This is a genomic window from Polynucleobacter aenigmaticus (genome assembly GCF_002206635.1).
Lineage (GTDB): Bacteria > Pseudomonadota > Gammaproteobacteria > Burkholderiales > Burkholderiaceae > Polynucleobacter > Polynucleobacter aenigmaticus.
Genome location: NZ_NGUO01000001.1, coordinates 57,672 through 115,342, shown reverse-complemented (window position 1 = coordinate 115,342; position 57,671 = coordinate 57,672). Strand labels below are relative to the sequence as shown.

Below are 57,671 nucleotides of genomic sequence, written 5' to 3'. Positions count from 1 at the left end.
GTTGCCCAGGCTTTATCAAAGCCAACGGCGATTGCAGTTTGTGGCGCAGCGCCGTTACGTAATTCTTCACGAATGCGTTCGTTAATCAAGACGTTGGAGTCAATTGCCATACCCAGTGCCAGTGCCATCGCAGCGATACCAGGTAAGGTTAAGGTTGCCTGCAGCATCGATAGAACAGAAATCAACAGCAATAAGTTCACCGCAAGAGCGACTACTGAGAACGTACCAAACAGTAGGTAGTAGGCGATCATGAAAATAGAGATTGCGGCGAAACCAATGATGAGGGATTTAAAGCCCTTCTCAATATTTTCTGCGCCAAGACTTGGTCCAATCGTGCGTTCTTCAATAATTTCCATTGGTGCTGCCAATGAGCCTGCGCGTAGCAAGAGGGCTAAGTCATTAGCACTCTCGGTCGTTGGTTGGCCAGTGATCTGGAACTTGGAACCGAATTCACCTTGAATGGTGGCGATGGTGAGGACTTCACCTTTGCCTTTTTCAAACAAGATCATGCCCATAGGCTTGCCAATGTTTTCACGGGTCACTTCTTGCATGACTCGTCCACCGGCAGCGTCTAGGGAGATGTTGACTGCAGGGCGTTGGTTTTGATCGAAGCCAGCGCTTGCATCGGTAATACGATCACCGCTGAAAATTACTGATTTCTTGAATACACCTTGGCGGTTTTCACCAAAGCGGAAAACATCCATCCCTGGAGGAGGGGTCTCGCCAATTGCAATCGTGGAAACGATTGGGTCAGCTAATCTGGATTCTAGCGTTGCAGTGCGCCCAATAATGTCTTTGGCGCGTGCGGTATCTTGAACCCCGGGCAACTGAACAACAATCCGTTCTGCGCCTTGCTGTTGAATGACCGGCTCTTTAACTGCTAATTCATTCACACGTTTATTGAGTGTGACGATGTTTTGTTTTACTGCGTTGTCTTGAATTTCCTTCAAGGCGGTGGGTTTGAATTCACCAACGAGTTTTGGAGATAGTCCAGTCGGTTTAATTTGCCAGATTAGTTCAGGCTGACTAGTCATTAATATTGATCGTGCTTTTTCAGCCTCTTCGGTACTACCGAAAGTCAGCGTAATGCTATCTTGCCCACGCTCAATACCCTGTTGGCGTATTGATTTATCACGTAATTGGCTGCGAATATCCGTTGCTAAAGAAGTCACTTTCTTTTGAACAGCACCCTTCATGTCAACTTGTAGCAAGAAGTAAACGCCGCCACGCAAGTCAAGTCCGAGGGGCATCGGTAATGCATTAAGTGCATTTAACCAGCTCGGAGTATTGGAGAGCAGATTTAATGCTACTGTGAAATTAGGTTCGTTTTGGTCGATGTTCAGCTTTTGTTGCAATAGATCGCGGGCACGTAGTTGAATATCGGTATTGTTAAAACGAATTTTGATTGAACCCACATTGCCTGTGGACTCAAAAAAGATGCCGGTGTTGCTAATGCTATCTTCAGTCAGAATTTTTTCAACTCGAGACTGTGTCGCCAAATCAACCTTGATGGTTGGTTTGGCGGACGAGACTTGAACCGCTGGAGCCTCTCCGTAGAAATTGGGTAATGAATATAGCCCTCCAATCAATAAAGCAAATAGGATGACTATGTATTTCCAGAGAGGGTAGCGATTCATTTTGAGATACTTTTCAGCAAGCGTATTAAGCGGACTTCAGTGAGCCTTTTGGCAATACTGTTGTGATGGCGCCTTTTTGCATTTGCACTTCAGTGCCAGCAGCAATTTCAACCGTAACAACTTGATCTTTCAATGCTGTCACTTTGCCGATGATGCCGCCACTAGTGACAACTTCGTCTCCAACTGACAAAGTCTCAAGCATTGATTTAGTTTCTTTTTGACGCTTCATTTGCGGGCGAATCATGATGAAGTACAGGACTGCAAACATCAACACTAGGGGAAGGAAGCTCATCAAGCCACCGGAATCTGCACCCGCGGCTGGAGCCTGGGCAAAAGCGTTACTAATCCACATACAAAACCTCCATTAATGACCAATAGGAAACTGCTTCAGTTTTAGGCTTTTTATGCAAAGCCGTAAACCCGCAATTCTAAACTGTATGGGGCTTGTAGGACTGATTTACTGCCCTAGGGCTATTAATCTTGTCCGGGCTCTACGCCCCGCTGGCGGTTCCGATGAAATTCCTCACGATAAGCGCTAAAACGATCCTTAGCCAAGGACTCTCGAACCTCTTCCATCAACTGGAGATAGTAGGAGAGGTTATGGATGGTATTTAGCTGCGATCCTAGGATCTCATTCGCTTTTTGGAGGTGATTTAAGTAGGATCTGGTGAAGTTTTGGCAGGTATAGCAGGCGCAGGTGGGGTCAACGGGGCGGTCATCCTCCTTGTAGCCAGCATTACGTAGCTTTAGGTCGCCAAAGCGGGTGAAGAGCCAGCCATTTCTGGCATTGCGGGTGGGCATGACGCAGTCAAACATGTCGATACCAAGGCTGACGCCCAGCATCAGGTCTTCAGGTGTCCCAACCCCCATCAAATAATGGGGCATATGCTCCGGTAGCTTGGGGGCAGTGAAATTCAAGATACGCTCAAACTCCGGCTTGGGCTCACCAACAGAGAGGCCGCCAATGGCGATGCCATCAAAACCTTGTTGGCTAACGGCATCTAGGGAGAATTCACGAAGGTTTTCAAACATCCCGCCTTGGACGATTCCAAACAGGCCATTACCAGTTTCTAGTTCCCTAAAGCGTTTTAAAGAGCGATCACCCCAGCGTAGGGACATTTCCAGTGAGGCACGAGCGGTTTTTTCTGAGGTTGCCTGTCCCTTGACCTCGTAAGGGGTGCATTCATCAAACTGCATGGCGATATCACTGTTCAGTACTGCCTGAATTTCCATTGACACTTCTGGAGACATAAATAACTTATCGCCATTGATTGGCGAAGCAAAAGTTACGCCTTCTTCAGAAATTTTCCTAAGAGCGCCCAAGCTAAATACCTGGAAACCACCGGAGTCAGTCAGGATGGGCTTATCCCAACCCATAAAGCGATGTAAGCCACCATGTTTCTTGATGACATTCAAACCAGGTCTTAGCCACAAGTGAAAGGTGTTGCCCAAAATAATTTGTGCTTTAGCTTCATTCAAATCTCGCGGGGTCATGGCTTTCACGGTGCCGTAGGTTCCTACTGGCATAAAGATTGGTGTTTGCACGCTACCGTGAGGCAGGTCAAGCTGACCCAAGCGTGCGGGGCTTGCGGAGTCACGCGCCAAGATATTGAAGTGAACGGGTTTTGTCATGAGTTTGTCTGGTTAAGGCGGCTTAGGAGCATCGCATCGCCGTAGCTGAAAAAGCGATATTCATTTTGGATGGCATGTTGATAGGCATTACGGATATTGTCCACGCCAGCAAAGGCACTGACCAACATTAATAAAGTAGATTTTGGCAAATGAAAGTTTGTTAGCAAGCAATCTACGGTTTTAAATACATATCCCGGCGTGATGAATAGATTGGTTTCACCACTATCTTGTTGAGTTTGTGCCTGACTCTCTAGAGCGCGCAGACTGGTTGTCCCAACCGCAATGACTCTACCGCCCGCCTTGTGGGTAGCTTCAATTGCTGCAATCGTTTCTGCAGGAACTGAGAACCACTCGTAATGCATTTTGTGTTTACTGAGGTCTTCTTCTCTAACCGGAGTAAAGGTACCCGCACCAACATGTAGGGTGACAGTGGCCTGCTTAATACCTAGCTCACGAAGTTCATTGAGAATCGCTTCATCAAAGTGCAGGCCCGCGGTAGGGGCCGCCACAGCGCCGGGATTCTTGGCAACTACGGTTTGATAGCGATTAGCATCTTCTTGATTTGGTTGGTGCTCAATGTAAGGGGGGAGTGGCAGTTCGCCGAAACGCTCCAACAGGGAGAAGACATTTTCCGGAAAACGCACTTCATAGAATCGGCCGTCATAGCCAATCATTTCGACAGGGAAGGTTTCACCTGCTTTGTTGTAGACATGAACGATCGTCCCAGTCTTTGGGGCCTTAGAGGCTCTAATTTGAACCCAAGCCTGATTTTCAGCGCTAATGCGTTCGATCAGGAGTTCGACATTGCCACCAGTCTCCTTTTTGCCATGCAGGCGAGCCGGAATGACTTTAGTGTCATTAAAGACCAGCAAATCCCCAAGTTTAATAAGGTTAAGAATGTCCCGAAATTGTCGATCGATCAATAGGGCGGCATTACTCCCTTCGGCCTTGACCTCTAGGAGGCGGCTATCCGTTCTATTGGCCAGCGGGTGCTGGGCAATTAGTTGGGGCGGGAGGTCGTAATTGAAGTCGGAAAGTTGCATAGCATTACCATCAGGTATTGGATTTTAACGATGACGACTAAGCGACCGCCAACTACACTCGAAAAGATGGGTTTAAACAGCCCTATGGCACTTGCTTTGCATCTGCCATCTCGCTATGAAGACGAGACTGAGCTTTTCACGATTGAGGAGGCTCTAGGGCTTGGAAGGTTTCAATCCATCCAGACTCAGGGCGTCGTGATTCGGAATCAGGTCCTGTTTCGCCCTAGAAGACAGCTTTTAGTCACGATTGAGGACGATACCGCTTCACTTCAACTCCGTTTTCTGAATTTCTACCCTAGCCAGCAAAAGCAAATGGCAGTCGGCAGTCATGTCCGTGTGCGTGGCGAGGTGCGAGAGGGCTACCTTGGTGCGGAGATGGTGCATCCCATCGTTCGTGCCGTCACTCCAGATGCGCCGTTATCCGCCAGTTTGACCCCGGTATACCCCGCCAGCGCTGGTATATCCCAAACCATTATTCGGAAAGCAGTCCTGCAAGCTTTACGCGATGCCAGTTTGAAAGAAAGTTTGGCAGAATTTCTCCCGCCTAAATTAATGGCAGAAATTTTGCCAAGCAATGATTGGCCTCCACTGCAAGAAGCAATCGTTTATTTGCACCAACCACCGGCTGATGCAAATACTCAGTCACTACTTGAGCGTACGCATTCTGCATGGCGTCGTGTGCAGTTTGAGGAGTTGTTGGCACAACAGATTTCTTTAAAGCGGGCGCATGCTATTCGTAGAGAAAGACGTGCCCCTAGTTTTAAGAAAGATCAACCAAAAACCAAGGCAAGCAAAGTAAGTTCAAGCATTGAAGAGGGCTTACTCAAAGTCTTGCCTTTCCAGTTGACGGGCGCTCAAACTCGCGTCTGGTCTGAGATTGGACTTGACCTGTCCAATGCTTTTCCGATGAATCGTTTATTACAAGGCGATGTGGGAAGTGGGAAGACAGTCATTGCCGCTTTAGCCGCAGCACGCGCCATGGATCATGGGTATCAAGCAGCCATCATGGCTCCGACAGAAATTCTGGCTGAGCAGCACTATCTTAAGATGAGGGAGTGGTTCGAACCTTTGGGTGTCAAGATTGCCTGGCTCTCGGGAAGCTTAAAGGCCAAAGAAAAAAGACTGGCGCAAGAGATGATAGGGGGCGGTGATGCGCAACTCATTATTGGTACACATGCACTCATTCAGGATAAGGTGAGTTTTGCAAAGCTAGGTTTAGCGGTGATTGATGAGCAACATCGTTTTGGTGTGAGACAGCGTTTAGAGATTCAGCAACGCGTTGGTTCGGAATTGTTTTATTGCCACCAGCTGATGATGTCAGCCACCCCAATTCCTCGCACGCTGGCGATGACCTACTATGCTGACTTGGATGTTTCTGTCATTGATGAGCTTCCACCAGGCCGCAAACCCATTACTACAAAGGTTGTTAAGGCTGCTCGCAGGGATGAGGTGATTGGCGGCTTACATGATTGGCTGGTTAAGGGTCTGCAGGCCTATTGGGTTTGTCCATTGATTGAAGAATCCGAAGTATTGCAATTACAGACCGCCGTTGAAAGTTTTGAGCAGCTCACGAAAGCATTACCTGATTTCAAAGTGGGTTTGGTGCACGGTCGATTAAAAAGTGAAGAGAAAGCTACTGTCATGGCTGCCTTCAAAGCCAACGAGATTCAACTGCTGGTGGCGACTACGGTCATTGAGGTGGGTGTAGATGTGCCTAATGCTGCATTGATGGTAATTGAGCATGCCGAACGCTTTGGTTATGCGCAGATTCATCAGTTAAGGGGGCGCGTAGGACGTGGTTCAGCAGATTCAGTTTGTATTTTGATGTACGCAGAGCCATTATCTTTAGCAGCAAAAGAGCGATTACAAACCTTAAGAGAAACTTCGGATGGTTTTGTAATTGCAGAGCGGGACTTATCACTCCGCGGTCCAGGCGAGCTTTTAGGGGCCAAACAATCCGGCGATGCGATGTTGCGTTTTGTGGATCTTCAGCGAGATGCTTGGTTAATTGAATTGGCGCAAATAGCTGCCGATCGTTTGTTGGCTGAGCATGGCGACCTAGTGGAAAGACACCTAGAGCGTTGGCTAGGATCTCGCACTGAGTTTCTCAAGGCTTGATAATTACGTCATGACTATGAAAAGACTATTTATCTAATGCGCGATCGTTTTATAGCTTACGCCTATTTGATCCGTTTGGATAAACCGATCGGAACACTGCTGTTGTTGTGGCCAACCTTATGGGCCCTTTGGTTGGCGAGCGGCGGTTTCCCTGAATGGCATCTCTTAATTATTTTTACCCTTGGAACATTTCTAATGCGTAGTGCAGGTTGCGCCATAAATGACTATGCAGATCGCGATTTTGATCGCCATGTATTACGCACCAAAGATCGACCCATTACGAGTGGCAAGATTTCCGGGAAAGAGGCTTTGCTTGTTGCTGGCGGTTTGGCGCTGATCGCCTTTTTGCTGATTCAGCCTTTGAATGCCCTCACTCAGGAGCTTTCTTTCTTTGCTTTGGCGGTTGCGATTGTTTACCCCTTTACCAAGCGCTTCTTTGCTATTCCACAGGCGGTCCTTGGAATTGCTTTTGGCTTTGGGATTCCGATGGCCTATGCGGCTGTGCTCGATTTCATTCCAGCAGAGGCATGGATTTTATTTATCGGTAATATTTTCTGGGCCATTGCTTACGATACGGCTTATGCCATGGTTGATCGCGATGATGATTTGCGTTTAGGTTTGCGTACTTCTGCCATTACCTTTGGGCGTTTTGATGTGCTGGCAATTGCCGTGAGTTACGGTATCTTATTGCTAAGTCAGGCATGGGTTGCCCAGATTGCAAACCTGAGCGATTACTTTTGGCTTGGGTGGGGGTTGGCACTGGCTTGTGCGGTCTACCATCTCAAACTAGTTTCCACCCGTAAGCGTGAAGATTGCTTCAAAGCATTTCGTCATAACAATTGGTTAGGCGGATTCCTATTTTTAGGAATCCTCTTGGGACTAGCTCGTATTTAGCTCGCCTTTAGTTCTTACCTAGTTCATCACCCATAGCTTTGCCACGTTGACTGGCGGCATCAATGGCTTTTTCCAGGGCGCCATGCCAATCGAGTTTCTTGAGCATATCTAGGGCTGCAGCAGTCGTGCCGCCTTTTGAGGTCACTCTCTCGCGCAATACACCTGCATGCTCATCGGAGTTATGGGCGAGTTGGGTAGCACCTTCTAGGGTTGCATAAGCTAATTTGCGGGCAGTGGCCGCATCAAGTCCGAGTTTCTCGCCACTAGATTGCATGGCTTCTAAAAAGGCAAAGACGTAGGCAGGCCCGCTCCCGGAAACAGCGGTAACAGCATCCATCAGTTTTTCTTCATTCACCCACACTGCTTGACCGACTGCAGTGCAGATGGTTTCCGCAAGAGCGCGGTCAGATGCATTGACTGCCGCATCTGCAAAGAGCCCTGTAATTCCTTTGCCAATGAGGGCGGGCGTATTAGGCATAGCACGAACGCAACGCTCATGGTCAAGCCAGCGACTCATGTCTTTAAGACGAATGCCAGCAGCAATACTCAGGATTAGTGGACCGGGCGCAGTTGCGTGTTTGAGTTTGGCACTCAGAGACTTGGCGACTACATTGAAGTCTTGGGGTTTGATCGCCATGACTACGACATTGTTCTTGGAAAAGTTAAAAGCGATTTGCTCTAAAGCACCAATAATCTGGACACCAAAATCTTGGTGTAGTTGCAGGCCGGTACTGGCATTAGCTTCAACTACGGAAAGTTGATTGGCTTCAAAGCCATTCGCTAGTAGTCCGCTAATTAAAGCGCGACCCATATTGCCACCACCAATAAAGGTAATGTGGGCATTCTGATTGATGTGTTGTGTGCTCATGCTTTTATCTTATCGCGCTTCCCAAAAATGGCACTTCCTATACGTACCATGGTGCTGCCCTCGGCTATTGCAGCCTCCATATCATCGGACATTCCCATTGATAGGGTATCGAAAAAATCATACCCGACATCGTTTGCGTGTTTTGCCTTAATCCCGGTAAAGCACTCTCGGACCGCTGCAAAGGCCTGATGCTGTTGGCGAACATCTTCGCTGGGTGCGGGGATGGCCATTAATCCGCGAAGTGCAATATTGGGTAATTTGGCGATCGCATCGCAAAGCACTTCTACCTCTTCGAGCGAGATGCCGCTTTTACTTTCTTCTTCGCTAACGTTAATTTGGACGCAAACCTGCAGCTCTGCTAATTCTGGAAATTCCCCGCGTTGACTAGATAGGCGTTCTGCAATTTTGAGTCGATCAATGCTGTGAACCCAATCAAAATGCTCCGCTACTTCTCGAGTCTTATTGCTTTGGAGCGGGCCAATGAAGTGCCATTCAAGCCAAGGGCGCAATTTGGCGAGTTGCTGAATTTTTTCTACACCTTCTTGGACGTAGTTCTCACCAAAAGCAGTTTGTCCAGCATGCATTGCCTCTTCAACTGCCCTGGAAGGAAAGGTCTTACTGACTGCGAGCAGTTGGATATCCTCTGGCTCACGCTTTGCTGCTATCGCTGCTAACTCAAGTCGTTGTTTTACCAACATCAGATTGGTGGTAACTTGACTCATTATTTTGTCAGACGTTGTTGGGTAATCAACTGATCAATGATCTCAATCCAATGGAGCACTGGTGTGTCGTCTTGTTGAAGGTGCGTAATGCAGCCAACATTTCCAGAAACAATTACTTGGGCGCCAGACTCTTCGCAAGCGGTTTGAAGGTGGCTCAATTTGTTTTTGCGTAATTGTTCCGATAATTCAGGTTGAGTTACCGAGTATGTGCCTGCAGAGCCACAGCAGAGATGGCTATCGGAACATAAGCGTACGCCAATACCAACACCACTTAAAAGCCCCTCTACTTTTCCGCGAATTTGTTGCCCGTGTTGTAGGGTACAGGGAGGGTGATAGACCACGCCTGACTTGGGATCTGACCCCACTAAAGCAAGGAGCTCACTTTGAAGTGTTGGCAGTATTTCAGAGATGTCTTTAGTGAGATCGGAGATCTTCTTCGCTTTGGCAGCATATTGCGGATCATTTGCAAACAGATGTCCATAGTCCTTTACCATGACACCACAACCAGATGCTGTCATCACAATGGCTTCTGCGCCTTGTTCAACCAGAGGCCACCAGGCATCGATATTTTGTTTGGCGTTATCTAGTCCACCGGCTTGATCGTTCAAGTGGTAGCGCAATGCACCACAGCAAGTGGCATTAGGTGCGCTGATCAGTTGAATCTTGAGTGCATCCAAAACACGCGCAGTAGCGGAATTGATATTAGGTAGCATGCCAGGTTGAACGCAGCCTTCAAGCAACAACATCTTGCGAGAGTGGCTTGTTTGTGGCCTAGCGTAAGGATCCGTATTTATATTGAGAGCTTTATTTTTAGCTTCTGGAATCTTGCGCTTGATGCCACTTGGCATAAGTGGACGTACTAGACGACCAATTGCCATTGCCGAATTAAATAACTTAGGGCTTGTTAAACCCTCTTTGAGGGCCCAACGTGTGAGACGTTGATTTAGAGGGCGCTCGGGAGTATTTTCCTCTGCCCACTTACGACCAATATCAATCAAGTTGCCGTATTGCACGCCGCTAGGGCAAGTGCTTTCGCAATTGCGGCAGGTGAGGCAGCGATCTAAATGCAGTCGTGTTTTCTCAGTAGGTACTTGACCTTCTGCGATTTGTTTAATGAGGTAGATGCGACCGCGTGGGCCATCTAATTCATCGCCCAGAATTTGGTACGTGGGGCAGGTAGCAGTACAGAAACCGCAGTGCACGCATTTACCAAGGATTCTGGCAGCTTCTATACCTTCAGGGGTATTGGCGAATTGAGGGGCGAGTTGAGTTTGCATAGGATTACTAAAAGAGGCGCTTAAGGAAGGCGTGAAGTTGCAAATACACCAGCGGGATCAAAGGAGGCCCTGAGGCGTGCTTGTACCGCCTCTAGTGCTGCTGAGTGCGCGTGTTCGCTCAATAGGGTAAAGCGTTGCTTAGTGGGATCAACATTGGCGCCTTGCTTAAAGCATGTGGCATGTCCACCGTTGGCATTAGCAAGCGCTTTGATAGACGCAAATGTCGCATCATCACCTGGCGCCGTAAACCAGCGTTGCTGCCCATGCCACTCCAAAATAATCTCATCACTCATCTTGGGGATGGTGACTGGACCGCATTCTGCAGGTAGCGCTAATCGATAAAGGACGTCATTACTATTGAGGTTGTGAAAAGCGGGTAGCTCTTGCTCGCGCAAGTTTCTCCAGAATGCTTCTGCAGCTTTTGGATCTAACTCTATTGCATGAACTGCTGCGCCCATCAGCGGAATGGCTGCTTTAACAGCGGCAGCCGCGCCAGCCAGACGAATAGTGAACTCACCATCACCATCTTTTGAGCTTCCAATCCAGCAACTTGCTGATAAAGGTAGGGGCTGCCCAGCCCACTCATTTGCGAGCTGCAAAGCACGTGCTTGAGAAATATGACAGCGCAGAGTAGTTGTTGCAGCTGGTCGTGGCAGTACTTTTACAGAGGCTTCCAGCAAGAGTGATAGGGTACCCATGGAGCCAGGTAGTAAACGTGAGACGTCATAGCCTGCAACGTTCTTCATGACCTTGCCACCAAAGGACAAGTCTTGGCCCTTTCCATCTAGGATGCGCGCACCCAGCACAAAGTCACGTAAGTTACCAGCGCTAATCCGCCCGGGACCCGCTAGCCCTGCAGCAATGGCACCACCAAAAGTTGCAGCGTCACCAAAGTAAGGTGGCTCGAAGGGCAGCACTTGATTCTTTTCGGCTAGAGCTGTTTCAATCTCTTTTAATGGTGTACCAGCGCAAGCTGTAATCACGAGCTCTTCAGGTTGGTACTCCAGGATTCCGGAGTAAGGGCGCGTATCTAGCGTAGTAAAAGTATTCGCATTACCGTACCAAGACTTAGTGCCACCACCTTGAATGGAAAGAGGTGTTTTGGTTTTGGCGGCAGCGAGAATTTGCTCTCGAAATAAATCTATATGCATGTTGGTGCTATATTTGGAGTTCGACATTAAAAGCGCTCCAACTCTGGGTGCGGTAAGTTGCCTCCGCTGATGCGCATACGGCCATACTCAGCGCAACGATTTAAAGTAGGAATAGCCTTATCGGGGTTGAGCAGTTTTTCTGGATCAAAGGCAGCCTTCACGCCCCAGAAAGATTCTCGCTCACCTTCACCAAACTGCACACACATTGAATTAATCTTTTCAATACCAACGCCATGTTCACCAGTGATCGTGCCATCGAGCTCAACACAGGCTTCTAAAATTTCAGTACCAAATTCTTCAGCGCGATGCCACTCTTCTTGATCAGCGCCGTTAAATAAAATCAATGGATGCATATTGCCATCACCCGCATGAAATACATTCAAGCAAGCGAGACCATATTTCTTTTCCATGCCCTGAATGCGCCTCAGTAGGGTGCCAATATTTCTGCGGGGGATGGTGCCGTCCATGCAGTAGTAATCAGGCGCCAATCGTCCTGCTGCAGGGAAGGCATTCTTTCGACCACTCCAAAACTGGAGCCGCTCAGCTTCGTTCTGAGAGATCCGAATGCCACTGGCACCAGCTTGCTCCAGCACTTTAGTCATGCGCTCGATTTCTTCAGCCACTTCTTCTGGTGTGCCATCGGACTCGCAAAGCAGGATGGTCTCAGCTTCGAGGTCATAACCCGCATGCACAAATTCTTCCACGGCGCGGGTAGTCGCTTTATCCATCATCTCGAGGCCAGCAGGAATAATGCCGGCGGCAATAATGGCGGCAACAGCATCTGCACCTTTTTCAATATCATCAAAGCTAGCCATGATGACCCGCGCTAACTTCGGTTTAGCAATCAGCTTGACGGTAACTTCAGTCACAACTGTCAGCATGCCTTCACTACCCATTACGATTGCCAATAAATCAAGTCCTGGAGAGTCTGGAGCAAGGCTGCCAAATTCCACAATCTCACCATTCATCAAAATCCCGCGAACCTTCAAAACATTGTGAAGGGTGAGGCCATATTTAAGGCAGTGCACTCCACCAGAGTTTTCATTTACGTTACCCCCAATAGAACAGGCAATCTGCGAGGATGGGTCTGGCGCGTAATACAGGCCAAGATGGGCGACTGCTTCGGAGATGGCTAAATTACGAACTCCTGGCTGAACCACTGCAGTGCGGGTGAAAGGGTCAATATTGATGATCTTCTTCAGTTTGGCTAGGGATAGAACTAAACCCTGGGAGATTGGCATGGCGCCACCAGATAACCCGGTTCCCGACCCTCGTGGGACGATGGGGACTTGCATGTCAAAGCAAATCTTCAGAATTTGGGCGACCTGGTCTTCGGTCTCTGGCAAGGCAACTGCCAATGGCATGCGCCGATAGGCTGCCAGACCGTCACATTCATAGGGAATCGTGTCCTCAGGCTCCCATAGCAAGGCATGTGCTGGGAGGACCGGTCGTAAGGCGGAAACCAATTTGGATTGAAGGGCGGTAATAGTCGCTAGCTCGGGGGGTGGGGTCACCATATTCATAGGAATCATTTTAGCCATTTACCTATAATTAGTTTCATGGGAAATCGACTTTCAAAAATAGCCACAAGAACCGGTGATGCCGGTATGACTGGACTTGGCGATGGCAGCCGGGTAGAGAAGGATCATTTGCGTATCTGCGCTATGGGAGATGTCGATGAATTGAACTCCGAAATTGGGGTTTTGATGACTGAATCCATTCCTGAAGGCATCGCTGCCGAGTTCAAAACCTTATTTTTGCAAGTGCAGCATGACTTGTTTGACCTGGGAGGCGAGCTTTGCATCCCAAATTACACTCTGCTCAAACCAGAGCATGTAACGCAGTTGGATGTTTGGCTTGAAAAATACAATGCCACTCTGCCCCCACTAACAGAATTTATTCTGCCTGGCGGGACGCGCGCCGCCGCTCAAGCGCATGTCTGTCGTACGGTCTGTAGGCGCGCCGAGAGATCAATCGTGCGTTTGGGTTGGGTGGAGCCCTTGTATGATGCTCCGCGTCAATACGTCAATCGCTTGTCTGATCTTTTATTTGTCTTATCGCGTGTGCTCAATCGCGCAGCTGGTGGCCAAGATATTCTGTGGAAGCATGAAAAAAAAGAGACTAAGTAAATTAGTCTCTTTTAGGAAAATAAAACAATATTCAAAGAAACATCATTTTTTAGCTTTTCTGCGATTTTTCACCGCTAACGCAAGACGTTGCAATACATTGACTGAGTCTTCCCAGTTGATGCAGGCATCAGTAATGCTTTTGCCGTACTCCAACTTATTCGGATCATCTTTTCCAGGTGTGAATTTTTGCGCACCATCATTGAGGTGACTTTCAATCATCACACCAAAAATTTGATGTGAGCCAGATTCAATTTGCTCGGCAATATTTTCTGCCACCACAATTTGACGTTCATGCTTCTTGCTAGAGTTCGCATGCGACAAGTCAACCATCAGGCTGGCTGGAAGCTTTGCTGCGTCTAGCTCAGCGCAGGCTGCCTGAACATACTGGGCTTCATAATTTGGTTCTTTACCACCACGCAAAATGACGTGACAGTCCTTATTGCCCTTAGTCTCTACGATAGAGACTTGACCATTCTTGTGTACTGATAAGAAGTGGTGTGGACGGCTAGCTGCTTGAATAGCATCAGTTGCAATTTTAATATTGCCGTCAGTGCCGTTCTTAAAGCCAATTGGGGCAGAAAGACCTGAAGCAAGTTCGCGGTGAACTTGACTCTCGGTTGTGCGTGCCCCGATAGCGCCCCAAGAAATCAGGTCGGCAATATATTGCGGAGAAATCACATCCAAGAATTCGCTACCGGCAGGCATACCAAGGCGATTAATTTCCATGAGTACTTGACGTGCAATACGCAGACCTTCTTCAATGCGATAGCTCTCGTCTAGGTAGGGGTCGTTAATCAAACCTTTCCAGCCAACCGTAGTGCGAGGCTTTTCAAAATAGACGCGCATCACAATTTCAAGTTCACCGGCAAAACGATCACGCTCAGCGAGTAGTCGCTGACAGTACTCTAAAGCTGCACTGGGATCATGAATGGAGCAGGGTCCAATGATCACTAAGAGACGATCATCTTTGCCATGAATGATGTCGCGAATCTTTTTACGTGTTTTGCTGATTAGCGTTTCAGTTGGTGTGCCCGAAATCGGGAAGAAGCGAATCAAATGCTCTGGTGGTGGCAGAACAGTGATGTTGTGAATGCGTTGATCGTCTGTATCCGACGTTTTGTCGACGGCAGCGTACCAGTTGGCGGGATTAGTATTTTGTTGGCTCATGCGGCTATTTTAAGCCGTATTAAGCGGTTCCCCCGACAGTCAGGCTATCGATACGTAAAGTGGGCTGTCCGACACCCACTGGGACGCTTTGACCTTCTTTGCCACAAACCCCGATGCCGCCGTCTAATTTCAGGTCATTTCCGATCATGGACACCTGTTTTAAGGATTCAGGACCGCTACCAATGATGGTAGCGCCCTTGACTGGGTACTGAATTTTGCCGTTTTCTACCCAATAGGCTTCTGAGGCTGAAAACACAAATTTTCCACTGGTAATGTCCACTTGACCACCGCCAAAGTTCACCGCGTATAGGCCGCGTTTGATGCTGGCCACGATCTCTTGAGGATCATCTTTCCCCGCCAACATATAGGTATTGGTCATCCGAGGCATGGGTAGGGAGGCAAAGCTCTCCCGCCGACCATTGCCGGTGAGGGGCATATTCATGAGGCGGGCATTGAGGCTGTCTTGGATATAGCCCTTCAAAATACCATCCTCAATTAGCGTAGTGCACTGGGTGGGGGTGCCTTCATCATCAATGTTGAGCGAACCACGACGACCGGACAGTGTGCCATCATCCACTACGGTAACCCCTTTAGCGGCAACACGTTGTCCAATACAGCCAGCAAAAGCGGATGAGCCCTTGCGATTGAAATCGCCCTCAAGGCCATGACCAACAGCTTCATGAAGCAATACACCAGGCCATCCTGGCCCCATCACTACAGTCATTGGGCCGGCTGGGGCAGCACGAGAGTCCAGATTAATCAGCGCTCCATCGACAGCTTCATCAACGTATTGATTAATCAGTTCAGTATTGAAATAGTGGTAATCATGGCGTGCACCACCACCTGAAGATCCAGATTCGCGACGACCATTTTGCTCGGCAATCACATGCACTGAGACTCGTACCAGCGGGCGCACATCGGCGGCTAATAGACCGTCGGCTCGCACTACAAGTACAACATCAAATTCACCAGCTAGGCTGGCCATCACCTGAATGATGCGTGGGTCACGTGCTTTTGCGCGACGCTCAATACTTTCAAGTAAAGCAATTTTTTCTTGCGGCGCAAGTGAGTCCAGAGGGTTTAGGTCTGAGTAAAGACCGTTCGACACGGGGGTAAAGATTTTGCTAGCGATAGCCTGCTTGCCACCTTGAGGGCCAATTACTCGAGTGGATTTCGCTGCCTTATTTAAAGCCTCTAAATTAATTTCATCGGAGTAGGCAAAGGCAGTTTTATCGCCATAAATTGCTCGCACACCAACACCTTGGTCGATGCTAAAGCTTCCAGACTTAACGATACCTTCTTCAAGGCTCCAGCTCTCGCTACGGGTGTGCTGAAAGTAAAGGTCGGCGTCATCTAGTTGGTGTGTAAACATGTTGCCAAAAGTGCGATGCAAATCTTGCTCAGAAAGGCCAGTTGGCTCAAGCAGAATAGATTTTGCTAGCTTGAGAAGGTCAGCCTGTTTTTTAGGCTTAGTCCAATTGCTTGGAAATAATGCTTCTGGTGCTTTCATTTTGTTCTGTTGAACTTTCTTTATTAAAGCCTGCGGTGTTTCAGTGCGGGTAGCTTAGAGCGTACCTCTTTTAATTTATCTTTGCTGAGCGTGCCCGTAATAAATCCCTCACCTTGCGGGAGATTAGCCAATATCTGCCCCCAGGGATCAATTAGCATACTCTCACCCCAAGTCCGTCGTTGATTGAGGTGAACGCCACCTTGCGCCGATGATAGGACGTAGCATTGATTTTCAATCGCGCGGGCACGCTGAAGAATTTCCCAATGATCTTTACCAGTGGTGTAGGTAAAGGCCGCAGGAATAATGTGGCAATCCACTTCGCCAATTGAGCGATAAAGCTCTGGAAAGCGCAAGTCATAGCAAATGCTTAAACCAAAGCGCCAAGCTACCCCGTTGACAGTAATTTGGAACTGACTTGGCTGACTACCGGGCGCAATGGTTTCAGATTCTTCGTAACGCTCTGTATCCGTTTGAAAACCAAACAAATGAATTTTGTCGTATCGAGCAATTTGCTTACCCCGTGGATTAAATACCAGGGATGTGTTGAGAACTTTGTTTGATTCTTTAGCCTCAAGAGGAATAGAGCCGGCAACTAGATAAATATTATTTTCTTGTGCAATTGCAGCGAGCCGCTCTTGAATCGGGCCAGACCCAGGGGTTTCACGCACATTTACCTTGTCGGTATCGTTCAGCCCCATTAAGCAAAAATATTCTGGTAGCACTACCAGCTGAGACCCGCATTCAGAGGCCGCTTTAATTAAGCGTGCAGCAACCTCAAGATTTTCATCTAGCTTGGGTGTCGATACCATTTGTATCGATGCAATTTTTAGTTCCGAAGCATTTGCAAGGGTATTCATAGTGGCTTAGCCTGGCATTTGGGTCGAAATATTTTGGTTCACTGGGGGCGGTGTAGGTACTGAATTTGGCAAGTTAGGTTTAGTTTGCTCTTTCAGCAGATTTTTTGTGCGAATCGTCTCTAGTGTTTTAGCATCGAGTGGTTGGCCTTTTTGGTCTAGCGGGATTACCTCTGGGTTTTCCCAAGAACCTTGTACTAAATAATCCGTTTGCATCGTGCGATTAATTTGGTTGGTGATGAGGTATTGCCCCAATACCGCTCCAAGGCCAATGATGGGGTTAATTGCAAAAGCAGCCAGCGAGCCTGCAGTGGCATCAATAGTGGGGAAGATCGTGATACGCAGATCTTGCGTTTCTTTCGGAACGTTAATTTGCCCGGTCATTGCCACTCTAGCTTGATCAAGAATCATCGTAAATTCTTGAGTTTGCGCGATACCTTGTGCAAGCTCGAAGTTGCTAGTAATGGTGTTGAACGGTGTCCCCTTAGTAGCTAAGTTTCCAAGGCTACCCTTCAAATCTAGCGTCGCGAATCTAAATAAACTCTGCAAACTCAGAACGTCTAATAATTTAGCTCCATCCGTATTGACTTCTAACAATCGACCTTTGGCAAGATTGATACTGACATTGCCGGCAAGGGAGTCATAAATTGGGGTAAATATCGGACCTGACCATGTTAAGTTGGCGGTGACCTTTCCTTCTCCGCCTTCTACGGATTTGGTGTTACTCCAATGCGCAATCATCTGACCTGCATCTTTTACATTGACCTCAGCAGCAATGCTGCTTTGCTCGGCTCCATTTTGGGTTTTACCAATCCATTGCCCCGTAACTATGGAGCTTCCTTGAGGATTGTTGATTTCGATAGATGAAATCTTCAATAGATCCTGTGAAGTTTTAGATTTAATCTTGACCGCACCCAATTTCGCCTTTGTCCAGATCAAATCATCTATTGTTAAATCTAGGCTAGGGATTGCATTGGGGCTCAGCGGCGTCTTATTTAATTTTTCCACCACTTTATTGCTTTGTGGAGTCGCGGTATCGCTGGTTAGAGCTGGATCGGGTAATTTGAGGCGCGAAATGCGACCACTTATCAATCCGCTTGGCTGATCTGGGTTGCTTGGATGCCATTGAACTTGGCCAGCAATTTGGGGGGCGTTGAGGCGCAACTGCCACACACCATTTTTTTCATGGGAGTTTAAGTTGAAATCATTCCACTCACGATCAAAAGCAATTAGTTTTTTGATTTGTGCGGAGACTTGAATATTGCTTTCTGGAGTATCAGTTTTTTTTGCTTCCGCTGTTTTATGACTTGATTTTGTTGTGCTCACAAATTCAACCCAGGTATCCAGATTTAACTCATTATTTGCTACATGCAGTGCAAATCCATCCGGCGGAAGGTTGGTACTTGCTCCAATGCCTAAGGAAGTCCTCAATTTATTTTCTGAATCTAGACTGCCCAAGAGGTAATACTGGTCTCCCAATTTACCTGATAAATCTGCACGTACGGCATTGGATTTGCCGGCAGGGTAAGTTCGTAAGGTCAGTTGTCCAAGCATTGCAGTGCCAGCCAATTTCTTCGCGGGTGCGGGTGCTGTACTTGCCCAGTTGCGTAAATCGAACTTCAGATTGGTTTGGCTACCAGTTTTATTAAAATTAATCAGGCCATCATATCTAGCTGAACCACTCATTGCATGAATTAATGCAGAGCTTATTTGGGATTTTTGGCTTTCTACTAAGTACTCTTTAATGGAGCTTGCATTGATATCACCACTGATATTAAAGCTGGAGTTATCTGCCGCAGATGGCGCACTTGAAATCTTTAGGGAGCCGCCGAGAAAGTTTGCGCTGATATTTTCAAACTCTGGATTTTTTTCGGTAATGCGTACCTTGCCTTTCAGGTTTTCTAGTGGAGGGATATCTCCCCATTGAGCCTTGTTGCCTGGCAATGTTAGTTTGGCATCTACGTTAGCATCATCATTTCCCGCCAGCGGGATTTTTAACCCAAGATCAAGGCTTACAGGGCCAGTAAGTGAAAGATTTTTAGCTAGATTGGGTTGCTGTACTCCAACTGGGGAGGCGATGAGGTACTCCATCATCTCGGCTGCGTCACCATTCGCAAAGCCATTGATGAGTAAGGTTAGTTGTTTAGCGCTGAGATTAGGAACTTGTGATTTGATATTGGTCAGTATTACTTTTTTAAAGTTTGCCTTGTCGATCTCAACGCTTAAAGTTGACTGCTTCATATCAATATTGCCGCTGACGTTGCTAAATGCTTGCCAAACCCCTTGGCTTTTTGGTAGCAAAGGGACTGGCTTGAAAGTTGCCCTAGAAAAAGGTAGGTGTAAGCTTAGCTCTCCAACTGTTCCGGTCGGGTAAGGCACTTGATTTGGATCGCCTTTAATGTGCAAAGAGCCATTTTGAATATCCCCAGCTTCAAAGGCTTTGCTCAGGTAAAGGCGGCTCTCTTTATCCATACCTACTGGCAGATAGCGATGTGCGGTAGCTAGCTTTGCCTTAACTAACTCCATATCGAGCGTCATCTGATCAGGCTGCTTGGATGCACTGATGAGATAGCTTAGATCTAGGTTGGTCGTGATTTCAGGATTGCTGAGCTGGAGTTGCTTGGCATTGATCAGCCAACCCCCTTTTTGCTTGGCCCAACTGATCTCACCCTTTGCGCGATCCAATTGAATCTGCGGGGAAGATAAAAAATCACCTATCTCAATCTCAAGGTCACTGGAGTTAATCGTAAAGTTCCCCTGCTTTTGATTGCTAGTCAGGTTTCCGGATAAATGGGATACCGAGGGCATTGATTTATTGATTCCGGTGAAGCTAATGTCACTCAATTTTGCGCTGATAGTGAAATTCAATTTATTGGCAGAAAACCAATTGCCCGCTATTGGCAGAGCCGATAAAGCAGATTGACTTTCAGACCAATTGATCTCTAAATTCTGCAGCTCTCCATCCGCCTCAGAGATCTTGATCCATTGGTGAATTTTTTTCGGCAAAGGAAGGTTTAGTGCAAACAGCGTAATATCTTCCATCTGTATTTTTGGCGATGAGAAGCCGAACTCTTTGATTTCGCCACCTTCGTTTGGCGGACGCCAGCGGAAGGTTATCGGACTTAAATTTTCAAGCGGTGCGGTCGCGGGGCTGTCAATATTTCGCCATGCCAATGTTTTGGTGGTGATGGAGTTCATTCCACCATCCGTATCCTGTACTAGATCCGTCTCGAGCCTACCAAACTCAATGGGGTCATCATCTTTATTCAGCTGCACCTTGATGCGATCCGCTATCAAAGACATCTGCCCGCCATCAGTCTTGCCGCCATCTAGCTTCAAGCTTCCTTTGGAGCTGATTTTTCCACCCAAGTCATATAGTGGAAGCCGAATATCCCGAGAGATTTGGCTAAGGTTTACATCGACGAGATCCCATGAAAAAGCGCCAACCCAATCATGCCAATTGCCTGCTTGCCCGCCAAGGTGATGCACAAAGTTGGCTTGAACTTTGATGGAGTTTGAACTCCATGGAGTTTGCGCAATCAATTTTCCTTCGTGACTGCGAATGCCATTGCTTAAATGAAGCTCTTGGATATCAATTGTAGTTTTTAGCTTTCGACCTTGTTGATCTTCCCAAAATATTTTGGCATTGTTAATTTGAATATCGTTTTGAGCGAGTAGCCAGCTTTCGGTAGAAAAATCATCGGCTTTGCCGTGTATTGGAATTCCGGCGATCGAGACCACACCTTTTGCATCACGTTGTGCGTATAGCTGCACCTGATCAAGAGTAATCTCGTGGAAATAGGGCGCTAAGTAATAGAAGGAAAGCCAGCTGAGTTGCCCGCTAATATTTTGAATGAGTAAAGGGCTGGGCGTGACATTTGAGCTGTTAAATCTCAAGCCTGCTATGACGAAACTCGGACGAATTCCAGTCCAAGAGACTTGGACCTCATCCATGGTGACATTGGTACCTAAGCGAGCACTCATTAAGCGCTCTAAGGTGGGTTTTGATTTCTCAATCTGAGGCCATAAAACGAAACGTACCCCAAGGTGGCCTATTACAAAAAAAGCTAGAGTGACACCAGTAAGAATCAGGGCACGCTTACGCCAGCGTCCACCAGAACCTGGAGGACGTCTTTGAAGCACGCTCTGCAGGCGAGTCCGGATGATGTTTCTAAGCATGGGCTCTATTATCCGTCAGCCTTTGGGCGATCGCCAAGCTTCTGAGGTTTTGGTCGAGAGTCAGATTAAGATGGAGAAATGACAAATTTTGCCAGCCAAATTGAATTTCTAAAGCAACATTCCAGTTACGCGCAACGCTGGCTGAATTCTCACCCTGAATGGCTGGAATGGCTCAGTATCCAGGGCGCTCAAAAAGTGGATGTGGGTGGAATTAGGGGTTTATTAGGCCCTTGCCAGGAGGCCCTAGCTTCACCAGAGCAGGATGAGGCTCAATTTATGGCGAGCCTGAGACTAGCTAGGCAGCGCCTCATGCTCTGGATTGCCTTCCGAGACCTGAATGGCAAAGCTGATTTAAAGGAGGTCACACATGCCCTGAGTCATTTTGCAGAGGAGGCGGTCGTCCTATCGATTGCCTACATTCGGGAAGATCTGCAGAGGCGTTTTGGACTTCCTTGGAGTAAGGTCACTGATGCAGAGATGCCCTTAATGGTGGTTGGCATGGGCAAGTTGGGCGGTCTAGAACTAAACCTTTCTTCTGACATTGACCTCATCTTTTTATACGAGCATGAGGGGGAGACTCAGGGTGCACCCAAGAGCTTGTCTCATCATGAATGGTTTACGCGTATGGGTAAGCGCTTAATTAAGCTCATGGCGGAGCATGATGAAAATGGCTTTGTCTTTCGGGTGGATATGCGCTTGCGACCCAATGGAGATTCTGGTCCGCTGGTCTGCAGTCTCGATATGCTCGAGGAATATTTACTGGTTCAGGGCAGGGAATGGGAGCGCTACGCCTGGATCAAGGGTAGATTGATTGCTCCAATGCCTGGTGCGCCTGCGTTTGCGTATTGCGAACGGGAGTTAGATCAACTCATTCGCCCCTTTGTATACCGACGTCATTTAGATTACGGAGTTATTGCCTCTATTCGAGATCTACATGCGCAAATACAGCATGAGGCAGATAAGCGTTCATCGAATCACCATGGTCGATCAAAAGATATTAAGTTGGGCCGTGGTGGTATCCGTGAGATTGAGTTTTTGGCGCAGATGTTTCAATTAATGCGCGGTGGTACCGATCCGCGTTTTCGAATTCGCCCCACTTTAGAAGTATTGGATCTGATCAAGCAGCAAAGTATTTTGCCTGCCGAAGAGGTCGATACCTTAAAGGTAGCTTATGTTTATTTAAGGCGCTTAGAGCATCGCATTCAAGTCTGGGAGGATCAGCAGACACACTATCTGCCCGAGGATGAAGTTGCCCGCACCCGCTTAGCCTCCAGCATGGTCGGTCCTAATGAGACTCAAGAGCAGAAAGACTTCTTGAGTGAGCTTGATCAACATCAAGCGGCAGTTGCCCAATATTTTGAAAAAGCATTTGTGCTCGATGATGCCGCACGTTTAGACAATACGTCATTGCCGGTTGGATGGGAACCTGATAGCGCAATCTTCTCGGAGTCTGCAGCTCGCTGGTTGACTTGGGCTGATAGCTATAAGCAAAAACAGTTGCCTGAGAAAAGTAGGTTAATTTTCAATAACCTTATTCGCAAGGCTGCGGACAGCTTACAAGCAGATCAGTCTATTTCTGATTGTGCAGACCTGACTTTGCTTCGCTTCTTTGATTTATTAGAGGCGGTTGCGCGACGTAGCGCCTATTTATCTATTTTGTCTGAATATCCTCGGGCCTTATCCAATGTCCTCGATCTGCTTAAGGCATCTCAATGGGGTGCGGAATATTTAACTCGACACCCCCACTTGTTGGATTACTTGCTCAACTCACGCACGGAGAAGGCGCTGATTGAGCATCCAGAGCAGTATTGGGAAGAGGTCAAAACCACTTTAGACATGCGTCTTGACGATGTCATGCTAGATGGAGATGGCTCTGAGCAGGCGATGGATATTTTGCGCGTGACCCATCACACCGAAACCTTTATTACTTTATTGGCAGATTTAGGGATTGGAGTTGATCATGAGCTTTCTGTAGAGAAAGTCAGCGATCATTTGTCTGCTTTAGCAGATTTAATATTGCAGACCACCTTTGAGCGCGTTTGGCCTGGCGTTGCTAAGAAGTTTGATTTACCTGCAGGAACGACCGCACCATTTGCAGTGATCTCTTATGGAAAGCTGGGCGGCAAAGAGCTGGGGTATGCCTCAGATCTGGATTTGGTTTTTTTTATATCAAGCTGAAGAAGCTGATTTTGCGGCTCAAGAAATTTATGCCCTGCTCGCAAAGCGGATGATTAATTGGTTAACGGCCTACACGTCGGTTGGAAGTTTATTTGAAATCGACACACGCCTTCGTCCTAACGGCTCCGCTGGATTCTTGGTGACTAATGCAGTTGCATTTAAAAAATATCAATTGCGCGAAGGTGACAATGCCGCATGGGTGTGGGAGCACCAAGCCCTTACGCGAGCAAGATTCTCTGCGGGATGCGAAATGGTCGGCACATTCTTTGATGATGTACGCTTTGAGGTCTTGAGTCAGAAGAGAGATATTGGTCAGCTGCGTCTCGAGATTTTAGAAATGCGTCGCAAAGTTCATGCTGGACATCCCAACCCTAGCGCTGATTTTGATTTAAAGCATGATGCCGGCGGCATGGTTGATATTGAATTTATTGTCCAATTTTTAGTTTTGGGATATTCAAATACCCGCCCACAATTAATCGGCAATCTCGGAAACATTGCCCTGTTGCGTATTGCTGGGGAGGTGGGATTAATTCAGATGCAGACCGCCCAAGAAGTCGGGGATGCTTATCGTCTTCTTCGCGCGCGACAACATCGATTGCGATTAGATGGCGCTGATAAGACGCGTGTAGATTTGGGGTTAGAGCCACAACTAGTTGAGGCGAGGAAAGTAGTGCTCGCCTTGTGGCAAGAAATATTTCTTGCCCCTTCTGATATTGGAAAAGCTTAGTTCTGCTCTAGTAGCTCTCGTGCATGACGACGCGTGGTGTCAGTAATCGTAGCCCCGCCGAGCATGCGAGCTACTTCCTCTACTCGTTCGGATCTTCCGAGTGGACTCACTTGCGAAAGGGTTTTATCGCCCGTTTGAGATTTGCTGACCTTTAAATGGTGGTTGCCCTGCGCAGCGACTTGCGGCAAATGGGTAACGCAAAGAATTTGATGGGACTCGCCTAGTTGGCGTAATAATTTTCCAACGGTCTCTGCAACGGCGCCGCCGATGCCGGCATCTACTTCATCAAATATGAGTGTTGGAGTAAATGAAGCTTTACTAGTGATTACGCTAATGGCTAGGCTGATACGAGCGAGCTCGCCACCCGAGGCTACTTTAGCCAATGAGCGCGGAGTACTACCAGCATGACCGGCAACTAAAAATTCAATTTGCTCAAGTCCATGGGCTCCGCTGTCAGCTAAAGGCAGCAATGCAATTTCGAGTTGTCCGCCAGCCATAGACAAGTCTTGCATGGCGGTTGTAACTTGATTGCTTAAGTCGACTGCCGCTTTACTGCGTTTTTGTGAGAGCTGTTTAGCAAGCTTGAGATAAGCCACTTCTTCCTGCTTGACCTTTTCTCTCAAGGCTTCAATATTTTGAGAGGCAGTGAGGGCTTCTAGGCGCTCTTCAGTTTCCTTTAGGAGTGCTGGTAAATCATCCGCTTCAGTGCGATATTTTCTAGCTGCACCATGGAGTGCTTGCATCCGATCCTCTACCTCGCTGAGGCGCGCTGGGTCTAAATCGAGCTTTTGTAAATAGCGATTCAGGCTATGAACTGCTTCATCAATCTGAATTTGAGCAGACTCCAATGCTTGACTGATATCGCTCAGCGCGGAGTCATGCTCTGCCAAGGCACTCATATTGGAGCTGGCTTTGGAGAGGGTGGACTCCACTGAATTTTCTGCATCACTTAAAACATCGATTGCCTCTTGGCAGCCACTCATAATTTTTGCGCCATTGGCCAGACGGGCATGCTCTCCTTGAATGGCAGTCCATTCGCCTACTTGCGGTGAGAGTTCGGTGAGTTCTTCTAGTTGCCATTCCAAGCGCTCACGTTCCCGTTCAATATCCTGACCGGCATTTTCTGCTTGCTCCAGTCGACGACGAGAATCATTCAGCATTTTAAATAGTTGAGCAACTTCACTCACTAACTCCATGTGATTGGCATGGCGATCTAGCAGTTCGCGCTGTGCACCTCCTTTGAGCAGGAGTTGATGTGCATGTTGCCCATGGATATCTACCAGTTGATCGCCAGCCTCTCTTAGCTGCGCTAAGGTTGCTGCGCTACCATTAATAAATGCGCGACTGCGTCCATTGGTTTCCACAGTTCTTTTGAGGAGCAGGCTTTGCCCTTCATCTTCCATTGGAAAGCCGAGCTCCTCTAACCAATGATTGAAGTGATTCATTTGCTGAGGATCAATCCGAAAGAGGGCGCTAATTTCGGCGCGGTTACAGCCTTCACGAATCTGACTGCTATCTGCGCGCTCGCCTAAAACCAGGCTGAGGGCATCTAAGAGGATAGATTTTCCGGCGCCCGTCTCACCGGTAAGGACTGTAAAGCCAGAAGAAAAATCTAGCTCTAGTTGGTCAACAATGACAAAGTCATGGAGCGCGAGAGTCTGAAGCATGCGTTAGCGTATCCAACAATTCGACATCAGAATGTCGATGGATACTCATTCCAATGTAACTTCTCTCGCAAGGTTTTGTAGTCACTATGATCGCGAGGATGAAGTAGGGTGATTGTTTTTTCGGATTGACGCACTTCAATTGTGTCACCAGATTGCAAGTCAGTTTGGGATTGCATATCAAAGTTCACAATCACTTCTCTGCCATCAACCACTTCAATACTCAGTGCAATATCTTGCGGCAACACAATCGGGCGATTGGATAAGGAGTGCGGCGCAATTGGCGCTAATAAAATTCCAGCTACCCGCGGATGCAGGATGGGGCCACCAGCGGATAAAGCGTAAGCGGTAGATCCAGTAGGCGTCGACACAATCAGGCCATCGGATCTTTGGTTGTACATAAAGGAGCCGTTAACGCGCACAGCGAGCTCAACCATGCCGGAAATTCCAGAGCGATTAACCACGACATCATTCAAGGCTAGAGCACGGTTAATGACTTTGCCATTACGTAGCACGACAGCATCCAATAGGGTTCTGGCGTCTGCTTCATATTCACCAGCAATCATTTGGGGAAGAACAGCCTGGACGTTATGGATAGGAATATCGGTCATATAGCCTAAGCGACCCATATTGATTCCAATCAAGGGTACGTTACGGCCAGCTAGCTGCCGTCCAATTCCGAGCATTGTGCCGTCGCCACCCAAGACAACCGCCACATCAATTGCCCCCGCAAATTCTTCTACTGTTTTGGTGGGATAGCCGGTAAGACTTAAATGAGATGCGGTAGAGGCCTCTACGAAGACCTCACAACCTTGCTTGGTTAGTAGTTCAGCAAGGTCCTTGAGACGCTCTTGCATGCCATCAGCCTGATATTTGCCAACAAGCGCAACCCGGCTAAATGCCTTTTTGCTGGAATTTGGGGATGGGCTTAACATATAACGATTAAACCATACGCATAAAATCCCTTCCACTATGGATGATCGCTCCCGCGCATTACTGAAAACCCTCATCGAGCGCTATATCGAGGAGGGGCAGCCTATTGGCTCGCGAACCCTATCTCGGTTCTCAGGGCTGGACCTATCTGCGGCCACGATTCGCAATGTGATGGCTGATTTAGAGGAAATGGGCCTAGTGACTAGTCCTCATACTTCTGCTGGGCGGATTCCTACCCCGAGAGGCTATCGCCTCTTTGTGGATACGATGGTGACCGTACGCCCTCTAGAAGAAATTGCTGCCCGTGAGATGGAAAAAGGGCTTTTGCCGGATTCTCCACAAAGGGTGATGAATTCAGCCGCGCAAATTTTGTCTAATTTGACCCATTTTGCTGGGGTGGTCATGACGCCGAAGCGGGCCCAGGTGTTTAAGCATATTGAGTTTTTGAGATTAGGTGAGGGCAAGATATTGCTCATCATGGTGACTCCCGAAGGGGATGTTCAAAACCGTATTCTGCCGACCACCCAGGACTACACGCCGAGCCAGTTGATTGAGGCAGGTAACTACATTAATGCTCAGTTTGCAGGCAAGAGTTTTGCTCAGGTCCGGGCGCATCTCGCTTCGGATTTGGACAATTTGCGTAGTGACATCTCTGGTTTGATGGCTTTGGCATTGCATAGTGGTGTGAGTGACTATGGCATGGGTCAGGGGGATATGCTGCTATCCGGAGAGCGCCGTTTGCTTAATGTGGGCGACCTGAGTGCCAATCTAGACAAGTTGCGCAAGATGTTTGACATGCTTGAGCAGAAATCCGTCTTAATGCAGTTATTGGACGTCTCGAGCCATGCAGACGGCATTCAGATCTTTATTGGTGGCGAGAGTGATCTACTGCCGTATGAGGATTTAGCGGTGATTAGCGCGCCTTACAGTGTTGATGGTCAGATTGTGGGAACCTTAGGCGTGATCGGGCCCACTCGTATGGCATACGATCGCGTCATCCCGATTGTCGACATTACTTCTAAGTTGCTATCAGGCGCATTGAGTTCTCCGATGAGCTCTTCATAACAATCATATTTTCTTCTTGCTCTCATTAATTCAGACGGATCCCCATTGAATCAAAATCCTCATTTACGCCCTTCAAAGACAGCAGTTTTATTGTTGAACTTAGGCACACCTTCGGCACCAACAGCTAAAGCGGTGAGGGCCTACCTAAAAGAGTTTTTATCTGATCCTCGCGTAGTGGAAATACCGCGGATTGTTTGGTGGTGTATCTTGAATGGCATTATTTTGCCGATTCGTAGTGGTGCCTCGGCAAAAAAATACGCTTCAATTTGGTTGCCAAAGTTGGGCTCACCTTTAATGCACTACTCCCGCTTACAGGCAAAAGAATTGGGTGAGAAATTTGCTCATCACGGTCAAGTGGTGTTGGTTGATTTGGCGATGCGCTATGGTCAGCCGTCAACCCAGCAAGCCCTTGAGGCCCTTCAGGCACAAGGCATGGAGCGCCTCTTATTATTGCCGCTATATCCACAGTATTCAGCGACGACTACCGCTTCAAGCTTTGATGAAGTATTTCGCATTCTAGGAACATGGCGCAACCAACCAGAGCTTCGCCTGGTAAAGCACTATCACGACAACCCTGCATACATCACTGCTTTGCGTGATCAAGTTCTCAGTGCATGGGACAAAGATGGGCGCCCTGATTTTGCAAGCGGTGATCGCCTCGTGATGTCTTTCCATGGGTTGCCAAAGCGTAATTTAATGAAGGGCGACCCTTACCATTGCGAGTGCCTGAAAACAGGTCGCTTGTTAGGTGAATCTTTAGGTTTAGAGCCGGGACAATATTTAGTTACCTTTCAATCTCGCTTTGGTAAAGCTGAGTGGCTAAAACCTTACACCGCGCCTACGATTGAAAAACTCGGTAAAGAAGGTTGTCAGCGAGTCGATATTTTTTGCCCAGGCTTTCCAGCCGATTGCTTGGAGACGCTAGAAGAGATCGCTATGGAGGCACGTGAGATCTTCTTGGAGCATGGCGGAAAAGATTACCGCTATATTCCTTGTCTCAATAGCAGCCCAAAGTGGATTGAGGCCATGTATGACATTGCCCAAGAGCATTTATCCGGCTGGAGTTTAGGCGTGGAGTCCGATGCCATATTGGTTGAGCGTGATCGCTTGGCCGAGTTGGCGAAGGCCAAAATTGCTTAAACTCAAGTGCACTTGAAATTGTCTTGATTGACCCCATATTGTTGAGAAGTAGCCATTCTGATAGAAAAGTGAATTTGCACCTATGACCCAAGAAAATCAAAACCCAGCTTCTGAGCAGGAAAATATCGCCGCCGATCCTCAGGCCGAAGGTGCTGCTGATGCAAGCCCAGCGGTTGCCGAAGTAAAGACTCCAGAGCAAGAAATTGCCGAGTTAAACCAAAAGCTCACAGAGATGCAGGATAACTATTTGCGCGCTAAGGCCGAAGGTGAAAACATTCGTCGCCGTGCTGCGGAAGATATTTCCAAGGCTCATAAGTTTGCAATTGAGAGTTTTGCTGAGCATCTCGTGCCAGTTACAGATAGCTTGTACGCTGCCCTCAATGCTGAGGCGGTCGATGCCAAGGCCTTTAAAGAGGGCCTGGAGATCACCTTGAAGCAGCTCTTATCTGCTTTTGAAAAAGGTCGTCTGACTGAAATTAACCCTGCTGTTGGGGATAAGTTTGACCCCCATCATCACCAAGCGATTGCCTCTGTGCCCTCTGATCAGGAAGCCAATACCGTGGTTTCAGTGCTCCAGAGGGGTTATTCCATTGCGGACCGTATCCTGCGCCCAGCCTTGGTCACGGTCAGCGCGTCTAAATAATCCAACAAAAACCCACTCAAAAGTGATTTTTGTGGGTTTTTAGGGTTTTAAAGAGTTTGGTGTGGGCAAAGTGGGATGAAAAAGGCAGATTTCTGCCTTTTTTTGCTTTTTGAGCCCTTGAATTCCCTCTTTTCGGCCCCATTTATTGAGTATCGATTTATTCGCAGTTTTACAAAATTACACATAACTTAATTTTTTGGAGCCATTATGGGAAAGATTATCGGAATTGACTTAGGAACCACAAACTCGTGCGTTTCTGTTGTTGAAAACAATGCACCTAAAGTTGTCGAGAACGCCGAAGGCGGCCGCACAACCCCATCCATCATTGCTTACGTTGAAGATGGCGAAGTATTGGTTGGCGCGCCCGCAAAACGCCAATCAGTTACCAACCCTAGAAATACTATTTACGCGGTGAAGCGTTTAATGGGCCGTAAATTTACTGATGCTGAAGTGCAAAAAGACATCGGCTTGATGCCTTACAAAATTGTTCAGGCAGATAATGGTGATGCATGGGTTGAAGCGCGCGACAAAAAAATGGCGCCACAACAAGTTTCTGCAGAAATTCTGCGAAAAATGAAAAAAACTGCCGAAGATTACCTCGGTGAAGAAGTGACTGAGGCGGTAATTACTGTTCCCGCTTACTTTAACGATAGCCAACGCCAAGCAACCAAAGATGCTGGTCGTATCGCTGGTTTGGATGTGAAGCGCATCATCAACGAGCCAACTGCAGCAGCATTGGCATTCGGCCTGGATAAACAAGACAAAGTTGATCGCAAGATCGCTGTGTATGACTTGGGCGGCGGTACGTTCGACGTTTCCATTATTGAAATCGCAAACGTAGATGGTGAGAAGCAGTTTGAAGTGCTCTCTACCAACGGTGACACCTTCTTAGGTGGCGAAGACTTTGACCAACGCATCATTGACTGGATCATTGCTGAGTTCAAGAAAGAACAGGGCGTCGATTTAAGTAAAGATGTATTGGCCTTGCAACGCTTGAAAGATGCCGCTGAAAAAGCCAAGATTGAATTGTCATCGGCTCAGCAAACTGACATCAATTTGCCGTACGTGACTGCTGACGCAAGCGGTCCTAAGCATTTGAACTTGAAGCTCACTCGCGCGAAGTTGGAGTCTTTGGTAGAGGAGTTGATCAACCGCACGGCTGGCCCTTGCTTGACTGCAATTAAAGATGCCGGCGTGAATCCTGCTGATATCGATGACGTGATCTTGGTTGGTGGTCAAACCCGTATGCCTGCTGTTCAGGACAAAGTAAAAGAGATTTTTGGTAAAGAGCCACGCAAAGACGTGAACCCAGACGAAGCGGTTGCTGTTGGTGCAGCGATTCAGGGTTCAGTATTGTCTGGAGATCGCAAAGACGTATTGCTCTTGGACGTTACCCCATTGTCTTTGGGTATCGAAACCTTGGGCGGCGTAATGACTAAGATGATTCCGAAGAACACCACTATTCCCACTAAGCATTCACAGGTGTATTCCACAGCAGAAGATAACCAGCCTGCAGTAACGATTAAGTGTTTCCAGGGTGAGCGTGAAATAGCGGTTGCCAACAAATTACTCGGCGAGTTTAATTTGGAAGGTATTGCTCCATCACAACGCGGTATGCCACAAATTGAAGTGACCTTTGATATTGATGCCAATGGTATTTTGCATGTCACTGCAAAAGACAAAACTACTGGTAAAGAGAACAAGATCACCATCAAGGCAAACTCTGGTCTGACTGAAGAAGAAATTCTACGTATGGTGAAAGATGCCGAAGCCAATGCCGATGAAGATAAAAAAGCATTGGAGCTGGTAACGGCCCGTAATACTGCTGATGCTTTGGCTCACTCTACCAAGAAGGCTTTGGAAGAGCATGGCGCTACTTTGGAAGCGTCCGAGAAAGAGGCTATCGAAGCTGCCTTGAAAGAATTAGACGAAGCAATCAAAGGCAGCGATAAAGCTGTAATTGAAGTCAAGACAGAAGCTTTGGGTAAAGCAAGTCAGAAGCTGGGCGAAAAGGCCATGGCTGCTGAACAGGCTAAAGCTGGTGGTGGTGCCGCTCCTGGCGCAGCACCTAGTGGCGCACAAGGCGCCGCTCCTGATGCTGATGTCGTAGATGCTGATTTCAAAGAAGTGGATGACAAGAAGTAATCCCGGATATTGAAGACCATTTAACGTAGTTTAGAAGTAATTTAATAACAAGTCGGCCTCGTGCCGACTTGTGTCATTCAGGTTGTTGAGAGGAATTTTGTGCCAAAAAGTAAACGCGATTATTACGAAGTGCTTGGTGTTGCAAGAGGTGCTAGCGATGAAGAGCTGAAAAAAGCTTATCGGAAGTTAGCCATGAAGCATCACCCTGATCGCAATCCCGATAGCAAAACAGCAGAAGCGCAATTTAAAGAAGTTAAAGAAGCTTATGAAGCATTAACTGACCCTAATAAACGCGCTGCTTATGATCAATACGGTCATGCGGGTGTGGATCAGTCCAGCGGTTTTGGCGGTGGCGGCTTCGGTGGTGGTGGCGGTGGTTTTGCGGATGCCTTCGGCGATATCTTCGGCGATATCTTCGGGCAAGGTGGCGGACGCCATGCGGGTCCGCAGGTCTATAAGGGCGCGGATTTACGGTACAACATGGAGGTCAGTCTCGAGCAAGCGGCCGAAGGTTACACCACTCAAATTCGGGTGCCGAGTTGGAGTAATTGCAAGCCATGTCATGGCACTGGCGCTGAACCTGGAAGTAAGGCGGAAAAATGTACAACTTGCGATGGTCATGGCCAAGTTCGCGTACAGCAAGGCTTCTTCTCAATGCAACAAACTTGCCCTAAGTGCCGCGGCACAGGCGAGTACCTCCCTAAGCCATGCAAAACTTGCCATGGTAGCGGCAAACATAAAGAACAGAAGACACTAGAAATCAAGATCCCCGCAGGCATTGATGACGGTATGCGCGTGCGCTCTGTTGGCAATGGTGAGCCAGGTATCAATGGCGGCCCATCTGGCGATCTCTATGTAGAAGTGAGAGTAAAACCCCATCAGGTGTTTGAGCGTGACGGCAGTGACTTACATGTCCAGATGCCAATCTCCTTTGCTGCTGCAACTATTGGCGGTGATATTGAAGTGCCAACTCTTTCAGGGCGGGTTGAATTCCCGATTCCTGAAGGTACGCAGACTGGTAAAACATTCCGCTTGCGTAATAAAGGCATTAAAGGATTGCGCTCAACTATGGTTGGTGACTTGTTTGTGCACGTTGCCGTTGAGACACCAGTCAAATTGACGGATGAGCAGAAAAAATTACTACAGAAGTTTGATGACAGCCTGAAATCTGGTGGTGATAAACATAACCCCCATCAAAAGGGTTGGTTTGAGGGCGTCAAAAGCTTCTTTAGTTAATGACTAGTCAGGAAGCTTAGCCAGCGAAGCCGTGTTCGGGTCCGGGAAACTTTCCGGATTTGACTTCTCGGACATAGGCTTTGACTGCCGCCTCAATAGAGGTCTGACCATCTAGGAAGTTTTTAACAAACTTGGGTGGCTTGCCAGGGCTAATGCCCAGCATATCTTGCAGCACTAATACTTGGCCGGAGCAATCTGCTCCTGCCCCAATTCCAATGGTTGGAATGGAAAGTGATTCAGTAATGAGCCTGCCTAATGAAGAGGGAATGGCTTCGAGCACAATCATTTGAGCGCCAGCCTGCTCGCAAGCAAGCGCTTGTTCCACCATGAGGTTAGCCGCATCTTTGGATTTACCTTGAACTTTATAGCCGCCCAAGATGTGAACAGACTGAGGCAGTAGGCCTAAGTGCGCACAAACAGGCACACTGCGTTCTACTAAATATTGAATGATGTCTATTTGCCAGTCACCACCTTCGAGCTTGACCATATCAGCACCAGCACGCATCAACTCTGCTGCTGAATCTAAGGCTTGTGCAGGATCGCCATAACTGGCAAAGGGAAGATCTGCAATCACAAAAGCATGTGAATTGGCACGAGCTACACATTCTGTGTGATACGCCACTTGTTCAACAGTGACGGGGGTAGTGCTACTGTGACCTTGAATCACATTGCCCAAGGAATCCCCAATCAGGATAGTTTCTACTCCGCAACGATTCAATAAGGCGGACATCGTTGAATCGTATGCCGTCAGCATCGTAATTTTCTCGCCCTCAGCACTCATGGAGAGGAGCTTAGAAATCGTTATTGGCTTTTCGCCTTGCAAGTAACCCATGGCATGAGTTTAATGAATTAATGCACCGATGGGCTATAAACGTCTTTTTCAACACAATTACAGTTGCGGCAAGGGAGTTTTTCAATGCGCTGATCGGCAACTTGAGGCAAATAGGTCTTGAGCTCACCCCAATTCGGCAAAAAGAAATCAGGGGCAATTTCTAGGAGTGGTAACAGGACAAAGGAACGTTCAATGATTTTTGGGTGGGGAAGGGTAAGCTCAGAATCTTCTTGAGATACGCCCTCAAAAGACAAAATATCTAAATCCAAAGTTCGGGGTGCGTTGGCATAAGGGCGCTCACGCCCAAACTCTTGCTCAACAGCTTGGCAGACATGCAATAGGCCATAAGGACTTAATTGGGTCTCGATTTCAATGACGGCATTAATGTAATCTCCGCCAGTAGCTTGAAAGGGAGCGCTTTGGTAAAAGCAGCTTTTAGTCAGAATTTGGAGTTCACAGCGCTGCGCAAGGCAAACAATCGCATCAGTAATGAGCTGACGCGTGTCACCAATATTGCCGCCAAATCCGATAAAAGCTCGAGCCATGTGCATCCCAAACAAAAAATAAAACGATACGAGACTACAAAATCTACTTTACTAAATTTTCCTCAAGTCCGCTTAGCTTGCTTCACCCTCGGCAGGTGAAGTGACTTTGGCTTTTCTGCGACGACGTCGCTTGGTAGGCGATGCGCTATTCCCACTCTCGTTCTTTACGCTAGCCATGAGGTCTTCCTGGCCGCTTGGATCTGCTTCAATAAAGTTAGTCCACCATTCACCTAAAGCGGGATTTTTCTCGCTAGTAGCGCAGCGCAGCAGCATAAAGTCATAACCCGCTCTAAAGCGAGGGGATTCAATAAGGCGATAAGGGTAGCGACCTACCCGTTTTTCAAAGCGGGGCTGCATGGACCAGATTTCTCGCATATCACTTTCAAAGCGACGCTGGATCACCATGCCACTACTTTGACTGGCGATAGTTTCATCCATCGCATCGTGCAATGCTGGGATATTGGAAACCCCTTTGGCAATATTTTTTTTCCAGTTACTTAAAAGATCGGGCCACAGCAGAGTGGCAAATAAGAATCCAGCGGAAACACTCTTACCAGATTGAATGCGTTCATCGGTATTGGCTAAAGCAATGCGAACAAAATCGTTAGCTTCTTTAGAGTCTGCCTTGTTATCCAGAATATGGTCAAGCAAAGGCAGGAGGCCGTGGTGCAGACCTGCATCTTTCAATCCCTGGATCGCCGCCCATGAATAGCCGGACATTAAGAGTTTGAGGATTTCATCAAACAGTCGTGCTGAAGGTACATCGTGAATGAGCTTACCAAGTTTAGCGATGGGAGCGCTTGTTGCTGCATCCAATGTAAAGCCTGTTTTGGCGGCAAAACGAATAGCGCGCAGCATGCGAATCGGATCTTCCCGATAGCGTTTAGCAGGATCACCAATCATGCGCAAAGTTTTCTTCTGCATGTCCGCCATACCGCCGTGATAGTCGAGTACAGTTTCAGTAGCAGGGTCGTAGTACATCGCATTGATGGTGAAATCTCGGCGCGCAGCATCTTCATGCTGGCTGCCCCAAACGTTGTCTCGCAAGATGCGACCATTCTCAGCTACATGCTCGCCAGCGTTCTCCAGCAAGGCTCTGAAGGTCGATACCTCAATAATTTCAGGTTGGCCCTTGCCAAAAAAAGTGACGTGCACAATCTGAAAGCGACGACCAATGAGGCGCGCTTTGCGGAATAGTTTTTGTACTTGCTCGGGGGTTGCATTGGTCGCTACATCAAAATCTTTAGGGCCAATGCCCAATGCTAAATCCCGAACTGCACCACCAACAATGAAAGCATCATAGCCAGCTTGCTGCAATGTATCCGTTACCTTCACTGCGTTCTTGGAAAGTAAATGAGGGTCAATGCGATGCGATTTTTTAGGAACGCGCTTTGGCGCACCTGATGTATGGGCTACAGTATGTCGGACCATGGGGTCGCGACGCAAAATACGTTTAATAAATTTGGTAATCATGCAAACAGTTCAAGTATGGGCCAGTGACGCTTTGAGGCTTCATCACGTAGGCGAGCATCTGGATTGGTAGCAACAGGATTGCTTACCTTTTCCAGGAGGGGTAAATCGTTCATGGAGTCTGAGTAAAAATAGCTTTGTGGTAATTGATCTAATACTAAATGTTGACTGGCAAGCCAATCGTGCACACGTTGAATTTTGCCCTCCCGAAAATTCGGGATCCCTTTTACTTCACCAGTGAAATTAGCAAGCGGGTTATCTCCTACGGTGGCTGGCTCAGTGGCAACTAAATGCTCGATACCAAAACTTTCCACGATAGGTCGCGTGACAAAACTATTGGTGGCGGTGACAACGCAGCAAAGATCGCCAGCATCTTGGTGGCGCTTCACTAGATCGACTGCCTGTTGACGTAGCTGACCAGTAATCACTTCGTGCATGAAGGCGTCATGCCATTCTTTGAGCTGCTCGCGAGAATGTTCTGACAGCGGTTTTAAAGCAAAGCGAAGAAATTGTTGGATATCGAGCTTGCCATCTTTGTAGTCTTGATAGAAGCGCTCATTTTGCTGCGCATAGTATTTGCTATCCACCGCTCCAATGCGAGCCAAGAACTGACCCCATTCGTAATCGCTATCGCAGGGGAGGAGGGTGTGATCTAAATCGAACAGTGCTATTTGAGTCATTAATATTTATTTAGGCTGTAAGAGCTCTCGTACAAGAGGCAAAGTTACGGCACGTTTTGTTTCTAGTGAATAAGCATCCAAAGCATCTATCAAAGCCATCAGGTTCGGCATATCCCGATAAAAGCGATTGAGTAGCCAAGGTAGTACATCTGGGGACAAAACCAAGCCACGCGCTTGCGCCGCTTGTTGTAATGCCTGTATTTTCTCATCATCGCCCAAAAGATGGGTTTGAAAGATTAAACCCCATCCTAGGCGGGTGCGCAGGTCTTCTCTGAGCTTGAGTGCGCCAGGAGCAGCATTGCCGGCCATAAAAATATGGATAGCCTTACTTCCTTGGATTTCATTCAGAATCCGAAATAAAGAGGCTACGAGGCGCTCATCTAGGCGATCTACGTCATCTACGGTAATGACAGAAGGCTGATTGCTGGTACTTAGGGAGGGAAGTCGCTCTTCAAGACTCACCCAAGAGATTGGTTCATTAGGGGTAAGAGGGAAATATTCCAGACCAAGTTCTTGCGCTGCAATGCCAATAGCGCTGAGCAGGTGGGTGCGTCCAGAGCCTTTCGGCCCCCACCAGTAGATCCAGCGTTGATTGAGGGGATTTTCACTGGCAAGTCTTGGGTGATTACTTTCCCAGGACTTCACGAGATCTTGCAGGGTGGAGTGCAGTGCGAGATTCTCACCGGCTAAAAAATTACTTAAGCTAGGCGTCGGTATATGACTGATATCGAGTGCAAATTGCCGTGGTAGCGGAGAGTTATTCATTGCTTCAGAAATTTACTTTTGGTACCACGGGCTTTGGGTGTAACGAGACCATCCGTACTGCAGCAGCACTAAACCTACTGCGCTAGTTGGTAGCGCCAGAAGTACCCCAAAAAATCCAAATAATTTTCCAAACAAGAGCAAGGCAAACAGCACGGCGACTGGATGTAGTCCGATCCGCTCGCCAACCAAACGGGGCGTTAAGAAAAAGCCTTCAATGAATTGACCTAGTCCATACAGGACTAGAACGCCAATGATTGCGCCGCTGGGGCCAAACTGCAAAAGGGCTGCAAGGATCGCCAAAGTGAAGCCTAGTGTGATGCCGATGTAAGGAATCACAATCATGAGCGCAGTAAATACACCTAATGCTGCTGAACCTTTAATGCCAATTACACTTAAACCAACGCTATAAAAAACAGACATGATAGAAATCACGATCAGCATGCCTCTGAGATATTGGGATAGCAAACCATCGGCATGCATCGCTAAGTGGTGCACAGTCTTTTGCGCACGGAGCGGCACTAGATTTCTGACAAGTTTAAAGAAGTGGTCCCAGTCGATCAAAAGATAAAACATCACAAACAGGATCAAAACGGAATTAACGAAGCCTGCAATGACAGAGCTGCCTGAGGTCAATACCGTCTCCAGGGTGGAGGACATTAGGGCATCGGAGTTGTCGTTGAGATGCTCCGTGATCTTCTGGGTAGCGCTAGTCTTGAGCGTGCCCCAGTCAAAATTAATATGAAGTTCATTTAACTTGGGCCCAAGCCAAGATTGGGTGTTTTGGACCCATTCTGGAAACTGGGCCTTGATGAGTGGGATTTCCGTTTTGAGGAGGGTAATAAAGAGGATCAAAATCGAAAATAGGACTGCCAGACCAATAATCATGGCAATTCCGGCGGCTGCCGCGCGAGGGAGGCGATGCCTCTCAAGCCACAAGCAAACAGGGCGCAAGGCATAAGCCAGAATAAATGCAGTCAGAAAAGGGGTAAAAATTTCAGCCATCTTGCTCGAATCCTCTAGAATTCAGTGATTCTACCGACCAAGTAGTGTTTTTTACTAATCCTCTATCTCTGCCATGACCTCATCTACTGATTCTTCCTCAAAAGGCCTTTCCTACCGTGACGCTGGTGTCGATATTGACGCTGGAGACGATTTGGTTGACCGTATTAAGCCTTTGGCTAAGAAAACCATGCGCGAAGGCGTACTTGCCGGGATTGGCGGCTTTGGCGCCCTGTTTGAGGTCCCAAAGCGCTACAAAGAGCCAGTTCTTGTATCTGGTACTGACGGTGTAGGTACGAAGCTCAGGTTAGCCTTTGAATGGAATCGTCACGATACGATTGGCCAGGATTTGGTGGCCATGAGCGTGAACGATATTTTGGTGCAAGGTGCTGAACCCCTCTTTTTCTTAGATTACTTTGCTTGCGGCAAGCTCACTGTTGATACTGCTGCAACCGTGGTGGGTGGAATTGCGATGGGCTGCGAGCTCTCTGGTTGCGCCCTTATCGGTGGTGAAACTGCTGAGATGCCTGGTATGTACCCTCCGGGTGAATACGATTTGGCCGGCTTTGCTGTTGGTGCCGTTGAAAAATCCAAAATCATTACTGGTGCGACGATTGTTCCGGGCGACGTGGTTTTGGCAATTGGTTCTAGTGGTGCACATTCCAATGGTTATTCATTGGTTCGAAAAATTATTGAGCGCGCTGGCGCTAAGCCAACCGATGACCTGGGTGGCCGTCCTCTAGGCGATGTTGTGATGGCCCCAACACAAATTTACGTCAAACCACTTCTCAAGCTCATCTCTGAGATTAATGTGAAGGGTATGGCTCACATTACTGGTGGTGGCCTCGTGGATAACGTACCGCGCGTACTTCCAGAAAATACTCAAGCCGTCTTGCATCGCGACAGCTGGCAAATGCCAGAACTCTTCCGCTGGCTGCAGATGAAGGGTGGCGTGGCTGATGCCGAAATGGTGCGTGTATTTAACTGCGGTATTGGTATGGTGGTGATTATGTCTGCTGATCAAGTGGATGTGGCAATCACCTCACTCAAGGCTGAAGGCTTAAATGCTTGGACTGTTGGTGAGGTTGTAGAGCGTCCAACTGGTGCTCCACAAACCATCGTTATCTAAGATTTTGTTTGCAGTACTCTAGGGCAGCCTTCAACTCATTGGGGTTGAAGGGGTCAAAAGTGTTTCTTCCGGCAATGGCTCGCAACCAAGTGAGCTGCCTTTTGCCTAGTTGCCTTGTAGCCGCTAGTGCTTTGTAGCGCATCTCCTCTTGATCAACTGCGCCATTTAAATATTCCCAGACTTGTCGATATCCAACTGAACGAATAGCAGGCAAGTCGGCATGCAGCCCTGGATTGTTTCTCAACGCCTCAACTTCTTCTAGTAGTCCACCAGCTAGCATTTCATCAAAGCGTTTTTCTAAATTCTGATGTAGGCGTGAGCGATCACTTGGCTCTAGTGATATCAGATTAATCCATTCGGGAATAGCAGACCCTTCCCTGCCATCTTCACTTGGTGACTCCGCCAATAGTTCGGACATGGGTTTGCCAGTGATTTCATAAACCTCTAGAGCGCGTTGCACTCGTTGAGAATCGTTGGGCTGTAAACGTGCGGCAGTCACAGAGTCGACTTTGGCTAATTCAGCATGCATAGCAGGCCAGCCAATCATTTTCCCTTGTTCGTCTAGGCGGGCGCGAATTTCTGGATCGGCTGGTGGAAGTGAGGAAAGGCCATGGGCCCATGCACGCCAATACAACATCGTTCCACCCACCACGACAGGAATGTGTCCTCGCGCACTAATTTCTTCACACAGTCGTTTGGTATCGTTCGCAAAGCGCGCTGCTGAATACGACTCAGTGGGTTCCAAAATATCAATCAGGTGGTGCTGAACTGCTGCCTGCTCAGCCTTAGTTGGCTTAGCGCTACCAATATCTAGTCCGCAATACACCAGGGCAGAGTCCATACTGATTAATTCAATGGTTTGACCAATAGATTTGGCATGCTCTGCTAAAGCCATGGCGAGATGGGTTTTGCCTGCGCCCGTGGGGCCAACAATACAAAGTATGGGTGGCTGATCAGGTAAATGCGTAGGCTGAATGTGGGGTTCAGTTTGCATAGCTCATTATAAGAATGAAATGTAGCAAGCTGTATTGCCAGCCTGTTAATATCCTTGCAAACATAAAGGAACGCCAGTTGATCGACACCCTATTGCAACTCAGTGATTTGTTATTGCATATTGATCGCCATCTTGATGTGGTGATTCAGCAGTATGGATACTGGGCTTATGGCCTGCTATTTGCCATCGTATTTGCTGAGACAGGCTTGGTCGTTGCCCCTTTTTTGCCGGGTGATTCACTGTTGTTTATTGCGGGCGCCTATTGTGCTACTGAGCACTTCAATCTGTGGACTCTTTGTATTGGCTTATTGATTGCCGCTATCGGTGGCAATACCGTGAACTACTTTATCGGCCGTTGGATTGGTCACCGTATTTTTAGCAGTGAATCTCGCTGGATTGACCAGGCAGCCTTGCGTAAGACGCATTCTTTTTATGAGAAGCATGGCGGCAAGACGATTATTGTTGCGCGTTTCTTGCCGATCATTCGCACCTTTGCACCGTTTGTTGCTGGCGTATCAGAAATGAACTTTTCGCGCTTCCAGTTTTTTAACATTACTGGCGCAGTCTTGTGGGTATTTGGATTGGTAGTGGCCGGCTACTTCTTTGGCAACATTCCGATCATTCGTCAGAATCTCAATGTCATCGTGTTGATTGGTATTGGCGCTGCTGCTATTCCGATTGTGTTGGCCGCTGCATACAAAATCTTTCAGCGCAAAAAGAAATAAGCAGCAGTAATCAGTAATCTTTTTGAGAGTACTGAGCTTAATAGCTTAATGCAGCTTGGTTTGACTCTCGAGCGTGGCGATGTGCTCTCGAATATCTACTGCATCTTCAGCGCCCGGCATTTCACTTAAGTAGTGATGTAGATCAGCTATAGCAGGGCGCACGTATTCTAGTTGCGCAAAGATCAAGCCGCGGTCGCGCACTTCTTCGGTCGAATCTGGTAGCAAGATCACCAGACGCTCTTGAATTCCAAGTAGACGCTCCCAACGCTCATCCTCTGAATAAATCATTTTGAGATTTCTCATAAAGCGTGAGAGGATTTCTCGGGCGCTGGAAGCGCGCAAGAAAATATTCAGCGGTAAGCTGAGTTCACCACGATAGCCTTTGGCATCGAGGTAAGGGTCGAGCATTTCCTGTAATTGATTCTTGGATAGAGAATCACCAGTCAATGGATCCATGATGATTTCGCCCTGCTGGAGAGAGATGCGCATCATGAAGTGATTTGGAAAAGAGATGCCACGAATATTTAAGCCAATTTGCTGGCCGAGCTCCATCATCAAAATAGCTAGTGAGATAGGAATGCCGCGACGATTTTCAATAATCTGATGGAGATAAGAATTCTCAGGTGCGTAGAAGTCATTGGGGTTTGGACCAAAGCCTAGCTCGTTATAAAAGAAATGCTTTAACAGTTGCAGGCGCTGAATCGGTGGTGTATCTGGGGTAATTTGTTTCTTGAGCTTATTACCCCATTGATCGATCTTATCGAGTACGCCTTGCACATCCAGGTCGGGGTAGGCGTGCTGCGCTACTGCTACTGCTGCCTCGGTCAAAGGGAAGTGTTCGTCCTCAGCAACCAGTGAGGTGAAGTAGTCGAGTTGTTGTGTTGGCATATCAGCTATTTTGCATGACGCAGGAATTTTTGCCAGCGGATGCCAACAAGGGCGAGAGCTCCAAAGTAAATTACTGCAGCCGCACTAAGCCAAGCAGCCAATAATCCAACTCTGGTCCAAGGAGTTTGCTGAAGCGCAATCCAATCATGCGCAGTAGCTGCGTAATACAAGAGGAGTGAGAAGGGGATTAAAGCCAGCAGAAGTTGGCTCAAATACTTAAGCCAGGCAGCACTAGGAAGGGCGCCACGTCGATGCAGGCCTACCCAAAGTAGTGTCGCGTTGAGACAGGCGCCAGCGCCAATGGACAGCGCTAGTCCTGCATGCCCGAGCCAGGGAACAAAAACCACATTGGCTAATTGCGTTGCCACTAAAACGAGCAAGCCAATTTTTACCGGAGTACGGATATCTTGACGTGAGTAAAACCCAGGAGCCAGGATCTTTACCAAAATGAGGCCAATCAATCCAACACCATAAGCTGCTAATGCACGTTGCGTCATCAATACATCGAGAGCAGTAAATTTCCCGTAGTGATACAAGACTGCTGCGAGAGGCTCGCCAAAAATAAAGAGGGCAATAGCGCAAGGGGCCGCAAGTAGGAAGGTGAGTTGCAATCCCCAAATTAATAGTTCGCCAGCGTGAACCAAATCATTATTCGCATTTGCTTTACTGAGGCTAGGGAGAAGGACGGTGCCTAATGCAACACCCAAAAGTGCTGTCGGAAACTCCATTAAACGATCGGCATAAGACAGCCAAGAAACGCTGCCTGTTTGTAAACGTGAGGCGATATTAGTGTTGATGATGAGAGAAATTTGGGCGACGGATACTGCAAACACAGCTGGCCCCATCAATTTCATAACCCGACGAGCATCCGGATTTTTAATGGCTGTCGCAATCGCTCCAGGCAGCAATCCCACTTTTGGCAATAGGCCAAGGCGAGAAAGTGCCGGTACTTGAATCGCGAGTTGCAAGAAGCCGCCCAAGAGAACGCCAATGCTCAGGGCATAAATAGGTTGCTCTAGGTGGGGTGCTAAAAAGATTGCGCTACCGATAAGGGCTAAATTGAGTAAAACCGGGGTAAAGGCGGGAATGGCAAAGCGCCCAAAGGTGTTGAGAATTCCCGCAGACAAGGAAACCATCGAAATCAGGCCGATATAAGGAAACATGATGCGGGTCATGACTACGCTGGCTTCATATGCGGGCCCGCCTTTAAAGCCAGTGGCGATGGCTAGAATCAGCAAGGGCGCGCCGATTACCCCCAGCAGTACCGTGAGCAGTAAAGCCCAAAATAAGAGCGTGGCAACGGCATTTACGAGGATTTGGGACTGCTTTACATCCCCTTTGCTGGAAATTTCCCCCAAAATAGGCACAAATGCCTGGGAAAAGGCTCCTTCAGCGAAGAGCCGGCGCAGCAAATTCGGTAGTCTGAAGGCCACATTAAAGGCGTCAGTCCACTCAGAAGCCCCAAAACTACGGGCAATCAGGGTTTCCCGGAGAAGTCCGGTAATCCTGGAGAGCATTGTGAGGGAGCTAACCTTAGCAGCAGCTGAAAGCAGATTCATGGGCTAATTTTCCCCTATTTATCAAGTGGCTGGGCTTTTTTAGTCCTTTAATGTAAAATCTTGGGTTTTGGTGAGTCAGCTTACAAATTTGGCGAACCCACACAGAATTTTAGTTAACCGTATTTTGTAATTTTTATATAGCAAGGTTTAAAGATGGCCAATACCGCACAAGCGCGTAAACGCGCACGGCAGGCAGTAAAACAGAATGAACACAACTCTAGCTTGCGTTCAAAGCTCCGCACTTCCATTAAGGCAGTTCGTAAAGCAATTGAAACTGGCGACAAGGATGTTGCAGCAAAAATCTTTGCAGCGACTCAGTCAACAATCGATAAGATTGCTGACAAAAAGATTGCTCACAAGAACACTGCATCACGTCAGAAGTCACGTTTGTCTGCAGCTATTAAGGCAATGGCAGCGTAAGACTTTTATAGTTTTAGGCAGGCTCTAGATTGATCTGGGCCTAAGCCCGCTCCTTATCAGAGCGGGTTTTTGTTTTTAGGACTGAGAGCGCGAATTCGGCTCGAATTCGCAGGCTTCTTCGATTGGCAGGCTGTTGTCTTTGGCGAAGTTCATGACAAAGTCGAGTGCTCTCGGATCAAGGTCTCTTAGTCTGGTATCAATAACAACGCATTTCACTGTGGCAATGACCACTGGCCTGACATAAGGCGAGTAAGTGAAGCGGGGGTCGCCAGCATCGCCTGGCGGGCGAAAAGTGGCCATTACTCCGCAAAGACGTTCGGCCCAGTCGCTGGGGCGGAAAGGTTTGCCAGAAGTTGTAATGCCTTGAATGAAAAGCTTTTTGTGGTTCAAGTTGGCGTAGAAATCGTTGTAATGAATAAGTGTTGCTCAGCCCTCTAGCTTAACAGTCTGAGATGGCCTTAAGATGACTTTAGGAACTATTTTCGTGCAGTTCGATGCCCAAACAAACAATGCAAGCTAAAACTCAAGTAGAAAGCTCAACTATGACATCTTTGGCAAAGCCTCAAGTGCCTGGCCAGGCTAAGCATTACTTGCAGTTTGCCGACCTGACTCGCGAGGAGTATGACTATCTGCTCAAGCGTGCTGCTTGGCTTAAGACCAAGTTTAAAAGTTATGAGACTTGGCATCCCTTACACGACCGCACCTTGGCGATGATTTTTGAGAAGCACTCCACTCGTACTCGCCTCTCCTTTGAGGCAGGTATACACCAGCTTGGTGGCCATGCCGTTTACCTGAACACCCGAGACACCCAGCTAGGCCGTGGCGAGCCTGTAGAGGACGCTGCGCAGGTGATTTCACGGATGACGGACATCATCATGATCCGCACCTTCGGTCAAGAGATTATTGAGCGCTTTGCGGCTAATTCTCGTGTGCCAGTGATTAATGGCCTAACCAATGAATTTCACCCTTGCCAAGTTTTGGCTGATATTTTTACTTTTGTAGAGGCGCGCGGCCCAATTCAAGGAAGAACAGTTGCTTGGGTGGGTGATGCCAACAATATGGCCTATACCTGGATACAGGCTGCTGAGTGTCTAGATTTTCAGATTCGCTTTTCTGCACCAGGGGGCTATCAGCTGGACAGTTCAAGACTGACTGCCAAAGCGTTGAAACACCTTACTGTTTGCGCTGATCCGATGAATGCCTGCAAAGACGCTGACTTAGTCACCACTGATGTGTGGACTAGCATGGGGTACGAAGATGAAAATACTTCCCGTATGACTGCCTTCAAAGACTGGATGGTTGATGAAGAGTTAATGGCATTGGCTAAGCCGAATGCATTATTCATGCATTGCTTGCCAGCGCATCGTGGTGAAGAGGTTTCTGCGGAAGTGATTGATGGCCCTCAAAGCATTGTCTGGGAAGAAGCAGAAAATCGTTTACATGTTCAAAAGGCTTTGATGGAGTATTTGCTCTGCGGCCGTTTGGATTAATTTTTAAAGTAATTTGCCTTAGTTATTTATTGATTCATTTTTTTGATTGAATAGAAATCATGTCTGATATTAAAAAAGTAGTTTTAGCGTATTCCGGTGGTCTTGATACTAGCGTGATCTTGAAATGGCTTCAAGATACCTATCAATGCGAGATTGTTACTTTCACTGCCGATTTGGGTCAGGGTGAAGAGCTTGAGCCAGCGCGCGCTAAAGCGCTGCAATTTGGCATCAAGCCAGAGAATATTTATATCGATGACTTGCGTGAAGAGTTTGTACGTGATTTTGTATTTCCGATGTTCCGTGCCAACACGATTTACGAAGGCGAATATTTATTGGGTACCTCAATCGCACGCCCACTTATTGCTAAGCGTCAAATTGAGATTGCTCGTTTGACTGGCGCAGACTCTGTATCGCACGGTGCGACTGGCAAAGGTAATGACCAGGTACGCTTCGAATTGGGTTACTACGCACTCGAGCCAGGAATTAAAGTCATTGCTCCGTGGCGCGAGTGGGATCTACTCTCTCGTGAAAAGCTTATGGCTTATGCGGAGAAGCATGGCATTCCCGTTGAGATGAAGCACAAGCAGGGTGGTTCACCCTATTCAATGGATGCCAACTTATTGCATATCAGCTACGAGGGTCGTCACCTTGAGAACCCTAATGCCGAGGCAGAAGAGTCGATGTGGCGTTGGACTGTATCCCCTGAAAAAGCTCCTGACGCTGCAGAAATTATTGAAATTGAATTCCGCGCGGGTGATCCAGTAGCGATTAATGGAAAAGCCTACAAGCCGCATGAGTTGTTGGCTGAGCTCAATCGTATTGGTGGCATGCATGGTATTGGTCGCTTGGATTTGGTTGAGAACCGCTTTGTTGGTATGAAGAGCCGTGGTTGTTACGAAACCCCTGGCGGCACCATCTTGTTGAAAGCCCATCGCGGTATTGAGAGCATTACTTTAGATCGCGAAGTTGCGCATCTTAAGGATGACCTGATGCCACGCTACGCTAGCTTGATCTACAACGGTTTATGGTGGGCGCCAGAGCGCCTCGCTTTGCAAACCTTGATCGATCATACTCAACAGATGGTGAACGGTGTAGTGCGCTTGAAGCTCTACAAGGGATCTGTATCGGTGATCTCACGTGATTCCGCGAATACCTTGTTTGATCAGACGATTGCTACCTTTGATGATGATGGTGGCGCATATAACCAGGCGGACGCTGGCGGCTTTATTAAGCTCAATGCATTGCGTATGCGGATTGCTGAAACTGCAAGACGCAAACGCGCCAAGTAATTAATATCAACAGTAAATAAAAACGGATTAGAAAGAATAAAGATGCAATTTGATCAAGTTTCTGTCGGCAAAAAAGCCAATGTATTTTTTGACGGTAAGTGCGTATCTCATACTGTGACTTTGCCAAATGGTGTTCGTAAGTCGGTTGGCGTGGTATTGCCAAGTACCTTACGTTTTGACCTCAGTACAAATGAAATTATGGAAGTGGTGGACGGCAATGCTTTTGTCAGCATTAATGGTGCCCCTGAAGTAGAGTTCAAGGCAGGTCAAAGCTGGGAGGTGGAAAAGGGCGGTTATTTCATCATCCGTGCTGAGTCCCCAGTGCACTATGTTTGCCACTTTGAATAAGTAGCAACTATTACTAGGCATCCAAACCACCTGCGGGTGGTTTTTTTGATCTGAATCTGTGTAAAAAAGAAAATATGAAATTAACTCCACTCATCATTTTTATGGGAATCCTATTCTCCGGCTTGGCGAGCGCTCAGGTTTTTGATGTTGCCTATAAAGATGACGGCCCCACTAGAACACTGTTGCTCCCCGTTCAGAATGCTAAGGCAGTAGTGTTGCTATTCCCAGGCGGCGGAGGAATGCTGCGGCTAAAAGATGATGGATCTACCAGCAGCTTTCATACTTTCGTGAGATCTAAAAATCAGTGGGCCCAACATGGAATTGATGTGGTGCTGGTTGATACCCCCTATGACTTAGGTAATGGCAGGGCGCACTCTCGTTCTGTGCGGGATCATCAGCAAAGAATTCTGAATGTGGTGCGTTATTACAAGGACAAGCTCAATTTACCCATTTGGATTTTCGGTCACAGCATGGGCACGATGAGCGTCACCGAGTTTGTGAATGGCGGTAAAGACCAAGAAAAACTGATTGCTGGAGTGATCGTAGCTGGTACTTATCGGTCAGCTTCAATAGATTCTGATGTAAGTATCCCAGTATTGGCTATTCACCATGTAGATGATGGATGCGCAAATACGCCGTTTTCCACCTCCGAAAGCATTATTAAAAATAGACCGAATACATCAGCGGCCCAATTTGTTTCGATGGATGGCGGGGTGAGCGAGGGGGATGTTTGTGGGTCTACTGCTTATCACGGTTTTAATAAAATTGAGCCGGAGTTTATTAAAGCTGCAGCCCAATTTATTTTAAAGAACTAAACCGCTTACTTCTTAGGTAGCCCTTGAATTAAGGCGCCTGGCACGATAACTCTTTCAGAGAACCATTGCTTGTTCATTTCCAATGCGTAACGCACGGCCACTTTGGGGCAGTGATTATTGGTAGTCCCCGCTTGCATTTCTTCGATATTTACAATCCTACCGTCGTCGGCAATGAAGGCGATGGATAGTGGAATCCTGGTGTTATTCATCCAGAAGCAATGCCCTGCTTTTTGCTCAAAGATAAAGAGCATGCCTGAATTGGTTGGCATGCTAGCGCGATTCATGAGTCCGACCTCACGTGCCTTAGGGTTGTCTGCTAGTTCTGCTTGAATGCGGTAGATCCCCGTCTTGAGTTCAATCGTAGGTAGGTCAATATTCTGCTGTGCGAACGAAATGGATGAAAGGCTTCCAATGATCACTGCAAGTGTGAGGATAAATTGTTTGAAATTGAGTAAACGCATAGTGATCTGAGTGGGGGATGTGAGAGAAGACAATTCTAAGGCACGGTTAGTAAAGCCAGAAAATGCAGACGAAAAAAAACCCAGGAACAAATCCTGAGTTTTTAATAATGATCTAAAGCAGATTAAGCTGCTTGGATATTAGTAGCTTGTTTGCCTTTAGGACCTTGGGTAATGTCAAACGTTACCTTTTGGTTTTCCTTGAGGGTCTTGAACCCAGGCATTGTGATTGCGCTGAAATGCGCGAACAACTCTTCTTCACCATCATCAGGTTTGATAAAGCCAAAACCTTTTGCATCATTGAACCACTTAACAATTCCGGTCGCCATGCGAACTCCATTACATAAACTTAAAACAACCGTGATGAGGGTGAATACTTTTTAATCAGTCTCGCTCTACAACACGCCTAAATAGGACCTCAAATGAAGCCTACGAGACAATTGTTTGCCCTTTATGCTGGGGTGTCAAGGGGTGGGGTAAAGATAGTTACCAGTAAAGCCCCCTTTTTTTATCGAAAAATGCCCCAATATGGGTTTAAGAGGTCTTTATTGATGGTTTTTTGCAACAAAGCCCTCAAATCCAAATTTATATATCTGTGTTTAGAATGTTTCTCATGAGTCGCACTACGAAAAATCCCACGGTTGGCAATCCAAACAACCCCCACATTGAAGACACTATTCTTCTCGAAAAGCAGGCCGAGAAATTAAAAGCGCCTTCGATGTACAAAGTCTTACTATTGAATGACGATTACACGCCAATGGAATTTGTGGTGATGGTGATTCAGGAGTATTTTAATAAAGATCATGAGACAGCTACACGGATCATGTTGCAGGTTCATTTAGTTGGCAAAGGCATTTGCGGTGTATTTACACGTGATGTTGCGGCAACAAAAGTGCATCAAGTTATCGAGCTCTCCCGCGAAGCGGGTCACCCACTACAGTGCACTATGGAGGAAGCATGATTGCCCAGGAATTAGAAGTGAGTTTGCACATGGCGTTTGTTGACGCGAGAGCCTCAAGACATGAGTTCATTACGGTAGAGCACTTGCTTGCTGCTTTACTGGATAACGCGACAGCAGTCGACGTCTTAAAGGCCTGCGCTGTCAATATTGCTGAGCTTCGTGCGCAGCTGAAAAATTTTATTAACGACAACACACCTGTCGTCCCTGGAAGCGATGAAGTTGATACGCAACCGACTTTGGGTTTTCAACGTGTGATTCAGCGCGCCATCATGCATGTGCAATCCACATCCAGCGGCAAGAAAGAGGTGACTGGCGCCAATGTGTTGGTCGCCATCTTTGGTGAAAAAGATTCTCATGCGGTTTACTTCTTGCAACAGCAGGGGGTGACGCGCTTAGATGTGGTGAACTTTATTAGCCACGGGGTTCGTAAAGATCAGACTGAGCAGGTTAAGCCTGCCGAATCCACTCCAGAAGCCGAAGAGGCAGGCTCTAGCGGCAAGGAGAGCCCTCTCGAGCAATACACCCAGAATCTCAACGTCTTGGCCAAACAAGGCAAGATTGATCCCCTAATTGGGCGCGATAGCGAAGTTGAGCGCGTGATTCAGGTGCTGTGCCGTCGTCGTAAAAATAATCCACTCTTGGTGGGTGAGGCAGGCGTTGGTAAGACTGCCATTGCTGAGGGTCTTGCCTTACGCATTGTGAAGGGTGATGTTCCCGAGATTTTGGCGGATGCCACAGTCTATTCATTAGACATGGGCGCATTATTGGCGGGCACTAAATACCGTGGTGATTTTGAGCAGCGCTTAAAGGGTGTGTTGAAGTCTTTAAAAGACAGCGCTCACGGTGTTTTATTTATTGATGAGATTCACACTTTGATTGGTGCGGGCGCTGCCTCTGGTGGAACGCTAGATGCAAGCAACTTACTCAAGCCCGCATTGTCTAATGGTCAGCTCAAATGTATTGGCGCAACTACCTTTACTGAGTATCGGGGTATTTTTGAAAAAGATGCTGCTTTATCCCGTCGCTTCCAAAAGGTCGATGTGGTTGAGCCAACCGTTGATGAAACTGTACAGATCTTGCGTGGCCTGAAATCTCGCTTTGAAGAGCATCACGGCGTTAAATATGCGTCCGCTGCTTTAGTGGCTGCCGCAGAGCTTTCTGCACGCTATATTAATGATCGTCATTTACCAGATAAGGCGATTGACGTGATTGATGAGGCTGGCGCTGCTCAACGCATCCTGCCTAAATCTAAGCAAAAGAAAACCATTGGCCGCCCAGAGATTGAGGAGATCGTAGCCAAAATTGCCCGCATACCGCCACAGTCTGTGACTGTGGACGATCGCAGCAAGCTACAAACCTTAGATCGCGATATTAGGAGCGTGGTATTTGGCCAGGATCCCGCAATCGAGGCTTTGGCTAGTGCTATCAAAATGACCCGTGCCGGCCTTGGCAAGATAGATAGGCCTATTGGCTCTTTCTTATTCTCAGGCCCAACGGGTGTGGGCAAGACTGAGGTTGCCAAGCAGTTGGCTTATATCTTGGGTATTGAACTCTTGCGCTTTGATATGTCGGAGTACATGGAGCGTCATGCGGTAAGTCGCTTAATTGGTGCACCTCCAGGATATGTCGGCTTTGATCAAGGTGGTTTGCTGACTGAGGCCGTTAATAAGAAACCGCATTGTGTTCTCTTGCTGGACGAGATTGAAAAAGCCCATCCGGATATTTTCAATATCCTCTTGCAGGTCATGGATCATGGCACACTTACAGACAACAACGGGCGCAAGACAGACTTCCGTAACGTGATCATTATCATGACTACCAATGCTGGTGCTGAAGCGATGCAGAAGTCTACTATCGGCTTTACCAATGCGCGTGAGTCTGGTGATGAGATGGCGGATATTAAGAAGTTCTTCACGCCAGAGTTCCGTAATCGTTTAGACGCAATTGTTTCCTTTAAGGCGCTTGATGAGACCATCATCATGCGTGTGGTTGATAAGTTCTTAATGCAACTAGAAGAGCAGTTGCATGAAAAGAAAGTAGATGCCACATTTAGTTCGGCATTGCGTGCTCATTTAGCGAAACATGGTTTTGATCCACTAATGGGCGCAAGACCAATGCAGCGGATTATTCAAGATACGGTTCGCAAAGCTTTGGCTGATGAACTGCTCTTTGGTAAGTTGGTGCAGGGCGGTCACGTTGCCGTGGATGTTGATGCGGACGGTAAGGTACAGCTTGAGTTTGATGCACCGGTGGCTCCGGGTAAGCGACCTAAGGCAGATATAGCGCCAGTTGAGGAAATTTAATTCTTCTTAAAGTGGCAATGCTTTATAGAGTATTTCGTTGGAATTAAAAATCCACCCTCGCGGGTGGTTTTTTAATTTGAGTAAGTAATGCCATCGAAAAAGTCTAGCTTAGACCCGACCAGTGCTCCCAAATCCACCAGCGCCCCGACTGCTCTCAGTAAACTCTTCAACAACTTTGAGTTCAACTTGTATTACTGGCATCACTACCAATTGAGCTAAGCGTTCCATTGGCTCGAGCTTAAATGTTGTGGAGCCGCGATTCCAAGTGCTCACCATCAGTTGACCTTGGTAATCGGAATCAATTAATCCCACCAAGTTTCCAAGCACGATGCCGTGCTTATGGCCAAGCCCTGATCTTGGAAGGATGAATGCTGCATACCGAGGATCTTCAACAAAGATAGCTAAGCCAGTTGGTACGAGTATGGTTTGACCTGGTGCAATCTCGATGGCTTCATCTATACAGGCGCGTAAGTCTAGGCCTGCGCTACCAGGTGTGCCATACACTGGAAGTTGATCACGCATACGTTCATCGAGAATTTTGACTTGAAGTTGTTGCATAAAATTTCCTAAGACTGGGTTTGGGTATTTTGGTATTTCAGTAGTTGCGAGGTTAAAAATTATATTTTCTTAGCCACAAGTTGAATGAGCTGACGTGCAAGCTGAAGTTTCTCTGCCTTGGCGATTTTCTTGCTCCCACTTTCATCAATGATGAGTAGTTGATTGAGATCGCTACCAAAGGTATCCGGTCCAATGTTGCCGACCACCATTGGAATGCCTTTGCGCTTGCGTTTCTCTTCAGCATGTTTTTGGAGATCGGTAGATTCAGCTGCAAAGCCAACGCAATAAGGATGTGGCTTGCCACCTTTGGTTTTGACTGTTTTAGCAAGATCCGCAAGGATGTCGGGATTAGCAACGAACTCCAGAATTGGAGCCTGTTTTCCTTGGCGCTTCATTTTTTCTTTTGCGGGTTTAGCAATGCCCCAGTCAGCGACTGCAGCAACAGCAAAAAAGATATCGCAATCCACGGATTGCATAGTGGCTGCATGCATTTCTTTAGCGCTGACCACATTAGTGCGGGTAATTTTCCCTGTTGCTTCTAATGGTGTGGTGAGATCGCATGGACCTGCAACCAAGTGAACCTGGGCGCCTGCCTCTAGGGCTGCGCGAGCAATGGCAAAGCCCATCTTGCCTGAGCTACGGTTAGTGATACCGCGTACCGGATCAATCGCCTCAAAGGTGGGTCCAGCAGTAATGAGTACTCGTTTACCGAGGAGCGGCTTCTTTTGGAAGAAGGCAATCAGTTGTTCGGTAATTTCTGCTGGCTCGAGCATGCGCCCAAAACCTACCTCACCACAAGCCTGAAAGCCACTAGCAGGACCGAGTAAGGTAACCTTATCTTCAATCAGACGCTGCGCACTTCTTTGGGTCGCTGCGTGCTCCCACATTTGTTTATTCATGGCAGGGGCTAGGAGGAGTGGGCAATCTTTTGCTAGGCACAAGGTGCTTAGCAAATCATCAGCCAAGCCCAAAGAAAGCTTTGCCATCAGATCTGCACTGGCAGGCGCAATCAGAATGGCGTCAGCCGCTCTAGACAGTTCAATATGCGCCATATTGTTGCTAATGCTGCTATCCCATTGACTGGTGTAAACCGGATTGCCAGTAAGCGCCTGCATGGTAACGGGCGTCACAAACTGTTGAGCAGCCTGTGTCATGACTACTTGAACACTTGCGCCCTCTTGCATGAGCAGGCGTGCTAACTCAGCGGATTTATAGGCTGCTATTCCGCCGGAGATGCCCAGAACGATTTTCTTATTCAAAAGTGATTGCATGGCGCCAGCTTAAAGGGATTGGGAGGTTTTGCCAAATGACTTGCGTAGCTCGCCCCAAATGATGAGTCCTGCCCCAATACAAATAGCACTATCGGCAATATTAAATGCTGGCCAATGCCAATTGGCGTAATGCAGGTCAATGAAGTCGACTACAGCGCCATACATGATGCGATCTAGGACATTGCCTAAGGCGCCACCCAGAATGAGGCTAAGAGCCCAGCACAGCATCTTATCCCCTTGACTCTTGTGGAGTAACCAGAGGATATAAGCTGAAGCAGCTAAACCGAGGGCCGTAAAAAACCAACGTTGCCATCCAGAGCCCTGCGCCAAGAATGAAAATGCCGCCCCCGGATTAAATAGCAAAAGCCAATTTAAGAAAGGCAATACAGGCTCAGGTATTCCGATGTGCAAATTGCTTAGGGCGGACCATTTACTCAGTTGGTCCAGCAATAGCGTGATAACAGCAATTGCTAGGCAGCGGAGGAATGACAGGTTTGTAGTCATAGCTTGATATCAGTCTATTTGTTATCTTGCTTACGCAAACAAGCGGCTTTCACCACTTCCAAAAAGATTACTAATGCAGCGACTACACAACTCTGGATGTTCGACATTAGCGCCAACATCTTGAGTGTGATGCCAGCAGCGACCACATTTCTTATATTGGCTGCCGCGCACCAGCACTTCTAGGCCCGCATTGCTCAGTTCTAGGTTGGCACTTGAGGTAATAGTGACAAAACGCAAGTCATCTTCTAATGAATGCAGAATTGCAAAGTCAATATCACCCACTTTAATGGTGAGCTCGGCTTGTAAGGATGAGCCTACATTACCAGCTTCACGCTCGATCTCAATCGCCTTAGTCACCTCAGAGCGAATTTCTCGTATGCGATTCCACTTGGCGAGCAATTCTGTAGCCTGGGCGATTTCTGGGAAAGCGCCAAACTCTTCCATAAAGATGGATTCACTTGGCTTCTCCCCAACACCATGCGGGAATGACAGCCACGCTTCTTCTGCAGTGAAGGAGAGGAAGGGCGCCAACCATTTCAAGAGGTTGCGAGTGATGTGGAATAGCGCATTTTGTGCAGCACGACGCTCTTTCGAATCCGGTGCACTCGTGTAGAGACGATCTTTCAGAATATCCAAGTAAAAACCACCCAAATCTTCTGAGCAGAAAGTGAGCATGCGTGCTACAGCAGGTTGGAATTCATAAGCCTGATAGTGTGCTTGAACGTCTTGCTGCAATTGATTGGCAAGTGCCACGGTGTAGCGATCAATCTCTAGCCATTCGTTAACTGGCATCGCATGCTGACTTGGATCAAAGTCAGATAAGTTGGCCAATAGGAACCGCAGGGTATTGCGAATGCGGCGATAACTCTCCACTACACGCTTCAGAATCTCATCGGAGATAGTCATCTCACCGGAGTAATCAGTAGAGGCTACCCAGAGGCGAATAATTTCTGCGCCCAACTTATCGGCAACTTGTTGAGGGGCGATCACATTACCAACGGACTTACTCATCTTGCGGCCTTGACCGTCAACGGTAAAGCCGTGAGTGAGTAGTGCTTTATAAGGCGGTTTGCCATCGAGCATGGCGCCAGTGAGCAAAGAGGAATGGAACCAACCGCGGTGTTGGTCTGAGCCCTCAAGATACAAATCCGCCAAACGACCATCTGCAGTCTCAGCTTCGGGGCGATAGAGCTCATCGCGATGTGAGCCACGAATGACGTGCCAGTGGGTTGTGCCAGAATCAAACCAGACGTCCAAGGTGTCACGATTCTTTTCGTATTGCGCAGCCTCTTCGCCAAGCAGATCGGCAACCTCGAGTTTTTGCCAGGCTTCAATACCTTCTTTTTCAACACGCTGAGCAATTTCCTCAAGCAATTCCACTGTGCGTGGATGCGGTTCACCACTTTCCTTGTGAACAAAGAAGGCCATCGGTACGCCCCATTGGCGTTGACGCGACAAGGTCCAATCGGGACGGCTGGCAATCATGCTCTTCAAGCGCTGCTTACCCCATGCCGGGAAGAACTCGGTATTCTCAATACCAGCTATTGCCGCTTCACGTAAGCTTGCTTTGCCATCGGATGGCTTTTTATCCATACTCGCAAACCACTGTGAAGTAGCACGATAAATAATTGGGGACTTGTGACGCCAGCAGTGCATGTAGGAGTGGGTATAAGTCTTATCTCTAAGCAGACTTCCCGCTTCACGCATCGCTTCCACAATCTTGGGATTGGCTTTCCAAATATATTCATTTGCAAAGAGTGGCAGCCAAGAGGCATATACGCCATTACCCATGACTGGGTTCAGGATATCTTTATCAGCGAGCTTGTTTGCTTTGCATGATTTAAAGTCTTCCTCACCGTAGGCTGGTGCTGAGTGGACTACACCGGTACCGGTATCGAGCGTCACATATTCAGCAGGGTAAATTGGGGAGAGGCGTTTATAGCCTTCATGCAATGGAGCCAGCGGATGCCAAAAAGAAATATTTGCCAACTGACTGCCCAAGCAAGTGCCAATGATTGCCCCCTCAAGCCCGAAGTCTTGCAAGCAAGTTTCTACGCGATCTTCTGCCAGGATGAGCAACTGATCGCCAGTGTCCACTAAGGCGTAGCTAAGCTCCGGGTGAACATTTAAGGCTTGATTTGATGGAATGGTCCAAGGTGTTGTTGTCCAGATCACAATCATTCCAGGCTTAGCTGGAATCTCAGGAAGACCAAATGCTGTTGCCAGCTGTGGACGTTGCGCGTCATCAAAAGCAAAGCCAACGTCTACTGTTGGGTCAGTCTTATCTTGATATTCCACTTCGGCTTCAGCAAGTGCGGAGCCGCAATCGAAACACCAGTTCACTGGTTTCAATCCACGAAAGACATAACCCTTTTCCCAGATCTTGCCCAGCGCACGAATCTCATCCGCCTCATTGCGGAAGTTCATGGTGAGGTAAGGGTTATTCCAGTCGCCCAAAACGCCTAAGCGCTCAAAGTCGATCTTTTGCTTATCTACTTGCACTTGTGCATAAGCGCGCGCCTTGGCTTGCACTTCAGCCGTCGGCAAATTTTTGCCAAACTGTTTTTCAATCTGAATCTCAATTGGCATCCCATGACAATCCCAGCCTGGCACATAGACAGAGTCTAAGCCCATGAACCAGCGAGACTTCACAATCATGTCTTTAAGAACTTTGTTTACCGCGTGACCAATATGGATGTCGCCATTTGCATAAGGAGGGCCGTCATGCAAAATGAATTTAGGTTGATTGGCATGCGCCGCACGAATCTTTTCGTAGAGTTTATTTTTCTGCCATTGTGCAACCCACTGGGGCTCACGTTTCGGCAGATCTCCCCGCATCGGGAATGAGGTCTCTAGAAGATTGACGGGATAAGAGTTTTCTTTTTCAGACATAAGTTTTTTTCTGGAAATAATTTCTGGCATGCGCTGCATCAGATGCAATCGCTTTGGTAAGGGTGTCAAGGTCAGAGTACTTCGCCTCATCACGAATTTTTTCTAAGAGCTCTACGGTAATAATTTTTCCGTAGACATCTGCGTTGTAATCAAAGATGTGGGTCTCCAGCAATACGCGACCCTCATCTTCAACGGTCGGCCTCACGCCTAGGCTGGCTACTGCGGGAAGCGGTTTATCACTAAGGCCTACTACCTGTGCGGTAAAGATACCAGAGCATGCTGGCTTGCGGTGATGCAGATGATTGGCAACCGCAAGATTCAATGTGGGGAAACCTAAAGTACGCCCTAGTTTTTGACCATGAATAACGTGACCAGAAATTCCGTAAGGACGACCGAGTAATTTACTGGCTTGCTCCATATTTCCATTGGCCAATGCATTACGCAATGCTGAGCTAGAAATTCTTTCGCCATCTTCAAGTACAGTGTGAATGCTTGAAACTTCAAAACCATATTTTTTACCAGCTGCCTTTAGGCTTGCAAAATCGCCGGCGCGTTTTGCACCGTAGCAAAAATCATCCCCGATTAAAATCCATTTGGCATTGAGTTGTTTAACAATGACTTCAGAAACAAATTGTTCCGGCGTGAGGCGAGCAAATGCACTGTTGAAGTGCTCTACAACAATGCGGTCGATGCCGATGTCTGCAAAAGCAGCGAGCTTATCTCGCAAATTCAGAATGCGTGGAGGTGCTTGTTCTGGAGAGAAAAATTCTTTGGGGTGCGGCTCGAAAGTCATGACGCAGCTGACTAAGTTACGTTCTCGGGCTCCATCTTTGAGCTGTTTTAGTAGGGCGCGATGACCCCTGT

At 47.7% G+C, this 57,671-nt stretch carries 51 protein-coding genes (2 of these 51 cut by a window edge); 19 read left to right on the top strand and 32 right to left on the bottom strand.

Translation table 11 applies throughout. The annotated features are described in order from the left end of the window. The 4 genes from secD to queA form a co-directional block, all read right to left on the bottom strand. Positions 1 to 1,637, bottom strand: partial view of a protein translocase subunit SecD gene (gene secD / locus CBI30_RS00500; RefSeq protein WP_088526389.1) — the 5' portion only. Its footprint begins 223 nt before the window's first position; the window shows 1,637 of its 1,860 coding nt (coding positions 1-1,637); the start codon lies at positions 1,635 to 1,637; the stop codon falls past the left edge of the window. A gap of 25 nt (positions 1,638 to 1,662) precedes the next feature. Then, a complete protein-coding gene (gene yajC, locus CBI30_RS00495; protein WP_088526388.1) occupies positions 1,663 to 1,989 on the bottom strand; it encodes a preprotein translocase subunit YajC in 327 nt (108 codons plus the stop codon). A gap of 122 nt (positions 1,990 to 2,111) precedes the next feature. Continuing rightward, positions 2,112 to 3,269, bottom strand: a complete 1,158-nt coding sequence (gene tgt, locus CBI30_RS00490) for a tRNA guanosine(34) transglycosylase Tgt (protein ID WP_088526387.1) — start codon at positions 3,267 to 3,269, stop codon at positions 2,112 to 2,114. Continuing rightward, positions 3,266 to 4,312, bottom strand: coding sequence for a tRNA preQ1(34) S-adenosylmethionine ribosyltransferase-isomerase QueA (queA, locus tag CBI30_RS00485; RefSeq protein WP_088526386.1), 1,047 nt, complete (start codon positions 4,310 to 4,312; stop codon positions 3,266 to 3,268). Before queA ends, tgt begins: the two co-directional genes overlap by 4 nt. 30 nt (positions 4,313 to 4,342) lie before the next feature. Here queA and recG point away from each other — a divergent pair, with 30 nt between their 5' ends. Together recG and ubiA are read left to right on the top strand one after the other, a co-directional pair. After that, positions 4,343 to 6,430 (top strand): ATP-dependent DNA helicase RecG, encoded by a 2,088-nt coding sequence (recG, locus tag CBI30_RS00480; RefSeq protein ID WP_088526385.1) that lies wholly within the window; start codon positions 4,343 to 4,345, stop codon positions 6,428 to 6,430. 36 nt (positions 6,431 to 6,466) lie between these two features. Further along, a complete protein-coding gene (gene ubiA, locus CBI30_RS00475; protein WP_088526384.1) occupies positions 6,467 to 7,324 on the top strand; it encodes a 4-hydroxybenzoate octaprenyltransferase in 858 nt (285 codons plus the stop codon). Positions 7,325 to 7,331: 7 nt separating this feature from the next. Here the strand turns inward: ubiA and proC are convergent, their stop codons facing one another. Genes proC through CBI30_RS00450 form a run of 5 tightly spaced genes read right to left on the bottom strand, consistent with a single transcriptional unit; the run spans position 7,332 to position 12,874 of the window. Further along, complete coding sequence (gene proC / locus CBI30_RS00470; protein ID WP_088526383.1) at positions 7,332 to 8,192, bottom strand: pyrroline-5-carboxylate reductase; 861 nt, start codon at positions 8,190 to 8,192, stop codon at positions 7,332 to 7,334. Further along, a complete protein-coding gene (locus CBI30_RS00465; protein WP_088526382.1) occupies positions 8,189 to 8,914 on the bottom strand; it encodes a YggS family pyridoxal phosphate-dependent enzyme in 726 nt (241 codons plus the stop codon). The genes proC and CBI30_RS00465 overlap by 4 nt, the downstream gene beginning before the upstream one ends. Continuing rightward, positions 8,914 to 10,191 carry a glycolate oxidase subunit GlcF gene (gene glcF, locus CBI30_RS00460; RefSeq protein WP_088526381.1) on the bottom strand — a complete coding sequence of 426 codons (1,278 nt, stop codon included), beginning with the start codon at positions 10,189 to 10,191 and terminating at the stop codon, positions 8,914 to 8,916. The genes CBI30_RS00465 and glcF overlap by 1 nt, the downstream gene beginning before the upstream one ends. 20 nt (positions 10,192 to 10,211) lie before the next feature. Continuing rightward, complete coding sequence (gene glcE / locus CBI30_RS00455) at positions 10,212 to 11,369, bottom strand: glycolate oxidase subunit GlcE (protein WP_088526380.1); 1,158 nt, start codon at positions 11,367 to 11,369, stop codon at positions 10,212 to 10,214. Then, positions 11,369 to 12,874, bottom strand: a complete 1,506-nt coding sequence (locus tag CBI30_RS00450; RefSeq protein ID WP_088526413.1) for an FAD-linked oxidase C-terminal domain-containing protein — start codon at positions 12,872 to 12,874, stop codon at positions 11,369 to 11,371. The genes glcE and CBI30_RS00450 overlap by 1 nt, the downstream gene beginning before the upstream one ends. 27 nt (positions 12,875 to 12,901) lie before the next feature. Between CBI30_RS00450 and CBI30_RS00445 the strand changes: the two genes are divergently transcribed. After that, complete coding sequence (locus CBI30_RS00445) at positions 12,902 to 13,471, top strand: cob(I)yrinic acid a,c-diamide adenosyltransferase (protein ID WP_088526379.1); 570 nt, start codon at positions 12,902 to 12,904, stop codon at positions 13,469 to 13,471. Between the two features lie 42 nt (positions 13,472 to 13,513). Here CBI30_RS00445 and CBI30_RS00440 read toward each other — a convergent pair whose 3' ends face one another. Genes CBI30_RS00440 through CBI30_RS00425 form a run of 4 tightly spaced genes read right to left on the bottom strand, consistent with a single transcriptional unit; the run spans position 13,514 to position 21,181 of the window. Next, complete coding sequence (locus CBI30_RS00440) at positions 13,514 to 14,638, bottom strand: 3-deoxy-7-phosphoheptulonate synthase (protein ID WP_088526378.1); 1,125 nt, start codon at positions 14,636 to 14,638, stop codon at positions 13,514 to 13,516. A gap of 19 nt (positions 14,639 to 14,657) precedes the next feature. Further along, the gene (gene tldD / locus CBI30_RS00435; protein WP_088526377.1) at positions 14,658 to 16,148 is read right to left on the bottom strand and encodes a metalloprotease TldD; all 1,491 of its coding nucleotides are present in this window, start codon (positions 16,146 to 16,148) and stop codon (positions 14,658 to 14,660) included. Positions 16,149 to 16,171: 23 nt separating this feature from the next. Then, positions 16,172 to 17,005: a carbon-nitrogen hydrolase family protein gene (locus CBI30_RS00430; protein WP_088526376.1), complete on the bottom strand. Its 834-nt coding sequence runs from the start codon at positions 17,003 to 17,005 to the stop codon at positions 16,172 to 16,174. Between the two features lie 6 nt (positions 17,006 to 17,011). Beyond that, positions 17,012 to 21,181 (bottom strand): YhdP family protein, encoded by a 4,170-nt coding sequence (locus CBI30_RS00425; protein WP_206075510.1) that lies wholly within the window; start codon positions 21,179 to 21,181, stop codon positions 17,012 to 17,014. 78 nt (positions 21,182 to 21,259) lie between these two features. Here CBI30_RS00425 and glnE point away from each other — a divergent pair, with 78 nt between their 5' ends. Continuing rightward, positions 21,260 to 23,359, top strand: coding sequence for a bifunctional [glutamate--ammonia ligase]-adenylyl-L-tyrosine phosphorylase/[glutamate--ammonia-ligase] adenylyltransferase (glnE, locus tag CBI30_RS00420; protein ID WP_276207139.1), 2,100 nt, complete (start codon positions 21,260 to 21,262; stop codon positions 23,357 to 23,359). Next, the gene (locus tag CBI30_RS11350; RefSeq protein WP_276207138.1) at positions 23,319 to 24,086 is read left to right on the top strand and encodes a [protein-PII] uridylyltransferase family protein; all 768 of its coding nucleotides are present in this window, start codon (positions 23,319 to 23,321) and stop codon (positions 24,084 to 24,086) included. Before glnE ends, CBI30_RS11350 begins: the two co-directional genes overlap by 41 nt. Here the strand turns inward: CBI30_RS11350 and recN are convergent. Both recN and CBI30_RS00410 read right to left on the bottom strand, forming a co-directional pair. Further along, entirely contained in the window at positions 24,083 to 25,753 is a 1,671-nt protein-coding gene (gene recN, locus CBI30_RS00415; protein WP_088526375.1) for a DNA repair protein RecN, read from the bottom strand. The two genes, CBI30_RS11350 and recN, sit on opposite strands and share 4 nt — an antisense overlap. Positions 25,754 to 25,779: 26 nt before the next feature. Next, positions 25,780 to 26,685, bottom strand: a complete 906-nt coding sequence (locus tag CBI30_RS00410) for an NAD kinase (protein WP_088526374.1) — start codon at positions 26,683 to 26,685, stop codon at positions 25,780 to 25,782. A gap of 37 nt (positions 26,686 to 26,722) precedes the next feature. On the opposite strand from CBI30_RS00410, the gene hrcA reads away from it, so the two are divergent. The 5 genes from hrcA (at position 26,723) to dnaJ (ending at position 32,912) form a co-directional block, all read left to right on the top strand. Next, the gene (gene hrcA / locus CBI30_RS00405) at positions 26,723 to 27,748 is read left to right on the top strand and encodes a heat-inducible transcriptional repressor HrcA (RefSeq protein WP_088526373.1); all 1,026 of its coding nucleotides are present in this window, start codon (positions 26,723 to 26,725) and stop codon (positions 27,746 to 27,748) included. Between the two features lie 45 nt (positions 27,749 to 27,793). Continuing rightward, positions 27,794 to 28,888 carry a ferrochelatase gene (hemH, locus tag CBI30_RS00400; protein WP_088526372.1) on the top strand — a complete coding sequence of 365 codons (1,095 nt, stop codon included), beginning with the start codon at positions 27,794 to 27,796 and terminating at the stop codon, positions 28,886 to 28,888. An 82-nt stretch (positions 28,889 to 28,970) separates the two neighbouring features. Beyond that, entirely contained in the window at positions 28,971 to 29,531 is a 561-nt protein-coding gene (grpE, locus tag CBI30_RS00395; RefSeq protein WP_088526371.1) for a nucleotide exchange factor GrpE, read from the top strand. A 207-nt stretch (positions 29,532 to 29,738) separates the two neighbouring features. Then, positions 29,739 to 31,676 (top strand): molecular chaperone DnaK, encoded by a 1,938-nt coding sequence (dnaK, locus tag CBI30_RS00390; protein WP_088526370.1) that lies wholly within the window; start codon positions 29,739 to 29,741, stop codon positions 31,674 to 31,676. A gap of 99 nt (positions 31,677 to 31,775) precedes the next feature. Continuing rightward, entirely contained in the window at positions 31,776 to 32,912 is a 1,137-nt protein-coding gene (gene dnaJ, locus CBI30_RS00385; RefSeq protein ID WP_088526411.1) for a molecular chaperone DnaJ, read from the top strand. Between the two features lie 16 nt (positions 32,913 to 32,928). Here dnaJ and panB read toward each other — a convergent pair whose 3' ends face one another. The 6 genes from panB to CBI30_RS00355 all read right to left on the bottom strand — a co-directional run bounded on the left by panB (position 32,929) and on the right by CBI30_RS00355 (position 38,206). Continuing rightward, positions 32,929 to 33,744 (bottom strand): 3-methyl-2-oxobutanoate hydroxymethyltransferase, encoded by an 816-nt coding sequence (gene panB, locus CBI30_RS00380; protein ID WP_088526369.1) that lies wholly within the window; start codon positions 33,742 to 33,744, stop codon positions 32,929 to 32,931. A 17-nt stretch (positions 33,745 to 33,761) separates the two neighbouring features. Further along, the gene (gene folK, locus CBI30_RS00375) at positions 33,762 to 34,289 is read right to left on the bottom strand and encodes a 2-amino-4-hydroxy-6-hydroxymethyldihydropteridine diphosphokinase (protein ID WP_088526368.1); all 528 of its coding nucleotides are present in this window, start codon (positions 34,287 to 34,289) and stop codon (positions 33,762 to 33,764) included. Positions 34,290 to 34,361: 72 nt separating this feature from the next. Continuing rightward, positions 34,362 to 35,762, bottom strand: coding sequence for a polynucleotide adenylyltransferase PcnB (gene pcnB, locus CBI30_RS00370; RefSeq protein WP_088526367.1), 1,401 nt, complete (start codon positions 35,760 to 35,762; stop codon positions 34,362 to 34,364). Then, positions 35,759 to 36,439 (bottom strand): histidinol-phosphatase, encoded by a 681-nt coding sequence (locus CBI30_RS00365; protein WP_088526366.1) that lies wholly within the window; start codon positions 36,437 to 36,439, stop codon positions 35,759 to 35,761. Before CBI30_RS00365 ends, pcnB begins: the two co-directional genes overlap by 4 nt. A 6-nt stretch (positions 36,440 to 36,445) precedes the next feature. Further along, on the bottom strand, positions 36,446 to 37,204 hold the full coding sequence (gene hda / locus CBI30_RS00360) for a DnaA regulatory inactivator Hda (RefSeq protein WP_088526365.1): 759 nt from the start codon (positions 37,202 to 37,204) through the stop codon (positions 36,446 to 36,448). A gap of 12 nt (positions 37,205 to 37,216) precedes the next feature. Beyond that, a complete protein-coding gene (locus CBI30_RS00355) occupies positions 37,217 to 38,206 on the bottom strand; it encodes an AI-2E family transporter (RefSeq protein ID WP_088526364.1) in 990 nt (329 codons plus the stop codon). A gap of 73 nt (positions 38,207 to 38,279) precedes the next feature. Here CBI30_RS00355 and purM point away from each other — a divergent pair, with 73 nt between their 5' ends. Continuing rightward, entirely contained in the window at positions 38,280 to 39,332 is a 1,053-nt protein-coding gene (gene purM / locus CBI30_RS00350; RefSeq protein WP_088526363.1) for a phosphoribosylformylglycinamidine cyclo-ligase, read from the top strand. Here purM and miaA read toward each other — a convergent pair. Further along, a complete protein-coding gene (miaA, locus tag CBI30_RS00345) occupies positions 39,325 to 40,326 on the bottom strand; it encodes a tRNA (adenosine(37)-N6)-dimethylallyltransferase MiaA (RefSeq protein WP_088526362.1) in 1,002 nt (333 codons plus the stop codon). The two genes, purM and miaA, sit on opposite strands and share 8 nt — an antisense overlap. Before the next feature lie 80 nt (positions 40,327 to 40,406). Between miaA and CBI30_RS00340 the strand changes: the two genes are divergently transcribed. Beyond that, entirely contained in the window at positions 40,407 to 41,051 is a 645-nt protein-coding gene (locus tag CBI30_RS00340) for a VTT domain-containing protein (RefSeq protein ID WP_088526410.1), read from the top strand. 45 nt (positions 41,052 to 41,096) lie between these two features. Here the strand turns inward: CBI30_RS00340 and CBI30_RS00335 are convergent, their stop codons facing one another. Next, entirely contained in the window at positions 41,097 to 41,939 is an 843-nt protein-coding gene (locus CBI30_RS00335) for a SirB1 family protein (RefSeq protein WP_088526361.1), read from the bottom strand. A 5-nt stretch (positions 41,940 to 41,944) separates the two neighbouring features. Next, positions 41,945 to 43,498 carry a murein biosynthesis integral membrane protein MurJ gene (gene murJ / locus CBI30_RS00330; protein WP_088526360.1) on the bottom strand — a complete coding sequence of 518 codons (1,554 nt, stop codon included), beginning with the start codon at positions 43,496 to 43,498 and terminating at the stop codon, positions 41,945 to 41,947. Between the two features lie 153 nt (positions 43,499 to 43,651). Here murJ and rpsT point away from each other — a divergent pair, with 153 nt between their 5' ends. Then, positions 43,652 to 43,918, top strand: coding sequence for a 30S ribosomal protein S20 (gene rpsT / locus CBI30_RS00325; RefSeq protein WP_088526359.1), 267 nt, complete (start codon positions 43,652 to 43,654; stop codon positions 43,916 to 43,918). 75 nt (positions 43,919 to 43,993) lie between these two features. On the opposite strand, the gene CBI30_RS00320 is transcribed toward rpsT, so the two are convergent. Next, positions 43,994 to 44,308 carry a DUF3579 domain-containing protein gene (locus CBI30_RS00320; protein ID WP_088526358.1) on the bottom strand — a complete coding sequence of 105 codons (315 nt, stop codon included), beginning with the start codon at positions 44,306 to 44,308 and terminating at the stop codon, positions 43,994 to 43,996. 152 nt (positions 44,309 to 44,460) lie between these two features. Between CBI30_RS00320 and argF the strand changes: the two genes are divergently transcribed. From argF to CBI30_RS00300, 4 genes are all read left to right on the top strand, one after another. Next, entirely contained in the window at positions 44,461 to 45,408 is a 948-nt protein-coding gene (argF, locus tag CBI30_RS00315) for an ornithine carbamoyltransferase (RefSeq protein WP_206075508.1), read from the top strand. A gap of 59 nt (positions 45,409 to 45,467) precedes the next feature. Then, the gene (locus CBI30_RS00310) at positions 45,468 to 46,697 is read left to right on the top strand and encodes an argininosuccinate synthase (RefSeq protein ID WP_088526357.1); all 1,230 of its coding nucleotides are present in this window, start codon (positions 45,468 to 45,470) and stop codon (positions 46,695 to 46,697) included. A gap of 42 nt (positions 46,698 to 46,739) precedes the next feature. After that, entirely contained in the window at positions 46,740 to 47,045 is a 306-nt protein-coding gene (gene ppnP / locus CBI30_RS00305; RefSeq protein ID WP_088526356.1) for a pyrimidine/purine nucleoside phosphorylase, read from the top strand. Between the two features lie 74 nt (positions 47,046 to 47,119). Continuing rightward, entirely contained in the window at positions 47,120 to 47,860 is a 741-nt protein-coding gene (locus tag CBI30_RS00300) for an alpha/beta hydrolase (RefSeq protein ID WP_088526355.1), read from the top strand. Between the two features lie 5 nt (positions 47,861 to 47,865). Here CBI30_RS00300 and CBI30_RS00295 read toward each other — a convergent pair whose 3' ends face one another. Further along, positions 47,866 to 48,321, bottom strand: a complete 456-nt coding sequence (locus CBI30_RS00295; protein ID WP_088526354.1) for a DUF192 domain-containing protein — start codon at positions 48,319 to 48,321, stop codon at positions 47,866 to 47,868. Between the two features lie 122 nt (positions 48,322 to 48,443). Next, complete coding sequence (locus tag CBI30_RS00290) at positions 48,444 to 48,647, bottom strand: cold-shock protein (RefSeq protein ID WP_011903586.1); 204 nt, start codon at positions 48,645 to 48,647, stop codon at positions 48,444 to 48,446. 275 nt (positions 48,648 to 48,922) lie between these two features. Between CBI30_RS00290 and clpS the strand changes: the two genes are divergently transcribed. Further along, a complete protein-coding gene (gene clpS / locus CBI30_RS00285) occupies positions 48,923 to 49,279 on the top strand; it encodes an ATP-dependent Clp protease adapter ClpS (protein WP_062310600.1) in 357 nt (118 codons plus the stop codon). Further along, a complete protein-coding gene (gene clpA / locus CBI30_RS00280; protein ID WP_088526353.1) occupies positions 49,276 to 51,582 on the top strand; it encodes an ATP-dependent Clp protease ATP-binding subunit ClpA in 2,307 nt (768 codons plus the stop codon). Before clpS ends, clpA begins: the two co-directional genes overlap by 4 nt. Before the next feature lie 108 nt (positions 51,583 to 51,690). On the opposite strand, the gene dut is transcribed toward clpA, so the two are convergent. The 5 genes in view from dut to CBI30_RS00255 are tightly spaced (at most 59 nt apart) and all read right to left on the bottom strand, a layout consistent with a single transcriptional unit that may run on beyond the window. Continuing rightward, entirely contained in the window at positions 51,691 to 52,140 is a 450-nt protein-coding gene (dut, locus tag CBI30_RS00275; protein ID WP_088526352.1) for a dUTP diphosphatase, read from the bottom strand. Positions 52,141 to 52,199: 59 nt separating this feature from the next. Beyond that, a complete protein-coding gene (gene coaBC / locus CBI30_RS00270; RefSeq protein ID WP_088526351.1) occupies positions 52,200 to 53,411 on the bottom strand; it encodes a bifunctional phosphopantothenoylcysteine decarboxylase/phosphopantothenate--cysteine ligase CoaBC in 1,212 nt (403 codons plus the stop codon). 9 nt (positions 53,412 to 53,420) lie between these two features. Then, positions 53,421 to 53,915, bottom strand: coding sequence for a signal peptidase II (gene lspA, locus CBI30_RS00265; protein ID WP_088526350.1), 495 nt, complete (start codon positions 53,913 to 53,915; stop codon positions 53,421 to 53,423). Between the two features lie 30 nt (positions 53,916 to 53,945). Next, positions 53,946 to 56,825: an isoleucine--tRNA ligase gene (gene ileS / locus CBI30_RS00260; protein WP_420812030.1), complete on the bottom strand. Its 2,880-nt coding sequence runs from the start codon at positions 56,823 to 56,825 to the stop codon at positions 53,946 to 53,948. Beyond that, positions 56,800 to 57,671 carry the 3' portion of a bifunctional riboflavin kinase/FAD synthetase gene (locus CBI30_RS00255; protein WP_088526349.1) on the bottom strand. Its footprint extends 79 nt past the window's final position, so 872 of the gene's 951 nt are visible here — the last part of the coding sequence; its start codon lies beyond the right edge, outside the window — the gene reads right to left on this strand; its stop codon occupies positions 56,800 to 56,802. The genes ileS and CBI30_RS00255 overlap by 26 nt, the downstream gene beginning before the upstream one ends.

Bases quoted from the DNA above. Each gene is read 5' to 3' on its own strand.
- murJ (WP_088526360.1), bottom strand. From the start codon at position 43,498: ATGAATCTGCTTTCAGCTGCTGCTAAGGTTAGCTCCCTCACAATGCTC.
- recG (WP_088526385.1), top strand. From the start codon at position 4,343: ATGACGACTAAGCGACCGCCAACTACACTCGAAAAGATGGGTTTAAAC.
- rpsT (WP_088526359.1), top strand. From the start codon at position 43,652: ATGGCCAATACCGCACAAGCGCGTAAACGCGCACGGCAGGCAGTAAAA.
- recN (WP_088526375.1), bottom strand. From the start codon at position 25,753: ATGCTTCAGACTCTCGCGCTCCATGACTTTGTCATTGTTGACCAACTA.
- glnE (WP_276207139.1), top strand. From the start codon at position 21,260: ATGACAAATTTTGCCAGCCAAATTGAATTTCTAAAGCAACATTCCAGT.
- tgt (WP_088526387.1), bottom strand. From the start codon at position 3,269: ATGACAAAACCCGTTCACTTCAATATCTTGGCGCGTGACTCCGCAAGC.
- proC (WP_088526383.1), bottom strand. From the start codon at position 8,192: ATGAGCACACAACACATCAATCAGAATGCCCACATTACCTTTATTGGT.
- dnaK (WP_088526370.1), top strand. From the start codon at position 29,739: ATGGGAAAGATTATCGGAATTGACTTAGGAACCACAAACTCGTGCGTT.
- CBI30_RS00300 (WP_088526355.1), top strand. From the start codon at position 47,120: ATGAAATTAACTCCACTCATCATTTTTATGGGAATCCTATTCTCCGGC.
- CBI30_RS00295 (WP_088526354.1), bottom strand. From the start codon at position 48,321: ATGCGTTTACTCAATTTCAAACAATTTATCCTCACACTTGCAGTGATC.
- CBI30_RS00445 (WP_088526379.1), top strand. From the start codon at position 12,902: ATGGGAAATCGACTTTCAAAAATAGCCACAAGAACCGGTGATGCCGGT.
- tldD (WP_088526377.1), bottom strand. From the start codon at position 16,148: ATGAAAGCACCAGAAGCATTATTTCCAAGCAATTGGACTAAGCCTAAA.
- clpA (WP_088526353.1), top strand. From the start codon at position 49,276: ATGATTGCCCAGGAATTAGAAGTGAGTTTGCACATGGCGTTTGTTGAC.
- CBI30_RS00425 (WP_206075510.1), bottom strand. From the start codon at position 21,181: ATGCTTAGAAACATCATCCGGACTCGCCTGCAGAGCGTGCTTCAAAGA.
- dut (WP_088526352.1), bottom strand. From the start codon at position 52,140: ATGCAACAACTTCAAGTCAAAATTCTCGATGAACGTATGCGTGATCAA.
- CBI30_RS00335 (WP_088526361.1), bottom strand. From the start codon at position 41,939: ATGCCAACACAACAACTCGACTACTTCACCTCACTGGTTGCTGAGGAC.
- clpS (WP_062310600.1), top strand. From the start codon at position 48,923: ATGTTTCTCATGAGTCGCACTACGAAAAATCCCACGGTTGGCAATCCA.
- CBI30_RS00440 (WP_088526378.1), bottom strand. From the start codon at position 14,638: ATGAGCCAACAAAATACTAATCCCGCCAACTGGTACGCTGCCGTCGAC.
- coaBC (WP_088526351.1), bottom strand. From the start codon at position 53,411: ATGCAATCACTTTTGAATAAGAAAATCGTTCTGGGCATCTCCGGCGGA.
- miaA (WP_088526362.1), bottom strand. From the start codon at position 40,326: ATGCAAACTGAACCCCACATTCAGCCTACGCATTTACCTGATCAGCCA.
- CBI30_RS00450 (WP_088526413.1), bottom strand. From the start codon at position 12,874: ATGATTCCTATGAATATGGTGACCCCACCCCCCGAGCTAGCGACTATT.
- CBI30_RS00355 (WP_088526364.1), bottom strand. From the start codon at position 38,206: ATGGCTGAAATTTTTACCCCTTTTCTGACTGCATTTATTCTGGCTTAT.
- hda (WP_088526365.1), bottom strand. From the start codon at position 37,204: ATGAATAACTCTCCGCTACCACGGCAATTTGCACTCGATATCAGTCAT.
- CBI30_RS00310 (WP_088526357.1), top strand. From the start codon at position 45,468: ATGTCTGATATTAAAAAAGTAGTTTTAGCGTATTCCGGTGGTCTTGAT.
- CBI30_RS00365 (WP_088526366.1), bottom strand. From the start codon at position 36,439: ATGACTCAAATAGCACTGTTCGATTTAGATCACACCCTCCTCCCCTGC.
- yajC (WP_088526388.1), bottom strand. From the start codon at position 1,989: ATGTGGATTAGTAACGCTTTTGCCCAGGCTCCAGCCGCGGGTGCAGAT.
- panB (WP_088526369.1), bottom strand. From the start codon at position 33,744: ATGGGTTACTTGCAAGGCGAAAAGCCAATAACGATTTCTAAGCTCCTC.
- queA (WP_088526386.1), bottom strand. From the start codon at position 4,312: ATGCAACTTTCCGACTTCAATTACGACCTCCCGCCCCAACTAATTGCC.
- CBI30_RS00465 (WP_088526382.1), bottom strand. From the start codon at position 8,914: ATGAGTCAAGTTACCACCAATCTGATGTTGGTAAAACAACGACTTGAG.
- glcE (WP_088526380.1), bottom strand. From the start codon at position 11,369: ATGTCGAACTCCAAATATAGCACCAACATGCATATAGATTTATTTCGA.
- argF (WP_206075508.1), top strand. From the start codon at position 44,461: ATGACATCTTTGGCAAAGCCTCAAGTGCCTGGCCAGGCTAAGCATTAC.
- CBI30_RS00410 (WP_088526374.1), bottom strand. From the start codon at position 26,685: ATGTTAAGCCCATCCCCAAATTCCAGCAAAAAGGCATTTAGCCGGGTT.
- CBI30_RS00430 (WP_088526376.1), bottom strand. From the start codon at position 17,005: ATGAATACCCTTGCAAATGCTTCGGAACTAAAAATTGCATCGATACAA.
- ppnP (WP_088526356.1), top strand. From the start codon at position 46,740: ATGCAATTTGATCAAGTTTCTGTCGGCAAAAAAGCCAATGTATTTTTT.
- ubiA (WP_088526384.1), top strand. From the start codon at position 6,467: ATGCGCGATCGTTTTATAGCTTACGCCTATTTGATCCGTTTGGATAAA.
- pcnB (WP_088526367.1), bottom strand. From the start codon at position 35,762: ATGATTACCAAATTTATTAAACGTATTTTGCGTCGCGACCCCATGGTC.
- glcF (WP_088526381.1), bottom strand. From the start codon at position 10,191: ATGCAAACTCAACTCGCCCCTCAATTCGCCAATACCCCTGAAGGTATA.
- CBI30_RS11350 (WP_276207138.1), top strand. From the start codon at position 23,319: ATGCCTCAGATCTGGATTTGGTTTTTTTTATATCAAGCTGAAGAAGCT.
- folK (WP_088526368.1), bottom strand. From the start codon at position 34,289: ATGGCTCGAGCTTTTATCGGATTTGGCGGCAATATTGGTGACACGCGT.
- grpE (WP_088526371.1), top strand. From the start codon at position 28,971: ATGACCCAAGAAAATCAAAACCCAGCTTCTGAGCAGGAAAATATCGCC.
- purM (WP_088526363.1), top strand. From the start codon at position 38,280: ATGACCTCATCTACTGATTCTTCCTCAAAAGGCCTTTCCTACCGTGAC.
- hrcA (WP_088526373.1), top strand. From the start codon at position 26,723: ATGGATGATCGCTCCCGCGCATTACTGAAAACCCTCATCGAGCGCTAT.
- CBI30_RS00290 (WP_011903586.1), bottom strand. From the start codon at position 48,647: ATGGCGACCGGAATTGTTAAGTGGTTCAATGATGCAAAAGGTTTTGGC.
- lspA (WP_088526350.1), bottom strand. From the start codon at position 53,915: ATGACTACAAACCTGTCATTCCTCCGCTGCCTAGCAATTGCTGTTATC.